Source organism: Kitasatospora sp. NPDC059646 (assembly GCF_042734615.1).
GTDB lineage: Bacteria > Actinomycetota > Actinomycetes > Streptomycetales > Streptomycetaceae > Kitasatospora.
The window spans coordinates 1-57,671 of record NZ_JBHWDS010000032.1 but is presented as its reverse complement, the minus strand read 5'-3'; the positions used below and the strand labels follow the sequence as shown (position 1 = coordinate 57,671).

The 57,671-nt window shown below is 72.5% G+C and carries 51 protein-coding genes (1 of these 51 running past the window's edge); 40 read left to right on the top strand and 11 right to left on the bottom strand.

Going from position 1 to position 57,671, the window contains the following annotated elements; genetic code table 11:
* Positions 1–2,049: the 3' portion of a chromosome segregation protein SMC gene (smc, locus tag ACFV1L_RS22525; RefSeq protein WP_380368328.1), read on the top strand. 1,533 nt of this gene lie to the left of the window's left edge; 2,049 of the gene's 3,582 nt are visible here — the last part of the coding sequence; the start codon falls outside the window, past its left edge; it ends in the stop codon at positions 2,047–2,049.
* 24 nt (positions 2,050–2,073) lie between these two features.
* Positions 2,074–3,276 carry a signal recognition particle-docking protein FtsY gene (gene ftsY, locus ACFV1L_RS22520; RefSeq protein ID WP_380368327.1) on the top strand — a complete coding sequence of 401 codons (1,203 nt, stop codon included), beginning with the start codon at positions 2,074–2,076 and terminating at the stop codon, positions 3,274–3,276.
* A 99-nt stretch (positions 3,277–3,375) separates the two neighbouring features.
* On the opposite strand, the gene ACFV1L_RS22515 is transcribed toward ftsY, so the two are convergent.
* Positions 3,376–4,053: a bifunctional DNA primase/polymerase gene (locus tag ACFV1L_RS22515; protein ID WP_380368326.1), complete on the bottom strand. Its 678-nt coding sequence runs from the start codon at positions 4,051–4,053 to the stop codon at positions 3,376–3,378.
* 431 nt (positions 4,054–4,484) lie between these two features.
* On the opposite strand from ACFV1L_RS22515, the gene ACFV1L_RS22510 reads away from it, so the two are divergent.
* The 7 genes from ACFV1L_RS22510 to ftsH all read left to right on the top strand — a co-directional run bounded on the left by ACFV1L_RS22510 (position 4,485) and on the right by ftsH (position 14,562).
* The gene (locus ACFV1L_RS22510) at positions 4,485–5,939 is read left to right on the top strand and encodes a hypothetical protein (RefSeq protein WP_380368324.1); all 1,455 of its coding nucleotides are present in this window, start codon (positions 4,485–4,487) and stop codon (positions 5,937–5,939) included.
* A 186-nt stretch (positions 5,940–6,125) separates the two neighbouring features.
* The gene (locus ACFV1L_RS22505; RefSeq protein WP_380368322.1) at positions 6,126–7,454 is read left to right on the top strand and encodes an ammonium transporter; all 1,329 of its coding nucleotides are present in this window, start codon (positions 6,126–6,128) and stop codon (positions 7,452–7,454) included.
* Complete coding sequence (locus ACFV1L_RS22500; protein ID WP_380368321.1) at positions 7,451–7,789, top strand: P-II family nitrogen regulator; 339 nt, start codon at positions 7,451–7,453, stop codon at positions 7,787–7,789. The genes ACFV1L_RS22505 and ACFV1L_RS22500 overlap by 4 nt, the downstream gene beginning before the upstream one ends.
* Positions 7,790–7,872: 83 nt before the next feature.
* Positions 7,873–10,281: a [protein-PII] uridylyltransferase gene (locus ACFV1L_RS22495; protein ID WP_380368320.1), complete on the top strand. Its 2,409-nt coding sequence runs from the start codon at positions 7,873–7,875 to the stop codon at positions 10,279–10,281.
* Between the two features lie 103 nt (positions 10,282–10,384).
* The gene (ffh, locus tag ACFV1L_RS22490) at positions 10,385–11,938 is read left to right on the top strand and encodes a signal recognition particle protein (protein ID WP_380368318.1); all 1,554 of its coding nucleotides are present in this window, start codon (positions 10,385–10,387) and stop codon (positions 11,936–11,938) included.
* A gap of 138 nt (positions 11,939–12,076) precedes the next feature.
* Positions 12,077–12,601 (top strand): GNAT family N-acetyltransferase, encoded by a 525-nt coding sequence (locus ACFV1L_RS22485; RefSeq protein WP_380368316.1) that lies wholly within the window; start codon positions 12,077–12,079, stop codon positions 12,599–12,601.
* A gap of 56 nt (positions 12,602–12,657) precedes the next feature.
* Positions 12,658–14,562 carry an ATP-dependent zinc metalloprotease FtsH gene (gene ftsH, locus ACFV1L_RS22480; protein ID WP_380368315.1) on the top strand — a complete coding sequence of 635 codons (1,905 nt, stop codon included), beginning with the start codon at positions 12,658–12,660 and terminating at the stop codon, positions 14,560–14,562.
* On the opposite strand, the gene ACFV1L_RS22475 is transcribed toward ftsH, so the two are convergent.
* Positions 14,549–15,358, bottom strand: coding sequence for an SAM-dependent methyltransferase (locus ACFV1L_RS22475; protein WP_380368314.1), 810 nt, complete (start codon positions 15,356–15,358; stop codon positions 14,549–14,551). The genes ftsH and ACFV1L_RS22475 overlap by 14 nt on opposite strands.
* 245 nt (positions 15,359–15,603) lie before the next feature.
* Between ACFV1L_RS22475 and proS the strand changes: the two genes are divergently transcribed.
* The 18 genes from proS (at position 15,604) to ACFV1L_RS22385 (ending at position 33,841) form a co-directional block, all read left to right on the top strand.
* Positions 15,604–17,016 (top strand): proline--tRNA ligase, encoded by a 1,413-nt coding sequence (gene proS / locus ACFV1L_RS22470; protein WP_380368313.1) that lies wholly within the window; start codon positions 15,604–15,606, stop codon positions 17,014–17,016.
* A gap of 422 nt (positions 17,017–17,438) precedes the next feature.
* Complete coding sequence (locus tag ACFV1L_RS22465) at positions 17,439–18,017, top strand: hypothetical protein (protein WP_035866559.1); 579 nt, start codon at positions 17,439–17,441, stop codon at positions 18,015–18,017.
* A gap of 467 nt (positions 18,018–18,484) precedes the next feature.
* On the top strand, positions 18,485–18,913 hold the full coding sequence (gene rpsP / locus ACFV1L_RS22460) for a 30S ribosomal protein S16 (protein ID WP_345699129.1): 429 nt from the start codon (positions 18,485–18,487) through the stop codon (positions 18,911–18,913).
* A gap of 2 nt (positions 18,914–18,915) precedes the next feature.
* The gene (locus ACFV1L_RS22455; RefSeq protein ID WP_014138265.1) at positions 18,916–19,155 is read left to right on the top strand and encodes an RNA-binding protein; all 240 of its coding nucleotides are present in this window, start codon (positions 18,916–18,918) and stop codon (positions 19,153–19,155) included.
* A gap of 314 nt (positions 19,156–19,469) precedes the next feature.
* Complete coding sequence (gene rimM, locus ACFV1L_RS22450; RefSeq protein WP_380368310.1) at positions 19,470–20,210, top strand: ribosome maturation factor RimM; 741 nt, start codon at positions 19,470–19,472, stop codon at positions 20,208–20,210.
* Between the two features lie 5 nt (positions 20,211–20,215).
* Complete coding sequence (gene trmD / locus ACFV1L_RS22445) at positions 20,216–21,034, top strand: tRNA (guanosine(37)-N1)-methyltransferase TrmD (RefSeq protein ID WP_380368368.1); 819 nt, start codon at positions 20,216–20,218, stop codon at positions 21,032–21,034.
* 155 nt (positions 21,035–21,189) lie between these two features.
* A complete protein-coding gene (gene rplS / locus ACFV1L_RS22440) occupies positions 21,190–21,540 on the top strand; it encodes a 50S ribosomal protein L19 (RefSeq protein WP_030458810.1) in 351 nt (116 codons plus the stop codon).
* A gap of 310 nt (positions 21,541–21,850) precedes the next feature.
* Positions 21,851–22,585, top strand: coding sequence for a signal peptidase I (lepB, locus tag ACFV1L_RS22435; protein WP_380368308.1), 735 nt, complete (start codon positions 21,851–21,853; stop codon positions 22,583–22,585).
* Positions 22,586–22,979: 394 nt separating this feature from the next.
* On the top strand, positions 22,980–23,762 hold the full coding sequence (lepB, locus tag ACFV1L_RS22430) for a signal peptidase I (protein WP_380368307.1): 783 nt from the start codon (positions 22,980–22,982) through the stop codon (positions 23,760–23,762).
* 205 nt (positions 23,763–23,967) lie between these two features.
* Positions 23,968–24,888, top strand: coding sequence for a signal peptidase I (gene lepB / locus ACFV1L_RS22425; RefSeq protein ID WP_380368305.1), 921 nt, complete (start codon positions 23,968–23,970; stop codon positions 24,886–24,888).
* A gap of 167 nt (positions 24,889–25,055) precedes the next feature.
* Positions 25,056–25,805 (top strand): signal peptidase I, encoded by a 750-nt coding sequence (lepB, locus tag ACFV1L_RS22420; protein WP_380368304.1) that lies wholly within the window; start codon positions 25,056–25,058, stop codon positions 25,803–25,805.
* 70 nt (positions 25,806–25,875) lie between these two features.
* Entirely contained in the window at positions 25,876–26,349 is a 474-nt protein-coding gene (locus ACFV1L_RS22415; RefSeq protein ID WP_380368302.1) for an NUDIX hydrolase, read from the top strand.
* Positions 26,350–26,405: 56 nt separating this feature from the next.
* Positions 26,406–26,732: a DUF2469 domain-containing protein gene (locus ACFV1L_RS22410; protein WP_030458804.1), complete on the top strand. Its 327-nt coding sequence runs from the start codon at positions 26,406–26,408 to the stop codon at positions 26,730–26,732.
* Positions 26,733–27,020: 288 nt separating this feature from the next.
* Entirely contained in the window at positions 27,021–27,491 is a 471-nt protein-coding gene (locus tag ACFV1L_RS22405; protein ID WP_380368300.1) for a YraN family protein, read from the top strand.
* Position 27,492: 1 nt separating this feature from the next.
* Entirely contained in the window at positions 27,493–29,145 is a 1,653-nt protein-coding gene (locus ACFV1L_RS22400) for a YifB family Mg chelatase-like AAA ATPase (protein WP_380368298.1), read from the top strand.
* 463 nt (positions 29,146–29,608) lie between these two features.
* Entirely contained in the window at positions 29,609–30,838 is a 1,230-nt protein-coding gene (dprA, locus tag ACFV1L_RS22395; protein ID WP_380368297.1) for a DNA-processing protein DprA, read from the top strand.
* Between the two features lie 1,267 nt (positions 30,839–32,105).
* Positions 32,106–32,909, top strand: coding sequence for an RNA polymerase sigma factor WhiG (gene whiG, locus ACFV1L_RS22390; RefSeq protein ID WP_380368295.1), 804 nt, complete (start codon positions 32,106–32,108; stop codon positions 32,907–32,909).
* Between the two features lie 209 nt (positions 32,910–33,118).
* Positions 33,119–33,841: a TetR/AcrR family transcriptional regulator gene (locus tag ACFV1L_RS22385; protein ID WP_380368293.1), complete on the top strand. Its 723-nt coding sequence runs from the start codon at positions 33,119–33,121 to the stop codon at positions 33,839–33,841.
* Here the strand turns inward: ACFV1L_RS22385 and ACFV1L_RS22380 are convergent.
* Positions 33,828–34,235 carry a M23 family metallopeptidase gene (locus ACFV1L_RS22380; protein WP_380368291.1) on the bottom strand — a complete coding sequence of 136 codons (408 nt, stop codon included), beginning with the start codon at positions 34,233–34,235 and terminating at the stop codon, positions 33,828–33,830. The two genes, ACFV1L_RS22385 and ACFV1L_RS22380, sit on opposite strands and share 14 nt — an antisense overlap.
* 830 nt (positions 34,236–35,065) lie before the next feature.
* On the opposite strand from ACFV1L_RS22380, the gene rpsB reads away from it, so the two are divergent.
* The 6 genes from rpsB to rlmN all read left to right on the top strand — a co-directional run bounded on the left by rpsB (position 35,066) and on the right by rlmN (position 40,783).
* A complete protein-coding gene (gene rpsB, locus ACFV1L_RS22375) occupies positions 35,066–35,923 on the top strand; it encodes a 30S ribosomal protein S2 (RefSeq protein WP_380368290.1) in 858 nt (285 codons plus the stop codon).
* A 132-nt stretch (positions 35,924–36,055) separates the two neighbouring features.
* Positions 36,056–36,895: a translation elongation factor Ts gene (gene tsf / locus ACFV1L_RS22370; protein WP_380368288.1), complete on the top strand. Its 840-nt coding sequence runs from the start codon at positions 36,056–36,058 to the stop codon at positions 36,893–36,895.
* Positions 36,896–37,179: 284 nt separating this feature from the next.
* Entirely contained in the window at positions 37,180–37,935 is a 756-nt protein-coding gene (pyrH, locus tag ACFV1L_RS22365) for a UMP kinase (protein WP_035866578.1), read from the top strand.
* 80 nt (positions 37,936–38,015) lie between these two features.
* Positions 38,016–38,573 carry a ribosome recycling factor gene (gene frr / locus ACFV1L_RS22360; RefSeq protein ID WP_035866581.1) on the top strand — a complete coding sequence of 186 codons (558 nt, stop codon included), beginning with the start codon at positions 38,016–38,018 and terminating at the stop codon, positions 38,571–38,573.
* Between the two features lie 140 nt (positions 38,574–38,713).
* The gene (locus ACFV1L_RS22355; protein WP_380368286.1) at positions 38,714–39,580 is read left to right on the top strand and encodes a phosphatidate cytidylyltransferase; all 867 of its coding nucleotides are present in this window, start codon (positions 38,714–38,716) and stop codon (positions 39,578–39,580) included.
* Positions 39,581–39,682: 102 nt separating this feature from the next.
* A complete protein-coding gene (rlmN, locus tag ACFV1L_RS22350; RefSeq protein ID WP_380368285.1) occupies positions 39,683–40,783 on the top strand; it encodes a 23S rRNA (adenine(2503)-C(2))-methyltransferase RlmN in 1,101 nt (366 codons plus the stop codon).
* A gap of 80 nt (positions 40,784–40,863) precedes the next feature.
* Here the strand turns inward: rlmN and ACFV1L_RS22345 are convergent, their stop codons facing one another.
* The 4 genes from ACFV1L_RS22345 to ACFV1L_RS22330 form a co-directional block, all read right to left on the bottom strand.
* On the bottom strand, positions 40,864–42,000 hold the full coding sequence (locus ACFV1L_RS22345; protein ID WP_380368283.1) for a hypothetical protein: 1,137 nt from the start codon (positions 41,998–42,000) through the stop codon (positions 40,864–40,866).
* 10 nt (positions 42,001–42,010) lie between these two features.
* Positions 42,011–42,727 carry an ABC transporter ATP-binding protein gene (locus ACFV1L_RS22340; protein WP_380368281.1) on the bottom strand — a complete coding sequence of 239 codons (717 nt, stop codon included), beginning with the start codon at positions 42,725–42,727 and terminating at the stop codon, positions 42,011–42,013.
* Positions 42,728–42,942: 215 nt separating this feature from the next.
* Entirely contained in the window at positions 42,943–44,337 is a 1,395-nt protein-coding gene (locus ACFV1L_RS22335; RefSeq protein ID WP_035866597.1) for an aspartate aminotransferase family protein, read from the bottom strand.
* The gene (locus ACFV1L_RS22330) at positions 44,334–44,807 is read right to left on the bottom strand and encodes an Lrp/AsnC family transcriptional regulator (protein WP_014138339.1); all 474 of its coding nucleotides are present in this window, start codon (positions 44,805–44,807) and stop codon (positions 44,334–44,336) included. The genes ACFV1L_RS22335 and ACFV1L_RS22330 overlap by 4 nt, the downstream gene beginning before the upstream one ends.
* A 265-nt stretch (positions 44,808–45,072) precedes the next feature.
* Here ACFV1L_RS22330 and ACFV1L_RS22325 point away from each other — a divergent pair, with 265 nt between their 5' ends.
* From ACFV1L_RS22325 to ACFV1L_RS22315, 3 genes are all read left to right on the top strand, one after another.
* Complete coding sequence (locus tag ACFV1L_RS22325; RefSeq protein ID WP_380368279.1) at positions 45,073–46,518, top strand: gamma-aminobutyraldehyde dehydrogenase; 1,446 nt, start codon at positions 45,073–45,075, stop codon at positions 46,516–46,518.
* Positions 46,519–46,645: 127 nt separating this feature from the next.
* Positions 46,646–48,004 (top strand): aspartate aminotransferase family protein, encoded by a 1,359-nt coding sequence (locus tag ACFV1L_RS22320; protein WP_380368277.1) that lies wholly within the window; start codon positions 46,646–46,648, stop codon positions 48,002–48,004.
* Between the two features lie 115 nt (positions 48,005–48,119).
* Positions 48,120–48,755, top strand: a complete 636-nt coding sequence (locus ACFV1L_RS22315; RefSeq protein WP_380368275.1) for a hypothetical protein — start codon at positions 48,120–48,122, stop codon at positions 48,753–48,755.
* Positions 48,756–48,762: 7 nt separating this feature from the next.
* Here ACFV1L_RS22315 and ACFV1L_RS22310 read toward each other — a convergent pair whose 3' ends face one another.
* The gene (locus ACFV1L_RS22310) at positions 48,763–50,424 is read right to left on the bottom strand and encodes a PucR family transcriptional regulator (protein ID WP_380368273.1); all 1,662 of its coding nucleotides are present in this window, start codon (positions 50,422–50,424) and stop codon (positions 48,763–48,765) included.
* Between the two features lie 169 nt (positions 50,425–50,593).
* Here ACFV1L_RS22310 and ACFV1L_RS22305 point away from each other — a divergent pair, with 169 nt between their 5' ends.
* The 4 genes from ACFV1L_RS22305 (at position 50,594) to ACFV1L_RS22290 (ending at position 55,070) form a co-directional block, all read left to right on the top strand.
* The gene (locus ACFV1L_RS22305) at positions 50,594–52,108 is read left to right on the top strand and encodes a gamma-aminobutyraldehyde dehydrogenase (protein WP_380368271.1); all 1,515 of its coding nucleotides are present in this window, start codon (positions 50,594–50,596) and stop codon (positions 52,106–52,108) included.
* A 123-nt stretch (positions 52,109–52,231) separates the two neighbouring features.
* Positions 52,232–52,687 carry a hypothetical protein gene (locus ACFV1L_RS22300; protein WP_380368269.1) on the top strand — a complete coding sequence of 152 codons (456 nt, stop codon included), beginning with the start codon at positions 52,232–52,234 and terminating at the stop codon, positions 52,685–52,687.
* Between the two features lie 18 nt (positions 52,688–52,705).
* On the top strand, positions 52,706–53,440 hold the full coding sequence (locus ACFV1L_RS22295) for a hypothetical protein (protein ID WP_380368268.1): 735 nt from the start codon (positions 52,706–52,708) through the stop codon (positions 53,438–53,440).
* Between the two features lie 106 nt (positions 53,441–53,546).
* A complete protein-coding gene (locus ACFV1L_RS22290; protein ID WP_380368266.1) occupies positions 53,547–55,070 on the top strand; it encodes a CoA-acylating methylmalonate-semialdehyde dehydrogenase in 1,524 nt (507 codons plus the stop codon).
* 69 nt (positions 55,071–55,139) lie between these two features.
* Here the strand turns inward: ACFV1L_RS22290 and ACFV1L_RS22285 are convergent, their stop codons facing one another.
* The 3 genes from ACFV1L_RS22285 to ACFV1L_RS22275 are packed head-to-tail and all read right to left on the bottom strand — an operon-like array spanning position 55,140 to position 57,415.
* Positions 55,140–55,781, bottom strand: a complete 642-nt coding sequence (locus tag ACFV1L_RS22285; protein ID WP_380368265.1) for a TetR/AcrR family transcriptional regulator — start codon at positions 55,779–55,781, stop codon at positions 55,140–55,142.
* Positions 55,782–55,829: 48 nt separating this feature from the next.
* Complete coding sequence (locus ACFV1L_RS22280) at positions 55,830–56,558, bottom strand: DUF4166 domain-containing protein (protein ID WP_380368264.1); 729 nt, start codon at positions 56,556–56,558, stop codon at positions 55,830–55,832.
* The gene (locus ACFV1L_RS22275) at positions 56,555–57,415 is read right to left on the bottom strand and encodes a hypothetical protein (RefSeq protein ID WP_380368263.1); all 861 of its coding nucleotides are present in this window, start codon (positions 57,413–57,415) and stop codon (positions 56,555–56,557) included. Before ACFV1L_RS22275 ends, ACFV1L_RS22280 begins: the two co-directional genes overlap by 4 nt.
* Between the last annotated feature and the right edge of the window lie 256 nt (positions 57,416–57,671).

Genomic DNA, 57,671 nt, shown 5'->3' with positions numbered 1-57,671 from the left:
CTCGGCCCCGCCGCCGAACTGCTGCACGTCGAACCCGGGTTCGAACTCGCCGTCGCCGCCGCCCTGGGCGCCGCCGCGGACGCCGTCGCCGTCGCCGACCCGGACACCGCCGCCGCCGCACTCGCCGGACTCCGCGCCGAGGACGCCGGCCGGGCCGCCCTGCTGATCGCCACCGACGCCACCGCGGTCGGCGACGGAGCACCCGGAGGGGCCCGCTGGGCGGGGGAGCTGGTCGACGGGCCGATGGCGGACGCCGCCCGGCAGCTGCTCCGTCGCACCGCCGTGGTCGAAGACCTCGACGCCGCACGGCAGTTGATCGCCCGTCATCCGCAGTGGACGGCCGTCACCCCGGACGGCGACCTGCTCTCCCGCGCGTTCGCGCACGGCGGCTCGGCCGGAGCCCCCAGCCCGCTGGAGACGGCGGCCGCCGTCGCCGAAGCCGCCCGCGGCATCGAAGAACTCGACACCCGCTGCGCCGAGTCGGCCGAGGAGCTGGCACAGGCCCAGCAGGTCCGGGCCGAACTCGCCGCCGAAGTCGAACAGTGGGCCGCGCTGCGCCGACAGGGCGAGAAGCGGCGGGCCGAACTCGCCGGAGCCCTCGGCCGGGCCGGCGGCGCCGCCCGCGCCGCCGCCGGCGAGGCCGACCGCACCGCCACCGCCGCCGCCAAGGCCGAGAGCGGCCTCGCCGAAGCCCGCGCCGCCGCCGAGGAACTCGCCGAACGCCTCGCCGCCGCCGAGGAGTCGGCCGACAGCGGAGAGGACGAGCCGGACAGTGCCGAACGCGACCGGCTCGCCGCCGCCGGAGCCGCCGCCCGGCAGACCGAGATGGAATCCCGGCTCGCCGTCCGCACCCACGAGGAACGCGTCCGCGGACTCGCCGGCCGCGCCGACCAGTTGGACCGCGCCGCCCGCGCCGAACGCGAAGCCCGCGCCCGCGCCGCCGAACGCCGCGCCCGGGCCCGCCGGGAAGCCGCCGTCGCCGGAGCCGTCGCCGTCGCCGCCCGACAGCTGCTCGGCCGGATCGAGGAGACCCTCGCCACCGCCGAGGCCGAACGCGCCGCCGTCGAGGCCGACCGGGCCGCCCGCGAGACCGAACTCCGCCGGTTCCGCGAACACGGCCGCGAACTCAAGGCCGAACTCGACCGGCTGGTCGACGCCGGCCACCGCGACGAGGTGCTGCGGGCGGAGAAGCGGCTGCGGATCGAGCAGCTGGAGGCCAAGGCGCTGGAGGAGTTCGGCATCGCGGGCGCCGACCTGCTCGGCGGCTACGGCCCCGACCGGCCCGTCCCCGCCCCGCCGGCCGAGGACGGCGCGGAGCCCGGCGAGCCGCGCCCGTACGTCCGCGCCGAGGTCGAGAAGCGGCTCAAGGCCGCCGAACGCGCCTACCAGCAGCTCGGCAAGGTCAACCCGCTCGCGCTGGAGGAGTTCGCCGCGCTGGAGGCCCGCCACCAGTTCCTCGGCGAACAGCTCGACGACCTGCGCAAGAGCCGCCGCGACCTGCTCGACATCGTCCGCGACGTCGACGCCCGGGTCGAGCAGCTGTTCACCGCCGCGTACCACGACACCGCCGCCCAGTTCGAAGGCGTCTTCGCCCGGCTGTTCCCCGGCGGCGAGGGCCGGCTCGTCCTCACCGACCCCGACAACATGCTCACCACCGGCGTCGAGGTCGAGGCCCGCCCGCCCGGCAAGAAGGTCAAGCGGCTCTCGCTGCTCTCCGGCGGGGAACGCTCGCTGACCGCCGTCGCCCTGCTGGTGTCGATCTTCAAGGCCCGGCCCAGCCCGTTCTACGTCATGGACGAGGTCGAAGCCGCGCTGGACGAGACCAATCTGCGCCGACTGATCGCGATCATGGAAGAACTCCGGGAGAGTTCCCAGCTGATCGTCATCACCCACCAGAAGCTCACCATGGAATCCGCCGACGCCCTGTACGGCGTGACCATGAAGGGCGACGGCATCTCCCAGGTGATCAGCCAGCGCCTGCGGATGCCGGAGCGACCACGGAAACACAGCACGGAAAGGCTGGAGCCCGCGCAACCCGGGCCGGCATAGGCGCTAAGTGATACTGGACGGGTTATGGAATACGTGATCCTTGCCGTTGTCATCGCGGTGGTCGCCATCGGCGCGATCACCGGACTCGTCGTTTCCGGCAAACGACGCAAAGAACTGGACCGGCCGAGCCAGACCCCGACGATCACCGCCCCGCCCCGGGCGGACACCGCCGCGCCCGCCAAGCCGGCCGAGGGGGCCGCCGAGCCCACCGCACCGCCGGCCGCCGCCGAGGAGCCGGTCGCCGAGGAGCCCGCCGAAGAGGTGCGGATCGAGGAGGCGGAGGCCGCCCCCGAGATCGAGGTCCCCGAACCCACCGCCGGACGGCTGGTGCGGCTGCGCTCGCGGCTCTCCCGGTCGCAGTCCACGCTCGGCAAGGGCCTGCTCACCCTGCTCTCCCGCGACCGCCTCGACGAGGACACCTGGGAGGAGATCGAGGAGACCCTCCTCACCGCGGACGTCGGCGTCGGCGCCACCCAGGAACTCGTCGACAACCTGCGCACCCGGGTCAAGGTGCTCGGCACCCGCACCCCCGACGAGCTGCGCGGCCTGCTCCGCGAGGAGCTGGTCAAGCTGATCGGCCCGGAGACGGACCGCACCGTCCACTCCGTCAAGGCCGACGGCGGCCCCGCCGTGGTGCTCGTGGTCGGCGTCAACGGCGTCGGCAAGACCACCACCACCGGCAAGCTCGCCCGCGTCCTGGTCGCCGACGGCCGCAAGGTCGTCCTCGGTGCCGCCGACACCTTCCGTGCCGCCGCCGCCGACCAGCTCCAGACCTGGGGCGAGCGCGTCGGCGCGCACACCGTCCGGGGCCCCGAGGGCGGCGACCCCGCGTCCGTCGCGTTCGACGCCGTCAAGCAGGGCATCGCCGAGGGCGTCGACACCGTCCTGGTGGACACCGCCGGCCGACTGCACACCAAGACCGGCCTGATGGACGAGCTCGGCAAGGTCAAGCGCGTCGTCGAGAAGCACGGCCCGGTCGACGAGGTGCTGCTCGTCCTCGACGCCACCACCGGCCAGAACGGCCTGGTCCAGGCCCGGGTCTTCGCCGAGGTCGTGGACATCACCGGCATCGTCCTCACCAAGCTCGACGGCACCGCGAAGGGCGGCATCGTGATCTCGGTGCAGCGCGAACTCGGCGTCCCCGTCAAGCTCATCGGGCTCGGCGAAGGCGCGGACGACCTCGCGCCGTTCGAGCCGGGCGCGTTCGTGGACGCGCTGCTGGGCTGACGCCGGGAGAACCGCGCGACACGCACCGCAAGGTCCGCCCGGGGAGGGAACTCCCCTCCCCGGGCGGACCTTCGCCGTATCCCCGCGCCGCTACGCCGGTCAGCCGGCCAGGGAGGCTTCCCGGTCGCGGGTGCGGTGGCAGGCGTAGGCGAGGGTGCCGAGCAGCAGACGGGCCTCCGGCGGGCGGTTCTCGGCGGTGGGGCGGCGCAGCCACCGCATGGGGCCGAGCGGGCCGAGGGCGACCGGCGGGGCGGCCAGGTAGGAGCCGAGGCCGTGGCAGGCCAGGTCGAGGGAGGCGTCGTCCCAGCCCATCCGGTACAGCAGGTCGGGCAGGCGCTCGGCGGTGCGGGGGGCGACGAAGAACAGCAGCCGCCCGGCGGGGGAGGCGAGGACGGGGCCGACCTGGGTGCCCATCCGCTCCAGCCGGACCAGGGCCTGCAGGCCGGGCTGGGCCGGGACGTCCAGCACGTCGAACTGGTGGCCGGTGGGGAGCAGCAGCGGTGCGTCCGCCGGACAGCGGTCGGCGATCGCGGCGGCGCCGGTGCCGGGGGCGAGGAGCGGGCCGACCCGGTGGTGCAGGTTGGGCGCGGCGCAGAGCGGGACGGCGCACTCGCAGCGGACCGCGCCGGGGGCGGCGGGGACCGGGGGCGGGCTGCCGGCGGCGAGCGTCCAGCCCCAGCGCTCCGAGTACTCGGAGGCGACCTGGAGCGCGGTGGGCCGGGTGCGGCGGCGGGCGCCGAGGGGCGCGAGTCGCAGGGTGCCGAACAGCTTGTCCATGCCTCCCCCAACAGGTTCTGGTTGCCGGTGGTTACGGGACGGTGACGATGCGTCGCCTGGCAGGCGTGTGGTGCGTGGTGCGCCGGAGGCGCGCGCGAACCGGCGCACACCGATTCCGGGGGCACGGACGAGCAGGAGCCTTGCACCCGCGCGTCGGATGCCGGATCGTCGTTGCCGCACCTGTGCCTCCGCCGGTCTCTCGGGCATGTGCCGGGGTCATGCCGAGCTGACACACAGTGAAGCGCGGCTCTGCGCCCGGTAGTTCACCCGTGGGGGTGGCGAAAGGTGGCGTTTCTCCAACGTTGCTCCCCCGGATGGCCGAGGAGCACTACGTTCTGGATACGGAATGCAGCGGACCGGTCACGCGGTCGGCGAAATGACGAGTCAAGGCGAGCGGGAGCCCCGAACCGGGGCGGGATGGGGACGGTCCCATGGGTGAGAAGCAGCCGAACGAGAAGCTGGGCTCCTGGTTCGCGCGCAGTGGCTGGTCGAAGGGAGAGCTGGCGCGCCAGGTGAACCGGCGGGCACGTCAGATCGGCGCGCACCACGTCTCCACGGACACCTCGCGGGTTCGCCGATGGCTGGACGGCGAGCAGCCGCGCGAGCCCATTCCGAAGATCATGTCGGAGCTGTTCTCGGAGCGCTTCGGCTCGGTGGTGTCGATCGAGGACCTCGGCCTGCGCGCCGCCGTCCCGGTCACCACCGTCGGCGGCGGGGTCGACCTGCCGTGGAGCCCGCAGCAGACCGTGCAGGCGATCAGCGAGTACTCGCGCAGCGACCTGATGCTCAACCGCCGCGGCTTCCTGGGCACTTCGCTGGCGCTGACGGCCGGCGCGGCGCTCATCGAGCCGATGCAGCGCTGGCTGACGCCCGGCCCGAACGGCGAGCCCACCCCGATCCTGGCGGCCGCGAACGGCGGCGAGCAGTTCACCGGGCGGCTGTCCGAGCCGGAGATGCAGCTGCTGGAGCAGACCACCGAGATGTTCCGGAAGTGGGACGCGCAGAACGGCGGCGGCCTGCGCCGCAAGGCCGTGGTGGGCCAACTCCACGAGGTCACCGACCTGTTGCAGGAGACCTACCCCGAGGCCACCACCAAGCGGCTGTTCCGGCTCACCGCCGGCCTCGCCCACCTGGCCGGCTTCATGTCGTACGACGTCGGCATGCACCCGAGCGCGCAGAAGTACTACGTGCTCGCCCTGCACGCCGCCAAGGAGGCCGGGGACCGGCCGTTCGGCGCCCACGTGCTGACCGACATGTGCCGGCAGATGATCCACCTCAACCGCGGCGAGGACGCGCTGGAGCTGATCCACCTCGCGCAGTACGGCAGCCGCGACACCGCCTCCGCACGCCAGCAGTCGCTGCTCTACGCGATGGAGGCGCGGGCCTACGCCACCATCGGCGAGGTGAACCGCTGCGCCCGGGCGATCCGGCTCTCGGAGGACACCTTCACCGACATCAACACCGGTGAGGAGACGCCGAACTGGCTGAAGTTCTTCTCGGCGGCCGAGCTGGCGGCGGAGAACGGGCACTCCTACCGCGACCTGGCGTACACCTCGGACCGGGGCGCCGCGATGGCCGCCTCCGCCGAGCCGATGATCACCAAGGCGGTCGACCTGTTCCGGAAGGACCCGGACCACGTCCGCACCTACGCCTTCAACCTGGTCGGCATGGCCTCGGTGCGGCTGCTGCAGCGCGAGCCGGAGGAGGCGGCGACGTACTGCGAGGAGGCGGTGGACATCGCCCGCAAGGTCCGTTCGGAGCGGCTGAACACCCGGGTCCGGAAGACCTCGGAGGCGGCCACCCGCGACTTCCGCGGCGTCGCCGGGGTGGACCGGCTCGCCGAGCGCGTGGTGCAGGACATCCCGGAGTTCGTCCAGGTGGTCTGACCTCCGGTCGGCCCACCGTGGTTCACGCGCCCGTAACGGGCGCGTCGACCACGTCACTGCGGTGAAACACCCGACCGCATCGGCGGAAACCCGGCTTCGGCACTCTCCTCCCATCGCCGACATGCCGGGACGGGCACGGGACGGGTGTCCCGGCATGGAGCGGCTTCCACCTCGGAGGAGACGCCGATGCCGGAGGGCTTCAGCGCGGGCGACACCGCCTTCGTGTTCATCAGTGCGGCCCTGGTCATGGTGATGACCCCGGGCCTGGCCTTCTTCTACGGAGGCATGGTCAGGGTCAAGAGCACCCTCAACATGCTCGCGATGAGCTTCATCTCGCTGGCGATCGTCAGCGTGCTCTGGGTGCTCTACGGGTACTCGCTCGCCTTCGGGCCGGACGCCGGCGCCGGCCTGATCGGCAACCTCGACTTCCTGGGCATGCGCGGCATCGACCTGGACGCGCTCACCGGCTCCATCCCGGTCACCGCGTTCGCCGCGTTCCAGTTGATGTTCGCGATCATCACCCCGGCGCTGATCAGCGGCGCCATCGCGGACCGGGCCAGGTTCGCGTCCTGGAGCCTGTTCGTGGCGCTCTGGGTGACGGTCGTCTACTTCCCGGTCGCGCACTGGGTGTTCTTCTTCGACGGCGGCCACGGCGGCTGGCTCGGCGACCGCAACGGCGTGATCGACTTCGCCGGCGGCACCGCCGTGCACATCAACGCCGGCGCGGCCGGCCTGGCCCTGGCGCTGGTGCTCGGCAGACGGGTCGGCTTCCGGAAGGACCCGATGCGCCCGCACAGCCTGCCGCTGGTGATGCTCGGCTCCGGCCTGCTCTGGTTCGGCTGGTTCGGCTTCAACGCGGGCTCGGCGCTGGCCGCCAACGGCGTCGCCGGCATGGCGTTCGTGAACACCCAGGTCGCCACTGCCGCCGCGATGCTCGGCTGGCTGGCGTACGAGCGGCTCCGGCACGGCGCCTTCACCACCCTCGGTGCGGCGTCCGGCGCGGTGGCCGGACTGGTCGCGATCACCCCGGCCTGCGGCTCGGTGTCGCCGCTCGGCGCGATCGCCGTCGGCCTGATCGCGGGCCTGGCGTGCGCCGCCGCGATCGGTCTCAAGTACCGCTTCGGCCTGGACGACTCGCTGGACGTGGTGGGCGTCCACCTGGTCGGCGGCGTGATCGGCTCGCTGCTGGTCGGCCTGTTCGCCACCGGCCACGTCGGCCAGAGCGCGGCCGGCCTGTTCTACGGCGGCGGTTTCGGGCAGCTCGGCCGGCAGGTGCTCGGCGTGGCCGCCGTGCTGGCGTACTCGTTCGTGCTCTCCTGGCTGTTGGGCACGGCGATCCAGAAGACCATCGGGTTCCGGGTCGCCGAGGACGTCGAGGTGTCCGGCATCGACCAGGCCGAACACGCCGAGTCCGCCTACGACTTCACCGCCCTGGGGGCCGGCCTGGCCCGCACCGCCCCCGCCCTGGCCGTCACCGCCGCCACCGCCGAGAAGACCGAGGTCGACGCCCGATGAAGCTCATCACCGCCGTCATCAAGCCGCACCGCCTGGACGAGGTCAAGGACGCCCTGCAGGCCTTCGGGGTGCACGGCCTGACCGTCACCGAGGCCAGCGGGTACGGCCGGCAGCGCGGCCACACCGAGGTCTACCGGGGCGCCGAGTACACCGTCGACCTGGTGCCCAAGCTGCGCGTCGAGATACTCGTCGAGGACGAGGACGCCGAGCAGTTGATCGACGTGGTGGTCAAGGCCGCCCGCACCGGAAAGATCGGCGACGGCAAGGTCTGGTCGGTCCCGGTGGAGACCGCGGTGCGCGTCCGCACCGGCGAACGCGGCCCCGACGCCCTCTGAACCCCAGCCCGACCCCCGGCGGACCTGCCCCTGCGGCAGGTCCGCCACCGGCGTTCCGGCACCAGCACGCCCCGGGAGCAGACATGACCACCGACGAAGGCCACCTCGCCGAACGGGCCCGGCTGCTGGCCGACCCCGCCCGCACCGGCCGCGAACGGCGCACCGCCCTCGCCCGGCTCACCGACGACTGGCTGAGCGGCCTGTACCGGACGGCCGGCGCACCCGCCGGCACCGCCCTGGTCGCCGTCGGCGGCTACGGCCGCGGCGAACTCTCCCCGCGCAGCGACCTGGACGTGCTGCTGCTGCACGACGGCCCGCTCGCCCCCGAACTCGCCGAACGGATCTGGTACCCCGTCTGGGACAGCGGCATCGCCCTCGACCACGCCGTCCGCACCCCCGCCGAGGCCCGCAAGGTCGCCGCCGACGACCTCAAGGCCGGCCTCGGCCTGCTCGACGCCCGCCACCTGGCCGGCGACCCGCGGCTGACCGCCGACCTGCGCTCGCAGGCGCTCGCCGACTGGCGCTCCGCCGCCCCCGCCCGGCTGCCCGAACTGCAGGCCCTCGGCCGGGCCCGCGCCGAACGCCACGGCGAAGTGTCCTTCCTGCTGGAACCCGACCTCAAGGAGGCCCGCGGCGGCCTGCGCGACCTGGTCGCCCTCGACGCGATCGCCGCCAGCTGGCTCGCCGACGCGCCCCGCGACGGCCTGGACACCGCCGCCCGCACCCTCGCCGACGTCCGCGACGCCCTGCACCTCACCACCGGCCGGGCCACCGACCGGCTCGCCCTGCAGGACCAGGACCAGGTCGCCGAGCAGCTCGGCCTGCTCGACGCGGACATCCTGCTCCGGCAGGTCTACCGGGCCGCCCGCACCGTCGCGTACGCCTCCGACGTCACCTGGCGGGCCGTCGACCGGGTGCTCGCCGCCCGCACCCGGCGCGGGCGGCGGCCGACCCGGCTCGGCCTCCCGTTCCACGGCGCCCGCCGCGCCGCGCCGCCCGCCGAACGACGGCCGCTGGCCGAGGGCGTGGTCGAACAGGACGGCGAGGCGGTGCTCGCCCAGGCCGCCCGGCCCGCCGCCGACCCGGTGCTGCCGCTGCGCGCCGCCGCCGCGGCCGCCCAGGCCGGGCTGACCGTCTCGTACGCGACGGTGCGCCGGCTGGCCGCCGAGACCGGACCGCTGCCGGTGCCCTGGCCGGACGAGGCCCGCGACCGGCTGGTCACCCTGCTCGGCGCCGGCGAGGCCTGCCTGCCGGTGTGGGAGGCGCTGGACGCCGAGGGGCTGATCACCCGGCTGCTGCCCGACTGGGAGCGGGTCCGCTGCCGCCCGCAGCGCAACGCCGTGCACCGCTGGACCGTCGACCGGCACCTGATCGAGACCGCCGTCCGGGCCGCCGCGCTGACCCGCCGCACCTCCCGCCCCGACCTGCTGCTGGTCGCCGCCCTGCTGCACGACCTCGGAAAGGGCTGGCCCGGCGACCACTCCGAGGCCGGCGAGGTGATCGTCCGCGACCTGGCCGTCCGGATGGGCTTCGACAAGCACGACACCGACACCCTCGCCCTGCTGGTGCGCCACCACCTGACGCTGGTCGACACCGCCACCCGGCGCGACCCCGACGACCCGGCCACCGCCGACCTGATCGCCAAGACCGTCGGCAGCCGCACCCACCTGGAGTTGCTGCACGCCCTCACGGAGGCCGACGCCACCGCCACCGGCCCCGCGGCCTGGTCGAGTTGGCGGGCCTCGCTGGTCGACCAGCTGGTCGCCCGCACCGCCGCCCGGCTGGCCGGCGGGCCCCCGCCGCCCGCCGCCGACGAGCCGACCGCCGACCAGGAGCGGCTGGCCGTCGAGGCCGCCCGCACCGGCGGGCCCGCGCTGGCGCTGCGCGCGCACGCCGAGCCGGCCGACGGCAGCGGCGCCGAGCCCGTCGGCGTCGAGCTCACCCTCGCCGTCCCGGACCGGCCGGGGCTGCTCGGCACCGTGGCCGGCGTGCTGGCCGTGCACCGGCTCACCGTCCGCAAGGCGGGACTGCGCGAACTCGACCCGGTCGGCACCGGGCCGGTCCTGCTGCTCACCTGGACGGTGGCCGCCGAGTTCGGCGACGTCCCCGAGGCGGCCCGGCTCCGCGCCGACCTGCGGCGCGCCCTGGAGGGCTCGCTCGACGTCTCCCGCAAGCTCGCCGAACGCGACGCCGCCGCCCCGCGCCGGCCCGGCATCCGCACCCCGCCGCCGGTGGTGGCCGTGGCCCCCGGCGCGGCGTCCCGCTCCGCGACCGTGCTGGAGGTGCGCGCCCACGACGCCCCGGGCCTGCTGCACCGGATCGGCCGCGCGCTGGACGCCGCCGGCGTCCGGGTCCGCACCGCGCACGTGTCGACCCTGGGCGCGGAGGCGGTGGACGCGTTCTACCTCACCTCGGAGGACGGCCGGCCGCTGGAGCGGGCCCGCGCGGAGCAGGTGGCGCAGGCCGTCCGGGAGGCGCTGGAAGGCCGCTGAGCGGCCGTTGCCGCAGGGGCGCGGTCCGTCGGCCGGACGGGCGGCTACCCTTGGGGACGACGACCGTACCCGTACTCGATGCCGCAAGGGACCCGCGACCGACGTGTTCGACACTCTCTCCGACCGCCTCGCAGCGACGTTCAAGAACCTCCGGGGCAAGGGCCGCCTCAGTGAGGCGGACATCGACGCCACCGCGCGCGAGATCCGGATCGCCCTGCTGGAGGCGGATGTCGCGCTCCCCGTGGTCCGGGCCTTCATCAAGCAGGTCAAGGACCGCGCGCTCGGCGCGGAGGTCTCCGGCGCGCTGAACCCGGCCCAGCAGATCATCAAGATCGTCAACGAGGAGCTGATCGGCATCCTCGGTGGCGAGACCCGCCGCCTGAAGTACGCCAAGACCGGCCCGACCGTGATCATGCTGGCCGGTCTCCAGGGCGCCGGCAAGACCACCCTGGCCGGAAAGCTCGGCCACTGGCTGAAGCAGCAGAAGCACACCCCGCTGCTGGTCGCCTGCGACCTCCAGCGCCCCAACGCCGTCACCCAGCTCGGCGTGGTGGCCGAGCGGGCCGGCGTCGCCTTCTACGGCCCGCAGCCCGGCAACGGCGTCGGCGACCCGGTGCAGGTCGCCCGCGACTCCATCGAGTACGCCAAGCAGAAGCAGTACGACGTCGTGATCGTCGACACCGCCGGCCGCCTCGGCATCGACGCCGAGCTGATGCAGCAGGCCGCGGACATCCGCGCCGCGGTCGACCCGGACGAGGTCCTGTTCGTGGTCGACGCCATGGTCGGCCAGGACGCGGTCACCACCGCGCAGGCCTTCCTCGAAGGCGTCGACTTCACCGGCGTGGTGCTCTCCAAGCTCGACGGCGACGCCCGCGGCGGCGCCGCGCTCTCGGTCGCGCACGTGACCGGCCGTCAGATCATGTTCGCCTCCAACGGCGAGAAGGTCGACGACTTCGACGCCTTCCACCCCGACCGGATGGCCTCGCGCATCCTCGGCATGGGCGACGTCCTCTCGCTGATCGAGAAGGCCGAGCAGACCTTCTCGCAGGCCGAGGCCGAGAAGATGGCGGCCAAGCTGCAGGGCGGCGGCAAGGAGTTCACGCTCGACGACTTCCTGTCGCAGCTGGAGCAGGTCCAGAAGATGGGCTCGATCTCCAAGCTGCTCGGCATGCTCCCCGGCATGGGCCAGATCCGGGACCAGATCAACAACATCGACGACAAGGACGTCAACCGGGTCGGCGCGATCATCAAGTCGATGACGCCCGCCGAGCGGACCGACCCGAAGATCATCAACGGCTCGCGCCGGCTGCGCATCGCCAAGGGCGCGGGCGTCCAGGTCGGCGAGGTCTCCAGCCTGGTCGAGCGGTTCTTCGACGCCCGCAAGATGATGTCGGCGATGGCCTCCGGCAAGGGGATCCCCGGCATGCCCGGCATCCCCGGCATGGGTGGCGGCGGCAAGCGCTCCGGCAAGAAGGCGCCCGTCGCCAAGGGCAAGCGCAAGAGCGGCAACCCGCTCAAGCGGGCCCAGGAGGAGGCGGCGGCCGCCGAGCGCAAGGCGCTCGGGCCGGGCCAGGGCGGCGGCAACGCGTTCGGCCTCCCGGCGGGCAAGGGGCCGTCGGACTTCGAACTCCCCAAGGAGTTCAAGGACCTGCTGTAAGCGGCAGGCGGCAGCGACGACAGGGGCGCGTGCGGAGCCACTCCCACGCGCCCCCGGTTTTTCCGCACCCGCGCGGCTCTCCACGGCCGGTGCCGGTGCGTTCCGCGGCGACAAAAGCCTTGCGCGATGATGACTGCCATGCGCGTAACGATCCGAGCCCCTCGCCCCGATGACGTCGTCCCCTACTCCGATGCGGTGCGGCGCTCCGCCGAGCACATCGGGCGGTGGAACCCGGTGGAGCCGGACGGGCTGCCCGACCTGTTGAGCCGTCAGGGGGCCGGCCTGCGGACCTTCCTGATCCTCGACCGGGAGACCGGCGGCCTGGTCGGCAAGTGCAACGTGGCGAACATCGTGATGGCCCGGTTCTGCAACGGCGTGCTGGGCTACGACTCGTACGTGCCGTTCGTCGGGACGGGCCGGATGTCGGAGGGCATGCGGCTGGTGGTCGAGCGCTGCTTCGCGCCGGCCGAGCAGGGCGGGCTGGGGCTGCACCGGCTGGAGATCAACGTGCAGCCGGACAACGAGCGTTCGGTGGCGATGGCGCGCCGGCTGGGGTTCCGGCACGAGGGGTTCACGCCGCGGATGCTGTTCCTGCAGGGCGCGTGGCGCGACCACGAGCGGTTCGCGCTGACGGCGGAGGAGTGGCCGACGCCGGAGCGGTGAGGCCGGTGCGGCGTTGCGCACCGACCGACGGACGGAATGTCCGTATTGTCCGACAGGTGAGCAACCCCGTGCCGCCGCGCCAGACCCCCGACCAGCCCTGGCGGTCCGAGGGGGCGCCGCCCCCTCCGCCGCCGAAGAAGAAGATGCCGGGCGGCTGGACGGGCCTGATCCTCACCGCCCTGGTGGTGTTCCTGCTGTCCGACGTGCTGCTGAGCTTCTTCGGCAACGGCGAGTCCACCACGATCTCGTACACCGAGTTCAACAAGCAGCTGAACAGCGGAAACGTCACCAAGATCTACTCCAAGGGCGACTCCATCGAGGGCACCCTGAAGGACAAGCAGCCCAAACCGGACGGCGGCAAGGGAAACTACACCGAATTCACCACCCAGCGCCCGGCGTTCGCCAACGACGACCTCTGGGGCACCCTCCAGTCGCACAACGTCGAGGTGACCGCCCGGCCGGTGGTGCAGCAGCGCAGCTTCCTGGCCAACCTGCTGATCTCGCTCGCCCCGATGCTGCTGCTGATCGGCGTCTGGGTGTTCCTGGCCCGCCGGATGGCCGGCGGCCTCGGCGGCGGCGCACTCGGCCGCAAGGCCCCGCCGAAGCCGGTGGACACCACCCAGGGCAGGCGCACCACGTTCAAGGACGTCGCGGGCATCGACGAGGTGCAGGCCGAACTCGGCGAGGTCGTCGACTTCCTGAAGAACCCCCAGGCCTACCGCCGGCTCGGCGCGAAGATGCCGCGCGGCGTCCTGCTGTCCGGCCCGCCCGGCACCGGCAAGACGCTGCTCGCCCGGGCCGTCGCCGGCGAGGCGAACGTCCCGTTCTTCTCCGCCTCGGCGTCCGAGTTCATCGAGATGATCGTCGGCGTCGGCGCCAGCCGGGTCCGCGACCTGTTCACCGAGGCCCGCAAGGTCGCCCCCGCGATCGTCTTCATCGACGAGATCGACACCATCGGCCGCCAGCGCGGCGGCGGTGGCGGCATGGGCGGCCACGACGAGCGCGAGCAGACGCTCAACCAGATCCTCACCGAGATGGACGGGTTCACCGGCTCCGAGGGCGTGATCGTCATCGCCGCCACCAACCGCGCCGAGGTCCTCGACCCCGCCCTGCTGCGGCCCGGCCGCTTCGACCGGCGGATCACCGTCAGCCCGCCCGACCGGGCCGGCCGCGAACAGATCCTGCGGATCCACGCCCGCGACGTCCCGCTGGCCGAGGGCACCGACCTGGACGCCGTCGCCCGCACCACCCCCGGCATGACCGGCGCCGACCTCGCCAACCTGGTCAACGAGGCCGCGCTGCTCGCCGTCAAGAACCAGCAGGACTCGGTCGACCAGGAGAACCTCTCCGAGGCCCTGGAGAAGGTCCAACTCGGTGCCGTACGACCACTGGTGATGCCCCAGCAGGAACGCCAGCGCACCGCCTACCACGAGTCCGGGCACGCCCTGCTCGGCATGCTCCAGCCCGGCGCCGACCCCGTCCGCAAGGTCACCATCGTGCCGCGCGGCCGCGCCCTCGGCGTCACCCTGTCCACCCCCGACACCGACCGCTACTCGTACACCGAGCCCTACCTGCGCGGCCGGATCATCGGCGCGCTCGGCGGCATGGCCGCCGAGCAGGTGGTGTACGGCGTGGTCACCACCGGCGCCGAGAGCGACCTCGAACAGCTCACCACCATCGCCCGCTCCATGGCCGGCCGCTGGGGCATGAGCGACCGGGTCGGCCGGGTCACCGCGATCCCCAACGACAGCCAGTCCCCGTACGGACTGGCCGCCGCCCCCACCACCCTGGACGCCGTCGACGAGGAGGCCCGCCGGATCGTCGCCGAATGCTGGCAGGAGGCCCTCGCCCTGCTGCACCGGCACCGCGACCGCCTCGACTCCCTCGCCGCCGCCCTGCTGGAGGCCGAGACCCTCGACGAGGAAGCCGCCTACGCCGCCGCCGGACTCAGCCGCAACTAGCGCCGGCCGGCCGGACGCCCGCGGCCCAGCGGAACTCGTCCACCATCCGCACCGAGCCGTCCGGCCGCAGGAACGGATGCAGCGCCTCCTCCAACTCCTTGGCCACCAGCGCCGCCCCCGCCTGCCGTTCCGCCCGGTCGAACAGGCCGGTCGCCAGCAGACCGCGGACCGCCGAGTCCAGACCCGGGTACGCGAACGGGCAGGCCACCCGGCCCGACGCGGACGGGCGCAGACCCGCGGCGGCCAGCAGCGGCTCCAGCCCGCCCGGCGCGGCCGCGGCCCGGACGCCCGCCGGGGCGTGCCGGTGCGCCACCTCCAGCACCGCGGTGCTCTCGCAGCGCTCCGCCGGGCCCCGGTCCGCGACCACCAGCAGCCCGCCGGGGAGCGTGCGCTGCGCCGACCAGGCGACCAGCGCGGGCGTCGGCGGCTGCTCGAAGACCGTCACCAGGGAGTGCGCCGGCCGGGGGACGGGGTGCGCCGAACGGGTGATGCTCCCGCCGGGCGCCACCTGCAGTCCGCGGGCCGCCGCGAGTTCCCGCAGTTCGTCGTCCCACTCCACCCCCGCGACCTGCGCGCCGCGCCCCTCGGCGAGCAGCAGCGCCAGCCCGGACCGGCAGCCCACCCCGAGCAGGCTGGTCGCCGGGCCGACCTCCAGCCGCCGGTAGACGTCCAGGTAGAGGGGCACGAGCATGCGCTCCTGGATCTCCGCCCAGTCCCGCGCCCGACCCCGCCGCTCCGCCGGACCGGCCGCTCCGACCCGGTCCACGGTGCTGCCGGTCACCTGCGCTGAAGCCATCGCGGCCTCCCAATCGGTCCACGTCGGTCCTCGGAATCGGCTGCGTCTGCCGCAGCCCGGCACCCCCCGGCCCCTCTCAGCGAACAGCGGGTCGCCGCCGTCGTCCAGAGGGGTGCAGGCAGGTGTCCGCGCGCCGCGGGTGTGCGCCCCGGGGTGTGCGCGGGCGTACCGCCGCCCCGGCCGCGGCCCCGGGCGGGCGGAAACGGATTCACAGTCCGGCCGCCGCTCCCCGTACCATTCGGCCCATGGCTAAGGCACCCGTTCTCACCCCCCAGGCGGAAGACTTCCCCCGCTGGTACCAGGACCTCATCAACAAGGCAGAGCTGGCCGACAACGGTCCGGTGCGGGGCACCATGGTCATCCGACCGTACGGCTACGGCCTGTGGGAGCGGATGCAGCAGGAGATGGACGCCCGGATCAAGAAGGCCGGCGCCCAGAACGCGTACTTCCCGATGTTCATCCCGCAGTCGTACCTGACCAAGGAAGCCGAGCACGTGGAGGGCTTCGCCCCCGAGCTCGCGGTGGTCACCCACGGCGGCGGCAAGGAGCTCGAGGAGCCGGTCGTCGTCCGGCCCACCTCCGAGACGATCATCAACGAGTACTTCTCCAAGTGGGTGCAGAGCCACCGCGACCTGCCGCTGCTGATCAACCAGTGGGCCAACGTGGTCCGCTGGGAGCTCCGCCCGCGCGTCTTCCTGCGCACCACCGAGTTCCTCTGGCAGGAGGGCCACACCGCCCACGCCACCTACGAGGACGCCCGCGCGTACGCCTCGCGCATCCACACGGACGTCTACGGCGACTTCATGACCAACGTCCTCGGCATCGACGTGGTGCTCGGCCGCAAGACCGCCAAGGAGCGCTTCGCCGGCGCCATCAACACCCTCACGCTCGAAGGCATGATGGGCGACGGCAAGGCCCTGCAGATGGGCACCAGCCACGAGCTGGGCCAGAACTTCGCCAAGGCCTTCAACACCACGTACCAGCTGCAGGGCGCCGAGCGCGAGTTCGTCTGGCAGACCTCCTGGGGCGTCTCGACCCGCATGGTCGGCGGCCTGATCATGTCCCACGGCGACGACAACGGTCTGCGGGTTCCGCCGCGGCTGGCCGCCGTCCAGGTCGTGGTCCTGGCCATCAAGGGCGAGGACGCGGTGCTGGCCAAGGTCCGCGAGATCGGCGCCCAGCTGGAGGCCGCCGGCGTCCGCGTGGTCGTCGACGACCGCACCGACACCCCGTTCGGCCGCCGCGCCGTCGACTGGGAGCTCAAGGGCGTTCCGCTGCGCATCGAGGTCGGCCCGCGCGACCTGGAGGCCGGCACCGCGATGCTGGTCCGCCGGATCGCCGGCGGCAAGGAGCCGGTCCAGGCCGACTCCCTGGCCGCGGTCGTCCCCGGCATCCTCGAGGAGGACCAGGCGCAGCTGCTCCGCGAGTCCCGCGAGCGCCGCGAGGCCCGCACCGTCGACGTGAAGACCATCGACGAGGCCGTCGAGGCCGCCGCCACCGGCTGGGGCCGGATCTCCTGGGCCGACCTCGGCCCGGAGGGCGAGGCGAAGTTGGCCGAGCAGGGTGTGTCGGTCCGCTGCCTGGTCGCTGCCGACGGCACCGTGCCGGCCACCGACGACCAGGACGGCAACCTCGCCCTGGTGGCCCGCGCGTACTGATCCGCGACCACCGCGAACGTCCCCGGGCCGTGCCCGGGGACGTTTCCGCGAGGCCACTGCCGCGATGAGCTGCGGAAGCCCGGGTTGACCCCGACAATTCCCGAACCCCGGTTCGTGTGCTGGCAGTTGAGACTACTCACCAGTCAACTCCCGGGAGTACCTGACAAGCGGTACGGTATACGGCCCGTGGCCCTGTCAATTTTCGGACAGGTCGCGGGCCGTCCGTCGTGGGGATGTTGGGCTCCGCGGCGGGTGCCGAGAGCCCGGCGACCCCGCCGGGCCCAAACGTGCAGGGGGTTGGTCTTGCGTCAGTTCGGAACCGCGCAATTCGCGTGCGGAAGTGCATTCCTGAGAGTCCGCTGGGAATTCCCGGAGCACGGGGCCCGGCGGAACATCGGCTCTCTCCCCATCGTTGGTACAGCGTGAGCACGACACAGCCCCTCGTCCTTGCGGCCGAACTGGCCGCCGCCTGGAGCGACATCCAGGCCCACCACCGGGACCTGCCCGACCTGGCGTCTCCCGAGGCGCTGATCGGCGAGTCCTCGTCGGCCTGCGGCACCCAGCTCAACTTCGAGCGCCTGCTGCACGAGGCCGCGCACGGCCTGGCCGCCGCCCGGGAGATCCGCGACACCTCGCGGGCCGGTCGCTACCACAACCGCCGCTTCCTGCTGCTCGCCTCCGAGCTGGGCCTCGCCCACCCGGTCGAGCCGCACGCCAGCAGCGGCTTCTCCCAGGTGACGATGGGGCACGAGACCCGCGAACGCTACGCCGAGACCATCGAGCGTCTCGACCGCGCGCTCGGGGCGCACCAGCTCGCCGTCGCCGGCGAGGGCAACCACCGCGCCTTCCGCGGACCGGCCGCACGGCACGGGTCCTCGGGCGGCGGCGTCCGGGTCAAGGCGGTGTGCGGCTGCGGCCGCAACGTCCGCGTCGTCCCGTCCGTGCTGGCGCAGGCCTCGATCGTCTGCGGCGCCTGCCAGCAGCCGTTCAAGATCGCTTGATCCGGGCCGCGGGCGGGGTGCCCGCGGACCGGCCGAGAGTCGACCGGCCCCCTCGCCGGGGGACGGTCGACGCCACACCTCCCTCCGGGGCGCGCTGCCTTCGGGTTGTCCAGCTTTCGGGCCGTACTGTCTCCGGGGCACACGGCCTTCGGGCCGTACCGCCTTCGGGCTGCATGACCTTCGAGTCGTACCGCCTTCGGGCCGTACCGCCGGAGCGGAACGCCTTCGGGAGTGCTGCTGTCGCCCGGGCCGAGCGGCCCGATGACGCCCAAGAGGTCCTGCCGAACCGTGCGGGGGCGCGGTCCGGGGGACCTCCGCCATGTGGCAGAATGGACAGCTGAGTACTCGGCAGCCAGGCAGGACCCTCTCTCCCAACGGCTGGCGTGTCCCTTGAACGGCACCTCGCGCCGCAGCCCCACGCGGCGGAGCGCTGCTCACCCACGTCAAAACCAGGAGAATCCACACCCGTGGCTGTCAAGATCAAGCTGAAGCGTCTGGGCAAGATCCGCTCCCCGCACTACCGCATCGTCGTCGCCGACTCGCGCACCAAGCGTGACGGCCGCGCGATCGAGGAGATCGGCATCTACCAGCCGACCTACAACCCCTCGAAGATCGAGGTCGACAGCGACCGCGCCCAGTACTGGCTGTCCGTCGGCGCCCAGCCGACCGAGCCGGTCCTCGCCATCCTCAAGCTGACCGGCGACTGGCAGAAGTTCAAGGGCCTGCCGGCTCCGGAGCCGCTGAAGGTCGCCGAGCCCAAGGTCGAGGACTTCTCGCACCTGTTCGCCAAGGCCGTCGCCGGCTTCGAGGACGCCACCACCGGTGTCGCCATCACCCCGAAGGCCAAGAAGTCGGACAAGGCTGACGAGGCCGAGGCCGCTTCCACCGAGGCCTGAGCATGATCGAGGAAGCCCTCGATCACCTGGTGAAGGGCATCGTCGAGCACCCCGACGAGGTGCAGGTCCGCTCGCGCAACCTGCGCCGCGGTCACACCATCGAGGTGCGGGTGCACCCCGACGACCTCGGCAAGGTGATCGGCCGGGGCGGCCGCACGGCTCGCGCGCTGCGCACCGTGGTCGGCGCCCTCGGCGGTCGCAACGTCCGGGTCGACCTGGTCGACGTGGACAGCCTCCGCTGACTCCTCGGTCGACCGGCAACGTCAACCGACAGGTCGACCACCGGGTTTCCGGACCGGCCGGGACGCATCCGTCCCGGCCGGTCCTTCCCGTTTTCCGGGTTCCGTTCGGGCCTTTTCGGCTCTCGGGTCGGCTCCCGGGTCGGCTCCCGTTTCCGGGGCCCCTCCCGGTTCCGGAGCTCTTTCCGCTTTCGGGGCTCTTCCCGATCCGGGGCACGTCCCGTTTCCGGGGCCCTTCGAATTCCTCGGGTTCCTTCGAACCTCCCCTCACTCATTCCAACCAGGCTCATCTCGCGCATCTCAGGAGAACGATCACCGTGCAGCTCGTCGTCGGGAAGATCGGCCGTGCCCACGGCATCCGCGGGGACGTCAGTGTCGAGGTCCGCACCGATGAGCCCGAGCTGCGGCTCGGGCCCGGCGCGGTCCTCCTCACCGACCCGGCCGGCATCGGACCGCTGACCGTCGAGTCCGGCAAGGTGCACAGCGGACGACTGCTGCTGCGCTTCGCCGGCATCAAGGACCGCACCGCCGCGGAGGCGCTGCGCGGCACCTTCCTGATCGCCGAGGTCGACCCGGACGAGACCCCCGACGATCCCGACGAGTACTACGACCACCAGCTCATCGGTCTGGACGTCGTCCTCACCGACGGCACCCTGATCGGCGAACTCACCGAGGTCGTCCACCTGCCCTACCAGGACCTGCTCACCGTCCAGCGCCCCGACGGCACCGAGGTCCTCATCCCCTTCGTCGAGCAGATCGTCCCCGTCATCGACCTGGACGAGCAGCGCGCCGTCATCACCCCGCCGCCCGGCCTGATCGACCCCGCCGACGCGATCGTCGCCTCGACGCGGGAGGACGCGGGGGACGCGGGGGACACTGAGGGCGTGGAGGACGCGGAGGGCGCGGGGGAGACGGCGGACACGGAGACCGGGGAGGGCGCTTCGGCGGGTGGGGACGCCGAGGGTGCGGGCGAGGGTGCTGCGGCGGGCGACTCGGACAGCTCGGGTGGCTCCCACGGCCCCGCCGGGTCCGACGGCTCGACGGGGGGCGCGGCGTGACCGACATGCGGATCGACGTCGTCACGATCTTCCCCGAGTACCTGGAGCCGCTGAACGTCTCGCTGGTCGGCAAGGCGCGGGCCCGCGGTCAGCTCGACGTGCACCTGCACGACCTGCGCTCGTGGACCACCGACATCCACCGCACCGTGGACGACACCCCCTACGGCGGTGGCCCCGGCATGGTGATGAAGCCCGAACCGTGGGGCGCCGCGCTGGACGCCGTCCTCGCCGCCGGCCCCGAGGGCGAGGTGCCGACCCTGGTGGTGCCCACCCCCAGCGGAAGGTCGTTCACCCAGGAACTCGCCCAGGACCTGGCCTCCCGCAGCTGGCTGGCCTTCGCGCCCGCCCGCTACGAGGGCATCGACCGGCGGGTCATCGAGGAGGCTGCGACCCGGATGCCTGTGGTCGAAGCCTCCATCGGTGACTACGTGCTGGCCGGCGGCGAGGTCGCCGTGCTGGTGATGGTCGAGGCGATCGCCCGCCTGCTGCCCGGCGTGCTCGGCAACGCCGAGTCGCACCGGGACGATTCCTTCGCCCCCGGCGCCATGGCCGACCTGCTGGAGGGCCCGGTGTACACCAAGCCCGCCGAGTGGCGCGGCCGGGAGGTGCCGGAGGTCCTGCTCAGCGGCCACCACGGGAAGATCGCCCAGTGGCGGCGCGAGCAGGCCTTCGCCCGCACCCTCGCCAACCGCCCCGACCTGGTTGCCCGTTGGCAGCGCGACGCGTTCACCAAGAAGGAGCGCGAAGCGCTCAGCGTCCTGGGCCTGGCCTGGGACGAAGCCGCCGGCCGATTTCGGTCTGCGGCAGAGCCTGTGGAAGAATAGGCGACTGCTGTCTGTCGCCCGGCTCCCCTCGTGGGAGCCAGTGGACCGGTGCCCCCGCCACGGGGGGTTCACCGCCAGCCGAAGCGGCCCGCAGCACCACCCAGTTGAGACGAATTTCCGTGGGCGGCCCGTGGCGCCTGCGATGGAGAGCAACGATGAGCAACAAGCTCGCTGCTGTCGACGCGGCCTCGCTGCGTACCGACATCCCCGCCTTCCGCCCCGGCGACACCCTGAAGGTGCACGTCCGAGTCATCGAAGGCAACCGCTCGCGCGTCCAGGTCTTCCAGGGCGTTGTCATCCGTCGTCACGGCGCCGGCATCGGTGAGACCTTCACCGTTCGCAAGGTCAGCTTCAACGTCGGCGTCGAGCGCACCTTCCCGGTGCACACCCCGGTCGTCGAGAAGATCGAGGTCGTGACCCGCGGTGCGGTCCGCCGCGCCAAGCTGTACTACCTGCGCGACCTCCGCGGCAAGGCCGCGAAGATCAAGGAGAAGCGCGACGCGTGATCGCGCAGGCTCGACGGGGTCGGCCCACCGACCGGTTTAGACCGGGAGGATAAGCTCACCCCCGATGAGCACGCACGAGCCACCGACGGACCGCGACGGCAGTCCCGAACCCACGGGTACGGACACACCGGCGCGGTCCGTTGTCGTTTCCCGGGATGCGGCCGGGGCCGGGGCTGACGCTCGGGCTGCGGGCGGTCGGGAGGGTGACGCCGGTGCCGGTGCCGGTGCCGGTGCCGGTGCTGGTGCTGGTGCTGGTGCGGGTGCGGGTAACGGTGCCGACGCCGGGGCAGACGCAGACACTGGCGTGGGCGTGGACTCTCACGCCGAGGGCAACGCCGACGGTGCCAGCGAGGACGAGGGCGAGGGCGAGGACGAGGGCGGGCGGCGGTGGTCGCGCGACCTGCTGTGGATCGGCGCGGTGTGCGTGGCCGCGCTGCTGCTGGTGAACGCCTTCGTGGCCCGGCCGTTCGCGGTGCCCTCCGGTTCCATGGAGGGGACGCTGCAGCCCGGGGACCGGGTCCTGGTCAACCAGCTCGCCTACGCCTTCGACGGGCAGCCGCAGCGGGGAGACGTGGTGGTCTTCGACGGCATCGGCTCCTTCCTGCCGTACCAGGCCGAACCGTCCGGAGTGAAGCGGCTGCTGACCAGGGCCGGACTGGCCCCGGCTGGCGACACCGTCTACGTGAAGCGGGTGATCGGTGTCGGCGGCGACCGCATCACCTGCTGCGGCTCCGACGGCCGCCTGCGGATCAACGGGGTGCCGCTGGACGAGAGCGCGTACCTGCTCCCCGGTGACGCACCGTCGGCTGTACCGTTCGACATCGTGGTTCCTTCCGGCAAGTTGTGGGTGATGGGCGACCACCGCAGTGCGTCCCGCGACTCCCGGGACCACCTCGGCGAGCCCGGCGGCGGCACCGTTCCCGTGGACCGGGTGATCGGCCGCGTCGACTGGCTGCTGTTCCCCCTCGGACGGACGACGTCGCTCGACCGGCCGGCGGCATTCGCCGCGATAGAGGGGACTGGTGGCCATGGGGAGCAGAGGTAGACCCCGAGCCGCTGCGGACGGCACAGCCGACTCCGGCCACCGAGCCCACCAGCCCCACGATGCGCACCGCGAGCTGGACCGTGAGCAGGGCCGCGAGCTGGATGGCGAGCTGCCGGAATCCGTGTACCGGCCCGCCGGAATCGCTGCAGGAGGTGTCGGCGACACTACCGACGAGGTGGGCAAGGCCAGTGGGGCCGAAGGGACTTGGGCCGGCAGTGCAGTCGGGGGCGCCGGAAGAGTCGACGGAGGCGGTCCACCTGGTGCAGTTGCTGGAGCCGGTGGGCTCGACGGGGTGACCCAGAGCGGCGGGGGCGGTGCCGAGGGGCGACCCGTCCGGGGGCGGGCCGAGCGGCGGCGCACCGCCAAGCGTGCCGCCCGCCGCGGACGTCGCTCCGTGCTGCGTGAACTGCCGGTGATCGTGCTCGTGGCACTGGTCATCGCGGTGGTGCTGAAGACCTTCCTGGTCCAGGTGTTCGTGATTCCCTCCGGTTCGATGGAACCGACCCTGCAGGTCGGCGACCGCGTCCTGGTCGACAAGTTCACCCCGTGGTTCGGCTCGGAGCCGGAGCGCGGCGAGGTGGTGGTGTTCAAGGACCCGGGCGGCTGGCTGGAGAGCGACCACAAGCCGTCCACGGACGGGACAGTGGTGCGGCACGTCAAGTCGGTGTTCTCCGCTGTGGGTGTCCTTCCTTCCGATGATGAACGGGACTTGATCAAGCGGGTGATCGGTGTTGGCGGCGACACCGTGGAGTGCTGCGACGCCCAGGGCCGGCTGAGCGTGAACGGCACTCCGCTGGAGGAGCCGTACGTTGCGCCCGGCAACGTGCCCTCGCGGATCACCTTCAAGGTGACGGTCCCTCAAGGGCGGCTGTGGGTGATGGGTGATCACCGCGATCTGTCCGCGGACTCCCGCTACCACATGGGCAATCCGGGTGCCGGGACGGTGCCGGTGGCGAATGTGGTCGGTCGCGCCTTCGTGGTCGCATGGCCGCTCTCCCACTTCGGTCAACTGAGTGTTCCCGATTCACTCTCCTCCTTGCCGGTGCGGGTGGCAGGATCGTCGGCCGTCGGGCCGATTCCTGCGGAACCCCCGCTCGTTATGGGTGTGTTGGGCGTCCTTCCGGTCGTCGTCCGGCGGTGGAGGTCGCACCGGCGGGCCGGGCCTGTGGCCGACTGACGTTCCGGTCGGCGCGTGGAAGCACCGGCTTGCCGACCGGGAGTGATAGAGAAGTGCTGAAGTGCTCGGTTCCGGCCTGGTGTCGGGCGTGCCCGGGTAGGGCAAGCCAGAGGCGGGTTTTCGATCGATCGCAGACTGTGGTGCCCGCTGTGCGGCACTGGTGAGCGCGGACGCGCAGGCGTCCGCACAGCAGGGAGGAGATGTCGTGGGGGATCTGGTGATCGGTGCCCGCTCAGGTGCTCCGGAGCCCGACGGGGAGCCTTCGGGCAACTCCGAGGGCCGGCCCGCGGAGGACGGAGACGGCCTGCGGGCCGCCGACTCCGGGGCGACGGAGGAGAGCGACGCGGCGCCGAGCCGGGCCAGGAAGGCTCCCAAGCAGCGTTCCTTCTGGAAGGAACTGCCGATCCTGATCGGCATTGCCCTCATCCTGGCCCTGGTGATCAAGACCTTCTTCGTCCAGGCGTTCTCGATTCCGTCGGGCTCGATGGAGAACACGCTCCAGGTCGGCGACCGCGTCCTGGTCGACAAGCTCACTCCCTGGTTCGGCTCGGAGCCGGAGCGCGGCGAGGTGGTGGTCTTCAAGGACCCGGGCGGCTGGCTGAACGACGAGCCCGCCCAGCGCAGCAACAACTCCTTCGTGCGCGGCGTCCAGGACGTCTTCAGCTTCATCGGGCTGATGCCGTCCAGCGACGAGAAGGACCTCATCAAGCGCGTCATCGCCGTCGGCGGCGACACCGTCGAGTGCCAGGGCTCCGGCCCGGTCAAGGTGAACGGCATCGCGCTCGACGAGCCGTACATCTTCGCCGGCAACACCCCGTGCGGGGAGAAGCCGTTCGGCCCGGTCAAGGTGCCCGACGGCCGGATCTGGGTGATGGGCGACCACCGCGCCAACTCCCTGGACTCCCGGTACCACATGGACCAGCCGGGCGGCGGCACCGTGCCGGTCGGGAACGTCGTCGGCCGCGCGTTCGTGGTGGCCTGGCCGATCGGCGACTGGGCGACGCTGCCCGTCCCCGACACCTTCGACCAGAAGGGCCTGGCGGCCGGCGGGCCGCTCGCCCCGTCCCTGGCGGGCGCGGCCCTGGCCGCCCCCGCCGTGTGGTGGGTCCGCAAGCGCCGTCGCTGACCGGGCGCAGACCGGCCGCGAGTGACTCTTGCGCGGGCCGTGGTACTCGTGAGTAATCTGCTCGCACGTGCCACGGCCCGCAGTGCTGTCCAACCCAGGACGGCGAGGCCCGGGCAGGCACCGAGCGCTCGGCCGGAGCGCGTGAGCGCCAGGAGAGGGCGAAGCCGATGAGCAGCGTCGCGGAGCGGACCCAGCCCACCGGGGCCAGACCGGCCGGACGCCGGAGCCCGGCGTCGATCGTGCAGAGCCTGGTGATCGCCATCGGGTTCGTGATGCTGGTCGGCGGGTTCGGCGTGCTGGCCGTCCAGTACCGGCCCTACAAGATCCCGACCGGCTCGATGAGCCCCACCCTGGAGAGCGGCGACACCGTCCTCGCCCACACTGCCGACGGGAAGTCGACCGGCCGGGGCGACATCGTGGTCTTCCAGGACCCGGACTGGGGCAACGTCACTCTGGTGAAGCGGGTGGTCGCGCTCGGCGGCGACACCGTCTCCGGCGACCGCGAGGGCCGGATCAGCGTCAACGGCCGCCAGGTGAACGAGCCCTACCTGGAGAAGGCTTCGGTGCTGGCCACCGCGTTCTCCGTGACGGTGCCCGAGGGGCGGCTGTTCGTGCTCGGCGACTTCCGCGGGAACTCGCTGGACTCGCGCAGCCACCTGGACGTGGCCTTCGGGTCCGTTCCCGCCTCCGGAGTGAAGGCGCGCGTCGAAGCGGTGATCCAGCCGCTGTCGCGGGCGAGGCTGGAGGGGCGCACCGCGGCCTTCGACGAACTGGGTGCGCCGAGTGCTCACCAGGCAGGTGTCCTGATGCCCGCCACGTGGACGTCGGTCGGTGGGGCGGCCCTGATCGTGCTCGCCTCGGCGGCGGGCTGGACGGTTTCGCTCAGCCGCAAGCTGCGGGGGCGGCGGAAGGCCTGAACCGGGGGCCGGAGGCACGCCGGGGCCGGCCCGGAAACGTGCGCAGAACCTCAGGACGGAGCTGAACCAGGTGGCGGTCGAGCGTCGCAGAGCCGTCCGCGTGCTGCTGCTGGACCCGGACGGCCGCGTCCTGCTGCTGCACGGGACCGATCCGGCCGTGCCGGGCACCGACTGGTGGATCACCCCGGGCGGCGGCGTCGAGCCGGGCGAGAGCCCGTCCGAGGCGGCCCGGCGCGAGCTGGGCGAGGAGATCGGGCTGACCGAGGTGGAGTGGGGACCGCTGGTCGCGTACGGCATGGTGAGGTTCTCCTTCCGAGGCAGGGACTACGAGCAGGAACAGTTGTTTCACCTGGCCCGCACCGGGCGTGGCGAGGTGTCACTGCGGCAGAGCGGGGCTGAGGAGCACGCTCTGCTGCTGGCTGTCCGCTGGTGGACGGTGGGGGAGTTGAGGACCACCGGGGAGACCGTGTACCCGCTCGGACTGGCCGCGCTGGTGGAGCGGGTTCTGACGGAAGGGCCGCCAGAACCGCCAGTACGGCTCTGAGCACGGGCCCGGTGGTCCACAATGGGGTGGACGTGACGAGTGAGGGGACGCTTGGAATGAGTGCCGAAGACCTCGAGAAGTACGAGACCGAGATGGAGCTGAAGCTCTACCGGGAGTACCGGGATGTCGTCGGCCTGTTCAAGTACGTGATCGAGACCGAACGGCGTTTCTATCTGACGAACGACTACGACCTGCAAGTGCACTCGGTGCAGGGCGAAGTGTTCTTCGAGGTTTCGATGGCGGATGCGTGGGTCTGGGACATGTACCGACCGGCCCGGTTCGTTCGGAAGGTCCGCGTGCTGACTTTCAAGGACGTGAACATCGAGGAGTTGGCCAAGAGCGATCTGGAGCTGCCCTCGGACGACTCCGCGTTCGGGAACTGACCGCTGCGGCTGAACGGCCGACCCGGGAGCGCCCCGGACCAGAGGCCGGGGTGGGCGATCGGAACGGCGCGGCCGACCGCGCCCTTCCCTCCGGGCGACCGCACCAGGATGAGCTGCGGCGATGCCCGGGCCACCGAGACTGGTCGCGGTGACCGCCGGCTGTCCAGCGCATTTTTGGGTTTCTCACTCGAACGAGCGAGCTAAGTTATCCACAGGCCCGAGTTATCCACAGGCCTGGCGATTTCGCTGGCCCACCTCCCGCCCCTGACGGCAACCTTCCGGCCGGAGGTGATTGCCGTGCAGAATCCCAACAAGATTTCCACCAACGGCCTCGGACGCTACGGCGAGGAGGTCGCCGCCCGCCGGCTCACGGAGGGCGGCCTGTGCATCCTGGAGCGCAACTGGCGCTGCGCCGAGGGCGAGCTCGACATCGTCGCGCTGGACGGGGACACCCTCGCGGTCTGTGAGGTGAAGACCAGGTCCGAGCGCGGCTTCCAGCAGCCGTCCGAGGCGATCGACCACGTCAAGGCCGACCGACTGCGACACCTCGCCGAGCGCTGGATGGCGGAGCGCTGGCCGGTGCACTTCTCGCGCCTGGTGCTGGCCGCCGCGCGGGCCGGGGGCGGCGCGCCACCGGACGAATCCGCCGTCGGCGGTCCGGCGCCCCCGCCTCCCGGCGGGGTGCGCATCGACCTTGTCGCGGTGGTCAACCCCCTCAAGGGCGCCGCCGCGGTCGAGCACCTGCGCGGGGCGGTGTGAGATGGCCTTCGCCCGCACCTGCTCGGTGGCCCTGGTCGGGGTGGACGGCGTCGTCGTCGAGGTCCAGGCCGACCTCGAACCCGGACTCGCAGCCTTCAGCTTGGTGGGCCTCGCCGACAAGGCCCTCCTCGAAGCCCGCGACCGGGTCCGCGCAGCCGTCTCCAACAGCGGCGAGAAGTGGCCGCTGCGCAAGCTCACCGTGGGCCTCACCCCGGCCTCCGTACCCAAGAGCGGCAGCGGGTACGACCTGGCCGTGGCCTGTGCCGTACTGGCAGCCGCCGAACGGCTCGACCCCGCGTCGATCGACGGCCTGCTGATCATCGGTGAGCTCGGACTCGACGGCCGCGTACGCCCGGTGCGCGGCGTCCTGCCCGCCGTGCTCGCGGCGGCGGACGCCGGCTACCGGCAGATCGTGGTCGCCGAACAGACCGCAGCCGAAGCCGAGTTGGTACCCGGAGTCTCCGTCCTCGGGGTGCGGAGCCTGCGACAACTCATCGCCATCCTCACCAACGCCCCGGTCCCCGACGAACCGCCCGACCTCTCCACCGGCCGCCCCGACTCCTCGTACGCCGGACTCCTGCTCCCCGGTCTCGGCGTCCGCGACGTCACCTCCGAGCAGTCCTGCCGACCCGACCTCGCCGACGTGGCCGGGCAGTACGAAGCCAGGCAGGCCCTGGAGATCGCCGCGGCGGGCGGCCACCACCTGTACCTGAAAGGACCGCCCGGAGCCGGCAAGACCATGCTGGCCGAACGGCTCCCTGCGCTGCTCCCGCCACTCACCCAGGCCGAAGCCCTCGAAGTGACCGCGATCCACTCCGTGGCAGGGCTGCTCCCACCCGACCGCCCGCTGATCGACACCGCGCCCTACTGCGCACCGCACCACTCGACCACCATGCCCGCCATCGTGGGTGGCGGGACGGGCCTGCCCCGGCCCGGCGCCGTCTCCCTCGCCCATCGCGGCGTGCTCTTCCTCGACGAGGCACCCGAATTCCCGGTCCGGGTCCTCGACGCCCTGCGCCAACCCCTGGAGTCGGGGGAGGTGATGATCGCCAGAGCCGCGGGCTCGATGCGGCTGCCCGCCCGGTTCCTGCTCTGCCTGGCCGCCAACCCCTGCCCCTGCGGCCGCTATTCACTGAGAGGAGAAGGCTGCGAATGCACACCCGTCATGGTCAACCGCTACCAGGCGAGACTGTCGGGACCGCTGCTCGACCGAGTGGACCTCCAGGTACAGGTTTCCGCGGTCAGCAAGGCCGAGCTGATGCAACAGGGCAGAAACGCCGAGAGCACGGCCACGGTCGCCGAACGCGTGAGGGAGGCGCGCGAACGAGCCGCCGCTCGCCTCGCCGACACCCCGTGGCGGACGAACGCCGAAGTGCCCGGGCACGAACTGCGCACGCGCTGGCAACTCGCACCCGGCTCGCTCACCGACGCCGAGCGTGACCTCGACCGGGGCCTGCTCACCGCCCGAGGCCTCGACCGGATCCTGCGCGTCGCCTGGACGGTCGCCGACCTCGCCCGCAGGCCCCGCCCCACCCGCGCCGACGTCCAGACCGCGCTGACCCTGCGCACCGGAGTCCAGCGCTCCACCCGCCCGACCGACCGCCGACCCGACCCCTACGGCGACGTGGACGCCGACCTCGGCGCCGAGTCCTGAGCGGCCGTCACCTGGCTGCCCGTCAGCGACTCGGACTCGCTCCACCCTGGGGTCGCCACTGACCCGCCGGGCAACCACTACAGGAGGAGACCCCATGACCGCAGTTCCCCTGCCTCAGCACGCCGATCCCGATGTCCCACCGATGCTCCCGCCGACGATTGGAGGCCCGGCCCGGGACGGCGGCACCCTGAATCCGCGCGCCGGACTTCACCTGCCCGGCGGCCCCACCCCGCCGGGCCCACCCGAGGATCCCTGTCCGCCCCGCCCGCCCGACGCCCCGCCACCGTGCGAGGGCAACGACCGGCTGCGCCACCTGATCCGGGGAGCCGGCCCGCCCGCCCCCCACCGGTCGAGCCTGGACGCCCCGGGCGCCCGCCCGCCGGCAATGGACGCCGCGGTCGACACAGGTCACACGCCGCCGAACGCGACGACGAACCGGCACTGTGCGGCCGAACCTGTCGCCGTGGGTCATTCCACCCGTACGGGGCCGTCCCGGAGCGACCGCCGGGTGATCCGGCCCACGCATTGGGCCGCAGCGGCGGTCACGCCGGGCCCGCCCGAACCCGAGCGGGTGGCCAGGGCGGCGCTCACCCGCCTGATCGAGCCGGGGGACGCGGCGATCGGCCGGGCGATCCAGCGGCTCGGCGTGGTCCGCCTGGTGCAGGGCTTCTACCGCGGGGCAGCACCGAGCGCGCTGGGGCTCGGAGCGGACCGGATCACCGCCTACCAGGAGCGGCTGCGAAAGTTCAACCCGGCCACGGACCTTGAGCGAATCGCCAAGCTCGGTGGGAAGTTCATCATTCCGGGCGACACCGAGTGGCCGTCCCAACTGAACGACCTCGGCGACGGCAGCCCGGTCGGGCTGTGGGTGCGCGGCCGGCCGGGGCCACGGCTTCCCTCGCTGCGCCTCCTGGCGCTGAGATCGGTCGCCATCGTCGGATCCCGGGCCTGCACCGCATACGGGCGGCACATCGCCGGCCAACTCGGCTCGGAACTGGCCGAGCGCGGCTGGGTGGTGGTCTCCGGAGCCGCGTACGGTGTCGACACGGCGGCCCATCAGGGAGCACTGGCCGTCAACGGGATGACGATCGCGGTCCTCGCCAGCGGAGTTGACATCTGCTACCCGCGTGGGAACGAGGCACTGATCAACCGGATCGGCGACGACGGGCTGCTGGTGAGCGAGCTGGCGCTCGGTATGAACCCGACCAGGTTCAGATTCGTCCTGCGCAACCGGGTGATAGCGGCGCTCACCCGAGGAACCGTCGTGGTCGAGGCCGCGCCGCGCAGCGGGGCGCTCAGCACCGCCCGACGCGCCCGGGACCTCAACCGGCACACGATGGGCGTCCCAGGCCAGGTGACGTCCGAACTCTCGGCGGGCGTCCACGCGTTGATCAGAAGCGGTGCCGCCACGCTGGTCACCAACGGCGCCGAGGTGGGCGAGCTGATCGGCTCGATCGGAGAAGACCTGGCACCCGAACGCGTCGGCCCGATCCTGCCCCGCGACGCGCTGGAGCCGCCGGTGGCCCGGGTCCTGGAGGCGGTGCCGGCGAGCGCGGACGGCGCGCCGGTGCAGCGGGTCGCCCAGTACGCCGCATTGTCCCCGCAGGAGACCGTGCAGCACCTCCACGAGCTGAGCTCGCTGGGCTTCGTCGAGCGGCACGGTGCGCACTGGAGGTTGGTACGACGCAAGTGATCGGTTCTGAGCAGCAGCGGACAAGGTGGGTCGACCGAACGGGGCAGCCCGTCAACAGGAAGGAACCCCAGGTGAGTTGAGAGAGGCGCCGAGACGGCTGAGCTCGGGCGGGCGACAGTCGGTTGCTGGAGTGACCGGGAGATTCCTACATGTCGGGGGAGGTCTGCGCTGGTCGGCGGCCCAGCGGGAGCGGGCGGCCCGACAGCTCCTCGGGGCGCGCGCCGCGACGCGCCGGTGGAGCCGGTCACTGCCACCGGATCGGGCGACGCCCGAGTGGCGGTAGCACTGTGCAGCTACTTGGTCACGCTACGCTCCCTTATGGCGTCCCTATCAGCACATGACTCGGCAGAACGGCGCAGACCAACGCATGCCCACTCACATTCCCGGACACAGGGTGACCGGTGACGGCCGGTCCCCGGACGGGACGGGGGCCGAGACCCGCAACGCCGCGGAGCTGCGGGCCAGGCCCTCGGGAGTCGTGGGAATGACGAGGTCGGGCACCTCCCCGACCACGGCCCCACAGTCCCCGGCCCGTCCCGCCTCGCCCTCCCCCCTTCCCCGTCCCCCCGCCCCGCAGGGGCCGTCGGAGCACCGGCAGAGCTCGGCCCGCTCACCGGCCGAGCGTCCCGGCCACATGCTGCCCTGCCCGCAGACGGCACCACCCGGCGCGCAGGCCAAGACCGGGCCGCGCGGCGACGAGCTCACCGGCAGTCCCGGCAGCCCGCCGGACGGTCCGGTGCCGCTCGGGGGCCAGCGTGCCGAGTACGCGGCCGGTGGTCAGTCCGGCGAAGGCCCGGCCGGAGGGGGCCCGCCGGCGGGGTCGGGCGCGGCCGAAGCGGCCGCCGCGAATGGGCGGCCGGTGCACGGCCAGTCCAAACGCGGCGCGCGGTCAAAGGCGAAGCCTGGGGAGAGCGGAGTACGGAGCTCGCAGGTCCGCAGGCAGGCGAGCGGTCCGGCGGTCGAACGTGCCCCGGATCCCGCCGCCCCGGCAGGGGCGCCGGCGCTGGGCACGCCACAGCCAGAGCCGACGGCCGGCCAGTCCCCGCTGCCGACGGTCGCGATGCCCGCGCCGGCGACTTCCGAGGCACCCGCGGGTACGGGTGGGAGTGCGGACGAGCGGGCCCAGGCCAAGGCGGTCGGCCGGAAGCCGGGTGGGCGCACCGGTGTGACGGTGCCCGCGCCTGCGGCGGCGCCCACGGCCGCAGCCCCGGCGGGTGCGGCGGCCGGGTGGAGCAGTGCGGGTGCCGGTGGAGGGGCGGCGAACCCGGTGCCGGGCAGGGGAGGAGAGCGGGGGAGCGCGAAGGGGACGGACCAGTCGGCGCTGCAGGCGCTGTGGCGCTCGTACAAGGAGACCGGCGATCACGGGCTGCGGGACCAACTGATCCTGCACTACTCGCCGTTGGTGAAGTACGTCGCGGGTCGGGTCGGGGTCGGGCTGCCGGCCAACGTGGAGCAGGCCGACTTCGTGTCCTCGGGGATTTTCGGATTGATCGACGCCATCGAGAAGTTCGACATCGATCGGGCGATCAAGTTCGAGACGTATGCGATCAGTCGGATCCGCGGGGCGATCATCGACGAACTGCGGGCGCTCGACTGGATCCCGCGGTCGGTCCGACAGAAGGCCAAGGCGGTCGAACGGGCTTACGCCACCCTGGAGGCCCGGCTGCGGCGGACGCCGCACGACCCCGAGGTGGCGGCGGAGATGGGCATCGCGCTGGACGAGCTGCACACGATCTTCAGTCAGCTGTCGCTGGCCAACGTGGTGGCGCTCGACGAACTGCTGCACTCGGCGGGCGAGGGCGGCGACCGGCTGACCCTGGTAGAGACGTTGCCGGACAACGGTGCCGACAACCCGGTCGAGATCGCCGAGGACCGCGAGTTGCGCCGCCTGCTGGCCTCCGCGGTCAACACCCTGCCCGAACGGGAGAAGACCGTGGTGACGCTCTACTACTACGAGGGCCTCACGCTCGCCGAGATCGGCCAGGTGCTCGGCGTCACCGAGAGCCGGGTCAGCCAGATCCACACCAAGTCGGTACTGCAACTGCGGGCGAAGATGTCCGACGCCCGCTGACCGCCACAGCCACTCACCGCCCCGCCGGTCGTCCGCCCGGTCGCCGTCCGGCCGTCCGGCCGCCCGGAGGGACGGAGGGACGGAGGGACGGACAAGGCTCGCCCGGACTGACCGGCGGGGTGCGCGGTGTGCGCCCCGCCGGCCGTCGGCGTCCGTAGAGTTGGTGCGTGCCGAAAATCCGGGCGGCCACGGTGGCCGAGCATCGACAGTTGCAGCAGGCAGCACTGTTGGACGCCGCGCGCGTCCTGTTGGCGGAGGGCGGCAGGGAGGCGCTGAACTTCGGCGCCCTCGCCGCGCGTACCGGCCTCGCCAGGTCCTCGGTGTACGAGTACTTCAGGTCCAAGTCGGAGCTGGTGGAAGCGCTCTGCACGGTGGACCTCCCGCTCTGGGCCGCCGAGATCGAAGCCGGCATGGCGGCCAGGGACGGCGCGGCCGAGCGGATCGAGGCGTACGTCCGCGGGCAGTTGGCGCTGGCCGCCGACCCGGTGCACCGCGCCGTGGTGGCCGTCGCCGAGTACGAACTCGACGACGCCGCGCGGACGCGGATCAGGGCGGCGCACACCGGCCTGACCGCGATGGTGGTGCGCACCCTGGAGGAACTCGGCCACGCCAGGCCCGCCGTCGCGGCCTCCCTGCTGCAGGGCGTGGTGGAGGCCGCGGTCCGCCAGATCGCACGGGCCCGGGAGTCCACCGACACAGCGGAGATCGCCGACACGGCGGTGCGGTTCGCCCTGGACGGCCTCCGGCCCGGCAGCGCGGCCGGAGGCACAGTCGACCCCGCGGCCGGAAACCCAGCCGACTCCGCGGCCGGAAACCCAGCTGACCCCGCGACCGGAAACCCAGCTGACCCCGCGACCGGTGCAGCGGTCGGCACCGCCACCGCGGTGGACGACGCACCGGACGAGAACTGGCCGGACGTCAGGGCGGTGTGAGCGGCAGTAGTCGGGCCCGGCCGGTGCCGAGCAGGGCGAGCGGGTCGAGGTAGCGGGTGCCGCGAAGCAGGCCCCAGTGCAGGCAGTCGACGGGGCAGTGGCCGGAGTCGGCGGTCAGTTCGCCGATCTGGTCGCCCGCCGCGACCGTGGTGCCGACGGGCACGGACCCCGCCACCGGCAGGTAGGTGGTCCGCAGTGGGGGAGTGCCCGAGCCGGAGTGGGTCACCACCACGACCGGGCGCCCGGCCACCTGGCCGGAGAACGTCACCACGCCGGGCGCGGCCGCCCGCACCACTGTCCCGGGCGCGGCCGCCAGGTCGACGCCGCGGTGCCCGGCCGCCCAGCGCGCCGGCGGTGGATCGAACCTCCGCAGCAGCGCCGACCGGTCGCCCACCGGCCACACCCGCCCGGGCCCGGGTCCCACCACCCCGGAGAACCCCGCCGCAACCACCGCCACTGGCCGCCCGGAACCACCACCCCCGCCGCCCGGCACGGACGCCAGCACCGCCCCGACCGCCAGCAGCAACACCCCAATCCGAGCCGTCCCCGCCCGAGCCGCCACAACCCGAACCACCCTCACCAGATCCGTCCCCGCCCGAGTCGCCTCAGCCCGAACCACCCCCACCCGAACAAGCGCCCGACCCCAGCCCGCCGAAGCCGGCCGCCACCGGCACCACCGCCACCACCGCCGCACACCAACCTCCCCTTAACGCAACGAAACCGGCACAGCGCCAGCACCCGGCGCAAACCGCGACAAGCCCGCTCAGCAGGCAGGACCCCACCCTGGAGGCCGTGGCACCGGTGCCGCCCGCCGTTTCCGGAAGCTGTGGACAGACCAGGGGCTGTGGACAACTGCCGTCCCCCGCAGGGGTGAACGGCGGGCGGCGGTGCGGCCGGAGCGGTGCTGAACAGGGCGGCGGGGCCGTACGGAGTCGCCCGCCGCTCGGGGCTTCCCGTACACTTCACACGCGACCCGGTCTGCCGGGTCGACTTCGCACGCCCCGCCACCGACGGCCCGCCCCCTCCGGGAGCAGTCGCCGGTGCGAGTGCCGCTCGGTCCGCCGAGCCTGCCGAGGCCGCAAGCCCCGTGCAGGCCGAGCGGCTTGGCACGTCGGGGCGTCAGGCGTGACGGTCGCCCGACCGGCACGGACAAACCGAGAACCCCGGCACCCCGCAGAACGCACCGCGTCGCGGCGCGCCGGGCAACACAGAGGAGCACGGCACATGGCCGTCGTCACGATGCGGGAGCTGCTGGAGAGCGGCGTCCACTTCGGTCACCAGACCCGTCGTTGGAACCCGAAGATGAAGCGCTTCATCTTCACGGAGCGCAACGGCATCTACATCATCGACCTCCTGCAGTCGCTGAACTACATCGACCGCGCCTTCGAGTTCGTCAAGGAGACCGTTGCCCACGGCGGCAGCGTCCTCTTCGTCGGCACCAAGAAGCAGGCCCAGGAGGCCATCGCCGAGCAGGCGACCCGCGTGGGCATGCCGTACGTCAACCAGCGCTGGCTGGGCGGCATGCTGACCAACTTCTCGACCGTCTACAAGCGCCTGCAGCGCCTCAAGGAGCTCAGCGAGATCGACTTCACGGATGTGGCCGGCTCCGGCCTCACCAAGAAGGAGCTCCTGGTCCTCCAGCGCGAGTACGACAAGCTGGAGAAGACCCTCGGCGGTATCCGCGACATGCAGCGCGTTCCCAGCGCCGTCTGGATCGTGGACACCAAGAAGGAGCACATCGCGGTCGGCGAGGCCCGGAAGCTCAACATCCCGGTCGTCGCCATCCTCGACACCAACTGCGACCCCGACGAGGTCGACTACAAGATCCCGGGCAACGACGACGCGATCCGCTCCGTCACCCTGCTGACCCGCGTGATCGCCGACGCCGTCGCCGAGGGCCTGAAGTCCCGCGCCGGTGTCGCCAAGGGCGACGCGAAGGCCGAGCCGGGCGCCGACCAGCCGCTGGCCGCCTGGGAGAAGGAGATCCTCGAGGGCGAGAAGGCCGCCGAGGCTCCGGCCGCCGAGGCCCCCGCCGCCGAGGCTGCTGCCGAGGCTCCGGCCGCCGAGGCCGAGCAGGCCTGACGTACCACCAGGGTGAGGGGCACCGGCCGGGCTGAGCCGGTGGGTGCCCCTCTCTCCCGTGCCGGGGGCCCCGCACGACGGGCCCCGGCACTTTCCCACGCAGACACGCGAGACGTGAGAAGAGATCACACCATGGCGAACTTCACCGCCGCGGACGTCAAGAAGCTCCGTGAGCTCACCGGCGCCGGCATGATGGACTGCAAGAAGGCCCTGGACGAGGCCGAGGGCAACGTCGAGAAGGCCGTCGAGCTCCTGCGCATCAAGGGCCAGAAGGGCGTTGCCAAGCGCGAGGGCCGCGACGCCTCCAACGGCGCCGTCGCCGCGCTGATCGCCGAGGACAAGAAGTCCGGCGTCCTGGTCGAGCTGAACTGCGAGACCGACTTCGTCGCCAAGGGTGGCAAGTTCGTCGAGGTCGCCAACGCGATCGCCGCGCACGTTGCCGCCACCTCCCCGGCCGACCTGGACGCCGCCCTGGCCTCCGAGATCGCCGCCGGCCAGACCGTCCAGCAGTTCGTGGACGAGGCCAACGCGACCCTGGGCGAGAAGATCGTCTTCCGTCGCTTCGCCCAGTTCGACAACGACGGCTTCGTCGCGGTCTACATGCACAAGTCGGACCCGGACCTGCCGCCGACCATCGGTGTCCTCGTCGAGCTCGACAAGGAGAACGCCGAGACCGCCAAGGACGTCGCCCAGCACATCGCCGCCTTCGCGCCGAAGTACCTCTCCCGCGAGGAGATCCCGGCCGAGGAGCTGGAGAACGAGCGCCGCGTCGCCGAGGCCACCGCTCGCGAGGAGGGCAAGCCCGAGGCTGCCCTGCCGAAGATCGTCGAGGGTCGCGTCACCGGCTTCGTCAAGGAGAACGCCGTCCTGGAGCAGGCGTTCGCCAAGGACAACAAGAAGACCGTCGCCAAGGTCCTCGACGAGGCCGGCGTCACCCTCAAGCGCTTCGTCCGCTTCCGCGTCGGCGCCTGAGACCGTTCCGCGCAGCTCGTCCCGCCAGGTCCGGCCCCGTGCCGGACATAAGGTAGGAGAGCGCCCGTCCGTACGGACGGCGGAACGCGCCGACCGCGCCCTCCAGTACCCCGTGAGGGCGGCGTCGGCACCATGAACGACGAGGAGGCCATTGCCGTGCAGGAGACCGTACCGGTTCCCGCGGCAGTGGCCTCCTCTCGTGTACACGGCACCGGGCCCGCACGTCCGGCGCCGTGAGTACCACTTGCAGATCTGCTGACCAGCAGGCGGAGAAGGGAAAGTCCATGCAGGAGACGCAGGAGACCGCACCGGACGGCACCCGCCGCCGGGTACTGCTCAAGCTGTCCGGCGAGGCGTTCGCCGGCGGAGGCGGCCTCGGCGTCGACCCGGACGTGGTGCACGCCATCGCCCGTGAGATCGCCACGGTGGTGCGCGCCGGGACGGAGGTCGCCATCGTGATCGGCGGCGGCAACTTCTTCCGCGGCGCCGAACTCCAGCAGCGAGGCATGGACCGGGCCCGCTCCGACTACATGGGCATGCTGGGCACCGTGATGAACTGCCTCGCGCTCCAGGACTTCCTGATCAAGGAGGGCATGGAGACCCGCGTGCAGACCGCCATCACGATGGGCCAGGTCGCCGAGCCGTACCTGCCGCTGCGCGCCATCCGGCACCTGGAGAAGGGCCGCGTGGTGATCTTCGGCGCGGGCATGGGCATGCCCTACTTCTCCACCGACACCACCGCCGTGCAGCGCGCCCTGGAGATCCACGCCGACGTCCTGCTGATGGGCAAGAACGGCGTCGACGGGGTGTACGACTCCGACCCGCGCACCAACCCGGCCGCGGTCCGGTTCGACGCGCTGGACTACACCGAGGTGATCTCCCGCGACCTGAAGGTCGCCGACCTGACCGCGATCACCCTGTGCAAGGACAACGGTCTGCCGATCCTGGTCTTCGAACTGCTCGCCGAGGGCAATATCGCCCGTGCGGTCAAGGGTGAGAAGATCGGCACACTCATCAGCGAGGACTCCGCCCGGGCCTAGGCTCCGGGGCACTGAGCAGCAACAGCCGTCCGGGGCACCGGTACGGGACAACAGCAGATGAACCGGACAGGGAGCACACAGTGATTGACGAGACCCTCCTCGAGGCCGAGGAGAAGATGGAGAAGGCCGTCGCGGTCGCCAAGGACGACCTCGCCGCCATCCGCACCGGCCGTGCGCACCCGGCGATGTTCGCCAAGATCGTCGCCGAGTACTACGGCGCCCTGACGCCGATCAACCAGCTGGCCTCGTTCTCCGTGCCGGAGCCGCGGATGGCCATGGTGACGCCGTTCGACAAGACCGCGCTGAAGGCCATCGAGACCGCGATCCGCGACTCGGACCTGGGCGTCAACCCGTCGAACGACGGCTCCGTCATCCGGGTGGTGCTGCCGCAGCTCACCGAGGAGCGCCGCCGCGAGTACATCAAGCAGGCCCGCGGCAAGGGCGAGGACGCCAAGGTCTCGGTCCGCTCCGTCCGCCGCAAGGCGAAGGACGCGATCGACAAGCTGGTCAAGGACAAGGAGATCGGCGAGGACGACGGCCGCCGCGGCGAGAAGGAGCTCGACGACCTGACCGCCAAGTTCGTGGCGCAGATCGACGAGCTGCTCAAGCACAAGGAAGCCGAGCTGCTGGAGGTCTGATCCCAGACCCCGCGCGTACGCCCCGGACCGGCGGCAGGGCCGCCCGGCCCGGGGCGCGGCTCGACCCGGGCCGACACCAAACGGGTCACTCGCGGCGGCCTCCGGTATGACGAGGGGGCGGCGCGGCACAGACTCAGTTCATGCCCCCCGCCCAGGAGACCCCCGTGGCCCAGACCGACCAGCAGCCCCGCAAGCCGCGCGGCGGCCGCAACCTGCCCGCCGCGATAGGTGTGGGAGTCGGCCTCGGGGCGGTGGTCGCGGCCTCGCTGTTCGTGGTCAAGGCGGTCTTCATGGTGGTGGTGGCCGCGGCCGTCGCCGTCGGCATCCGGGAGCTCACCAGCCGCCTCGCCGAACGCAGGGACGTCCACGTCCCGCAGATCCCGTTGCTGGTCGGCGGCGTCGGCATGGTGGTGACCGGGTACTTCGAGGGCGGCCAGTGGTCGGCCGCGGTGCTGGCGCTCACCGGTCTGGCGATGATGGTCGCCCGGATGGCCACGCCGCCGGAGAACTACCTGCGGGACATAACGGCCGGCGTGTTCACCGCCTTCTACGTGCCGTTCCTGGCGACCTTCGTGGCGCTGATGCTGGCCGCGGACGACGGCGCCTGGCGGATCCTGCTGTTCCTGGTCGTCACCATCTGCTCGGACACCGGCGCGTACGCCGTCGGCTACAAGTTCGGGCGCACCAAGCTCGCGCCGAGCATCAGCCCCGGCAAGACCCGGGAGGGCCTGGCGGGCGGCATCGGCCTGTCGATGATCGCCGGCGCGCTGCTGATGCACTTCCTGATCGACGGCGGTTCCTGGTGGCAGGGCCTGATCCTGGGCGGCTGCGCGGCCGTCACCGCCACCCTGGGCGACCTCGCCGAGTCGATGATCAAGCGCGACCTCGGCATCAAGGACATGGGCACCCTGCTCCCCGGCCACGGCGGCATCATGGACCGCCTGGACTCCCTGCTGCCGACCGCCCCGGTGGTCTGGCTGCTGCTCACGGTCTTCGTCGGCAACTGACGCCGACCGACCCCCCGCTGTCCGGTACGGGGAACGGCCTCCTCCCGGGGGCCGTTCGCCGTTTTCGGGAGTGGTTCCGCGGTCTGAGACACTGGAACAACCATGCCTAAGCCCGGAGAACTGACCTTTGTCGCGCCGCGCGGCGCCAAGCCCCCGCGACACCTTGCCGACCTCAGCCCTGCCGAGCGCAAGGAGGCCGTCGCCGAGCTGGGCGAACAGCCGTTCCGCGCGAAGCAGTTGTCGAACCACTACTTCGGCCGGATGTCGAACGACCCGGAGAGCTGGACGGACATCCCGGCGGCCAGCCGGAGCAAGCTGACGGAGGCGCTGCTGCCCGAGCTGATGTCCGTGGTGCGGCACGTCTCGTGCGACAACGACGAGACCCGCAAGACGCTGTGGAAGCTCTTCGACGGGACGCTGGTCGAGTCGGTGCTGATGCGGTACCCGGACCGGGTGACGATGTGCATCAGCTCGCAGGCCGGCTGCGGCATGAACTGCCCGTTCTGCGCGACCGGGCAGGCCGGGCTGACCCGGAACCTGTCGACCGGCGAGATCGTCGAGCAGATCGCCGCCGGCATGCGCGACCTGAAGTCGGGCTCGGTGCCGGGCGGCGAGGCGCGGCTGTCCAACGTGGTGTTCATGGGCATGGGCGAGCCGCTGGCGAACTACAACCGGGTGCTGTCGGCGATCCGCCGCCTCACCGACCCGGCGCCGGACGGCTTCGGGCTCTCGCAGCGCGGCATCACGGTCTCCACGGTCGGCCTGGTCCCGGCGATGCACCGGTTCGCGGACGAGGGCCTGAGCTGCCGTCTCGCGCTGTCGCTGCACGCCCCGGACGACGAGCTGCGCGACGAACTGGTGCCGGTGAACACCCGGTGGAAGGTCGCCGAGGTGCTGGACGCCGCCTGGAACTACGCGGAGAAGTCCGGCCGCCGGGTGTCGATCGAGTACGCGCTGATCAAGGACATCAACGACCAGGCGTGGCGGGCGGACCTGCTCGGCCGGCTGATCAAGAACCAGCGGGTGCACGTGAACCTGATCCCGCTCAACCCGACGCCGGGTTCGAAGTGGACGGCCTCCCGTCCGGAGGACGAGCGGGAGTTCGTCCGCCGGCTGCAGGCCCACGGCGTGCCGACCACCGTCCGCGACACCCGCGGTCAGGAGATCGACGGTGCCTGCGGTCAGCTGGCCGCGGCGGGCTGAGGCGGCAGCGGCGCACCGGGCTCCCCGGTGGTCCTCGACGGAGGGCCACCGGGGAGTCTTCGTCTTCCGGGACGGAGCGATTACAGCGGGCAGAGCGCCAGTGTCAGACCGCCGGTCACCAGCAGGACGGTGCCCGCGCCGAGGGCGCGCAGCACGAGGGTGCCGGTGAGCAGGCCGGGCGGGGTGCCGAGGCGGTCCAGGGCGGCGGTGGCGGGGCGGCGTTCGGAGCGCAGTTCGAGCAGGCGCGCGGCGACCGCTGCGACCGTGCAGGCCAGGATCAGCAGGCCCTCGACCAGGGTGAGCACGGGCACTTCGGCGTTCTCGCGGGTCCAACTGCGGCCGGCCACCAGCAGCAGTGCGGAGATCGCGGTGAGGACGGCCAGCGGCACGCCGAGGCGGTGCGACTGCGCGGTGAGCACGCGGCCGGAGAGCAGGCGCAGCGGCGTGGGGCGGCGGACCGCCAGCAGCCGCCCGGCGAGGGCGAGCAGCGGGCCGGTCCACAGGGCGAGCGCGAGGGCGGCGAGGGTCCAGCCGGCCAGCAGGGCGGGGCTGGTGGCGGGCAGGCCGCCGGGCAGGTCGAGGGTGCGTTCGGCGTCGGTGGCGCCGGGACGCAGTCCGTACAGTTCGAGGCCGATCCCGGCGAGCAGCAGGGGTGCGGGCAGGGCGGCGCGGCGGGCGCTCCAGCGGGCCGGGGCGGGTGCTGCGGCCCTGCCGGGAAGAGCCTCGGGGAGGCGGACGGCGCAGGCCGCGGCGGTGCCGGCGACCAGTGCGGGGACGGCGAGCAGGGTGACGGGCGCGGCGGCGGGCAGCGGGACGCCCATGCCGATGTCGGCGGCGAGCGAGGGCCCGGCGATGTCGTTGCGCAGCACCAGGAAGAGCAGCAGGGTGAGGGCCGAGCCGAGCGCGCAGGCGAGGGCGATCTCGCCGGCGATGAGCAGCCGGATCCTGGCGGGTCCGGCGCCGGCGGCGGTCAGGCCGGTGATCCGCTCGGGGTGCTGGGCGGGGACGGCGCGGGCGGCGACGGCGGCGAACCAGGCGACGGCGGCCAGCGGGGGGAGGCACCACAGCAGGCGGTCGGGGCCGGCGGCGGGTTCGCTGAGGGCCCGCCCGAGGGCCCGCAGCAGGAACGCGGCGACCACGGCGGCGGCGCCGGCGGTGAGCGCCCAGCGGACCAGGTCGAGGGCGCGGTAGCCGCGGGCGAGTGCGAGGTAGTACACGTCGGGCCTCTCAGCGCCCGGCGGCGGCGACGGCGGCAGCGGCGGGGGCGGTCTCGATCCGGCCGTCGACCAGGCGGACGGTGCGGTCGGCGAAGCGGGCGACGTCCGGGTCGTGGGTGGCGAGGACCAGGGTCAGGTGGTGGGAGCGGGCGGCGCTGGCCAGTATCCGCAGGACCTGCTCGCGGGCGTCGCGGTGCAGCGGTGCGGTGGGGTCGTCGGCGAACACCACGGGCGGTTCGGGGGCGAGGGCGCGGGCGACGGCGATCCGCTGGCGGAGGTCCTGCGGGAGGTCGGCGGGCCGGAGCTTGGCGCAGGCGGCGACGTCGAGGCGGTCGAGCCATTCGCCGGCCGCGCGGTGGGCGGCCCGGTGGCCGGTGCCGGCCAGCAGCAGCGGCAGGGCGACGTTCTCACGGGCCGTCAGTTCCGGTACCAGTTGCGGCTCGGGGCCGACCCAGCCGAAGCGTTCGCGGCGCAGCCGTTCGCGGCCGGCCCGGCCGAGGGTGTGCACGGGGGCGCTGTGGAACCAGACCTCGCCCTCGTCGACCGGGAGTTGCGCGGACAGGCAGCCGAGCAGGGTGGACTTGCCGGAGCCGCGCGGCCCGGTGACGGCGAGCATCTCGCCCTCGCGGACGGCGAGGGAGACGCCGCGCAGGGCGGGCGTGCCGTGGTGGGACTTGACGATCCCTCGGGCCCAGAGCACGTCGTTGTCGGGCGGGGCCGCTGACATGTGATCCATCCAGGTGCCGACGGGGATATGACAGTCGTCAGATTAGAACGATCGGACGGCCGTGCGGGCGCGCCGCACTGACCCGAACCGGGCGGAATCACCACGAAAGCGGCGTGCCGGTCGCCGAATCGTTCCCGGACACGCCGAAGGGCGGTCCCGACGGTGAGGTGTCGGGGCCGCCCTTCGGTGGAGGGTGGGGAAGAAGGCTCAGGTGATCAGATCTTCGCCCACGCGTCGGTCAGGCTGGTCCGCAGGATCTGCTCGATCTCGTCGAAGGTCGACTGGTCGGAGATCAGCGGCGGGGCCAGCTGGACGACCGGGTCGCCACGGTCGTCGGCGCGGCAGTACAGGCCGTTGTCGAACAGCGCCTTGGACAGGAAGCCGTACAGGACGCGCTCGACCTCGTCGTCGTTGAACGACTCCTTGGTGACCTTGTCCTTGACGAGCTCGATGCCGTAGAAGTAGCCGTTGCCGCGGACGTCGCCGACGATCGGCAGGTCGCGCAGCTTGTTCAGGGTGGCCAGGAACTTCGACTCGTTGTCGAGGACGTGTTGGTTCAGGCCCTCGCGCTCGAAGATGTCGAGGTTGGCCAGCGCCACCGCGGAGGACACCGGGTGGCCGCCGAAGGTGTAGCCGTGCAGGAAGGTGTTGTCACCCTTGTAGAACGGCTCGGCGAGGCGGTCCGAGATGATCGTGGCGCCGATCGGGGAGTAGCCCGAGGTCATGCCCTTGGCGCAGGTGATCATGTCGGGCTGGTAGCCGAACTTGTCGGCGCCGAACATGGTGCCGAGGCGGCCGAAGGCGCAGATGACCTCGTCCGAGACCAGCAGCACGTCGTGGCGGTCGCAGATCTCGCGCAGGCGCTGGAAGTACCCGGGCGGCGGCGGGAAGCAGCCGCCGGCGTTCTGCACCGGCTCGACGAAGACGGCGGCGACGGTCTCGGGGCCCTCGTTGAGGATGGCCACCTCGATCTCGTCGGCGCACCAGCGGCCGTACGCCTCCGGGTCCACCGTGCCGTCGGGGCCGGCCAGGAAGGACGGGGCGCGGTAGATGTTGGTGTTCGGGGCCTTGTGGGTGCCCGGCACCAGCGGCTCGAACGGGGCCTTCAGGCCCGGCAGGCCGGTGATCGACAGGGCGCCCTGCGGGGTGCCGTGGTAGGCGACGGCGCGGGAGATGACCTTGTACTTGGTCGGCTTGCCGGTCAGCTTGAAGTACTGCTTGGCGAGCTTCCAGGCGGTCTCGACGGCCTCGCCGCCACCGGTGGAGAAGAAGACCTTGTTCAGGTCGCCCGGCGCGTAGTTGGCCAGGCGCTCGGCCAGCTCGACGGCCTTCGGGTGGGCGTAGCTCCACACCGGGAAGAAGGCGAGCTCCTTGGCCTGCTTGGCAGCGGCCTCGGCCAGCTCCTCGCGGCCGTGGCCGGCCTGGACGACGAACAGGCCGGCGAGCCCGTCGAGGTACTTGCGCCCCTTGTCGTCCCAGACGTAGGTGCCTTCGCCCTTGACGATCGTCGGCACGGGGGAGTTCTCGTACGACGACATGCGGGTGAAGTGCATCCACAGGTGGTCGTAGGCGGTCTTGGAAAGGTCCTTCTGCGCCGGCTCGGCTGTCATCGGGTGCCCCAGGTGTAGGTCTGTTTCCGGAGCTTCAGGTAAACGAAGCTCTCGGTGCTCCGCACGCCGGGAAGCGAGCGGATGCGCTTGTTGATCAGTTCGAGGAGGTGCTCGTCGTCCTCGCACACCAGCTCCGCGAGGAGGTCGAACGAGCCCGCGGTGCAGACCACGTAGTCGACCTCGTCGAACGCGGCCAGCGCGTCCGCGACCGGCTCGATGTCGCCCTCGACGCGGATTCCCACCATCGCCTGGCGGGTGAAGCCGACGGTGAGGGGATCGGTGACGGCGACGATCTGCATCACGCCCTGGTCGAGCAGCTTCTGGACGCGCTGCCGGACGGCCGCCTCGGACAGGCCCACGGCCTTGCCGATGGCGGCGTACGGACGGCGCCCGTCCTCCTGGAGCTGCTCGATGATCGCCTTGGAGGCGGCGTCGAGGGGAACGCTGGCGTTCCGGTCACGGTTGGCCACGCCGACACTGTGCCCGACGGGCGAAGGAATCGCAAGCGGTGGTTCTGCTGATTTCGTCGTGGTTTTGATGATCAAGAACGGAATGCGTGGCACTTCGGGCAGGGCTCTGTCGATTACGGCAGTGCCGCAGGTAGTCTGGCTACGTACACGCGCGAGCGTGAACACCGCCGATCGTGGCCTGTCGTTGACATGCTGTGACCGACCGGGCCCGGAGTAATCTGGCGCCCGGGGCTGCAACGACGCAGGCCCAGACCGAGGAGAGACCGTGAGCGAGCTTCGTACGCTGCGCAACTACATCAACGGCGAGTTCGTCGACGCTGCGGACGGCCGCACGCTCGACATCGTCGACCCGACCACGGGCGAGGTGTACGCGACCTCCCCGCTGTCCGGGGCCTCCGACGTGGACGCCGCGATGGCAGCGGCCGCCGCCGCGTTCCCGATCTGGCGCGACGCCACCCCGTCCACCCGGCAGAAGCTGCTGCTCAAGATCGCCGACGCGGTCGAGGCCCGGGCCGACGAGATCGTCGACGCCGAGGTCCGCAACACCGGCAAGCCGCGCGCGCTGACCCTCTCCGAGGAGATCGGCCCGATGGTCGACCAGCTGCGCTTCTTCGCCGGCGCCGCCCGCCTGCTGGAGGGCAAGGCCGCGGGCGAGTACATGGACGGCATGACCTCGATCGTCCGCCGCGAGCCGGTCGGCGTCTGCGCGCAGGTCGCGCCGTGGAACTACCCGATGATGATGGCCGTCTGGAAGTTCGCCCCGGCGATCGCCGCCGGCAACGCCGTCGTGCTCAAGCCGTCGGACACCACCCCCGCCTCCACCGTGCTGCTCGCCGAGATCATCGGCGGCGTCCTGAAGGACATGGAGCTGCCGGCCGGCATCTTCAACGTGATCTGCGGCGACCGCGAGACCGGCCGCCTGATGGTCGAGCACCGCACCCCGGCGATGGCCTCCATCACCGGTTCGGTCCGGGCCGGCATGCAGGTCGCCGAGTCCGCCGCGAAGGACGTCAAGCGGGTCCACCTGGAGCTCGGCGGCAAGGCCCCCGTGGTGGTCTTCGAGGACGCCGACATCGCCGAGGCCGTCGAGGGCATCTCGGTCGCCGGCTACTTCAACGCCGGCCAGGACTGCACCGCCGCCACCCGCGTGCTGGTGCACGAGTCGATCCACGACGCGTTCGTGGAGGCCCTCGCCAAGGCCGCCAAGGACACCAAGACCGGCGGCGTCGACGACGAGGACGTGCTGTACGGCCCGCTCAACAACGCCAACCAGCTGAAGCAGGTCACCGGCTTCATCGAGCGCCTGCCCGCGCACGCCAAGGTCGAGGCCGGCGGCCACCGGGTCGGCGAGGTCGGCTACTTCTACGCCCCGACCGTGGTCTCCGGCCTGAAGCAGGACGACGAGATCATCCAGAACGAGGTCTTCGGCCCGGTCATCACCGTGCAGAAGTTCACCGACGAGGAGCAGGCCGTCGAGTACGCGAACGGCGTCGAGTACGCGCTCGCCTCCTCGGTCTGGACCAAGGACCACGCCCGCGCGATGCGGATGTCCCGCCGCCTGGACTTCGGCGCGGTGTGGATCAACACCCACATCCCGCTGGTCGCCGAGATGCCGCACGGCGGCTTCAAGAAGTCCGGCTACGGCAAGGACCTGTCGTCCTACGGCTTCGAGGACTACACCCGGATCAAGCACGTCATGACCGCCATCTGACCCGACCTGCGGGAGAAGGGGCGCGAGGGCCTTGTCCTCGCGCCCCTTCACGTTGTCAGGCCGCGACACGCCCTCCGTGACAGGCTGCACCTGCCTGCGAGGAGGGGTGCGTCCCTACGCTGGGCGCATGAGCACTCCCTCCGCTGACTCGGTCGCCGGGCAGGCCGTCAAGGCCGCCGACCGCGCACACGTCTTCCACTCGTGGTCCGCCCAGGCCCTGATCGACCCCCTCGCGGTGGCCGGTGCCGAGGGCTCGTACTTCTGGGACTACGACGGCAACCGCTACCTGGACTTCTCCTCGCAGCTGGTGAACACCAACATCGGGCACCAGCACCCGAAGGTGGTCGCCGCGATCCAGGCGAAGGCCGCCCAGCTGTGCACCATCGCCCCCGGCTTCGCCGAGGAGTCGCGCAGCGAGGCCGCCCGGCTGATCGCCGAGCGCACCCCCGGCGACCTGGACAAGATCTTCTTCACCAACGGCGGCGCCGAGGCGAACGAGAACGCGATCCGGATGGCCCGGCTGCACACCGGCCGCCACAAGGTGCTCTCCACCTACCGCTCGTACCACGGCGCCACCGCCAACGCGATCACCCTGACCGGCGACCCGCGCCGCTGGGCGAACGAGACCGGCGTCTCCGGCATCGTGCACTTCTGGGGCCCGTACGCCTACCGCTCCAACTTCCACGCCGAGAACGAGGCGCAGGAGTGCGAGCGGGCGCTCGCGCACCTGGAGCAGACCCTCGCGTTCGAGGGCCCCGGCACCGTCGCGGCGATCATCCTGGAGACCGTGGTCGGCACCGCGGGCATCCTGGTGCCGCCGGCCGGCTACCTGGCGGGGGTCCGGGAGATCTGCGACAAGTACGGGATCGTCTTCATCCTGGACGAGGTGATGGCCGGGTTCGGCCGCACCGGCGCGTGGTTCGCCGCCGACCACTGGGGCATCACCCCCGACCTGCTGACCTTCGCCAAGGGCGTCAACTCCGGCTACCTGCCGCTCGGCGGCGTGGCCATCTCCGGGGCGATCGCCGAGACCTTCGCGCAGAAGGCGTTCCCCGGCGGCCTCACCTACTCCGGCCACCCGCTGGCCTGCGCCTCCGCCGTGGCCACCATCAAGACGATGGCCGAGGAAGGCATCGTGGAGCACGCCAAGCACATCGGCGAGACCGTGCTCGGCCCCGGCCTGCGCGAGCTGGCGGAGCGTCACCCGTCGATCGGCGAGGTCCGCGGCCTCGGCGTGTTCTGGGCGCTCGACCTGGTCAAGAACCGCGAGACCCGCGAACCGCTGGTGCCGTACAACGCGGCCGGCGCCGACAACGCGCCGATGGCGCAGCTCGCCGCGGCGTGCAAGCAGCGCGGCCTGTGGCCGTTCGTCAACATGAACCGCTTCCACGTCGTCCCGCCGTGCAACATCAGCGAGGAGGACGCCAAGACCGGCCTCGCGGTGCTGGACGAGGTGCTCACCCTCACGGATGCGCACACCGCCTGACGAACCGTCGGCCCACCAGGCCCCGGGCGACCGCCCGGGGCCTTCGTGCTGCCGGCGGCAGCACCCGGGCTCGGTACGATGACCGGCCGAATCGTGGCACGATCCTGGAGATGGCATGGGGGAGCAGGGGTTTCGGGTCCGTCCCGGACAACTCGGCGGCGCGGCACCGGCGTTCGGCGCCGTCCAGTACGGCGGGGAGCACCTGCCGAAGATCGCCCATCTGCCGGCCCCGGGGGAGCGGGTGCTCGGCATCGTGGACGCCGACCTCTGCGACCTGATCCGCCGCACCCCGCGCCGCTACCGCACGGCGCGCTCCGGAGGCGTGGCCGAGGCCGGGTTCGGCTGCCTGTTCGTCCTGTTCAACCTCGGCGACTTCGTCGCCGACCTGATCGAGGACTGCACCTGGGGCCTGATCCGCAGCCTCCGCCGGCTCTTCCGCGGCCGAGGCCTGACCGGCGGCTGGCCCAGCCAGGCCGGCCGGTTCGTCGTCGCGGTGCGCTCCGCCGACAGCGGCTACGACAACGACGACGTGCTGATCGTCTTCACCGACCGGCGGATCCTGCTGGCCGGCGGCCTCGGCCGCACCCCGCGCCTGCTCGGCGAACTGCCGTACGCCCACCTGCGCCGCGTCGAGCCCCGGCACACCTGGATGTCCGACCGCACCGACCTGCACTTCGCGGACGGGTCGCTGGCCGCGCTGGAGGTCGCCGAGAAGGAACTCGCCGGGCTCGTCGCCCTCGGCCCGCGCTGACCCGCCGTCAGCGGCGCACCGCGTCCAGCGCCAGCAGGGCCACGTGCAGCGACAGGCAGGACTCCACCTGGTCCAGGTCCACGCCGAGGATGCGCTCCACCTTGTGGAGGCGGTCGTAGAACGACGGGCGGGACAGGTGGGCGGCGTCGGCCGCCGCGGACTTGTTGCGGCCCTGCTCCAGGTAGATCCGCAGCATCTGCACCAACTGGCCGCCGTGCTCCGCGTCGTGGGCGAGCAGCGGGCCGAGCTCGCGTTCCACGTAGGTCTGCAGGCGCTCGTCGTCGCGGAGGAGGTGGAGCAGGCCGCGCAGCCGGACGTCGGGCAGCCGGTAGTAGGCGGCGCGGTTGCCCGGGGCGTCGTGCAGGGCGGCGTCGGCGACCTGGGTGGCCTCCAGCAGGGTGCGGCGGGCGTCGCGCACCGAGCCCACCGAGGAGCCGACCGCTATCACCGGCTCGGCCGCCGCGCCGTCCCGCCCGGCCTCCGCGGACAGCCGGCGCAGCGCCGCCGCGAACGCCTCCAGCGAGGCGTGCTCGTCCTGCTGCGAGCCGAGCGCGACCAGCACGCCCACGCCCTCGTCGTCCAGCGCGCCGACCAGCGCGGACAGCCGGGACGAGCGGATCGCGGTGGCGGCCAGCTCGGTGAAGTCCCGCAGCCGGGCCTGCGCCTCCAGGGCGGCGGGCAACGGGCCCTGACGCTGCCTCAGCACCACGCCGACCAGCCGGCGGCCCTCCAACGGGACGCCCAGCGCCTGCGCGCGCAGCGACACCTCGGAGACGGTGAGCGCATGGGTGAGGATGCCCGACAGCAGGGTGCGGTGGGTCTGCCGCTCCAGCGACTCGCGGTCCCGCACCACCAGCCGGTTCAGCGCCAGGGTGGCCGCGCCCCGCTCCAGCAGCATCGCGTGCGGGTGCGGCACGTCCGGGGGCAGCGGCACCGGCTCGTCGACCAGCACCAGCCGGCCCCAGTCCTGGCCGCGCGCGCCGACCGTGGTCACCAGCCAGCCCGACCGCGGGTCGTAGCCGGTGCGGCCCGGCGGGTTGACGCCGCGCGAGCGGTGCTCCCAGTTCTCCAGCAGCTCGTGCTCGCCGCGGCCCGCCGGATCGTGCGCCAGCACCTGGTGCGCGAGGTTCTCCAGCACCACCGGCGCGCCCGCCATCCGGCCGACCTGCCGGACCACCTCGGCGGGTTCCGCGCCCTCGGTGGCCAGCTCGTTGAACACCTGGTGCACCGCCTCGGACACCCGCAGCTGCTCCAGCTGCGCGTTCACCACCAGGGCGTGCACCGCTTCGGTGACCGCGACGAACTTCAGCTCCCGGCGCAGCGCCACCAGCGGCAGGTTGTGCCGCTCGGCCGCCGCGACCAGGGCGCGCGGCAGCGAGTCGAAGTAGCGCCGGCCGAACTCGATCACCAGCCCGGCCACCCCGATCTCGGCCAGCTCCCGCACGTAGCGGGCCAGCCCGTCCCGGTCCTCCGGGAGCGCGATGCCGGTGGACAGCACCAGCTCGCCGCCGCGCAGCACGCCCGCCACGTCCGGCAGCTCGCTGACGTGCACCCAGCGCACCGGGCGCTCCAGCGCGCCGGCGCCGGCCACCACCTGGGGCAGGCCTCGCCGCATCACGTCGAGATCGAGCACGCGGGCGACGGTGGGCAGCATCGCGGACACCTCCATGGGGTTTCAGGGTGTCAAGTGAATCATGCCCACGCGCGACGCACTGTTGCCCGGGGCAAGCCTTGCAGCCTGTAAGGCCGCCCGGTCGGGGCGTTGCTGAGTGACCCTTGCCCCGAGGGCCCGAACCGAGGCATCGTCGGCCGGGTCGAGTAGGCAATGGAGGCAACTCATGGACCTGACCAGCTTCAACGACGGCGCGCAGTACATCGCGGGCCGCCCGACCCGGAGCTCCGGCGGAGAACCGTTCGACGTGGTCAACCCCGCCGACGGCAGCACCGTCCAGCAGGTCGAACTCGCCGCCGCCGCCGACGTCGACGCCGCCGTCGCCGCCGCCCGCGCCGCGCTGCCCGAGTGGTCCGGCGCCACCCCCGGCGCCCGCTCCGAGGCGCTGAACCGCCTGGCCGGCATCCTGAGCGAGCGGGCCGGCCAGTTCGCCCGGGTCGAGACCGCGCAGACCGGCAAGCCGATCAAGCTGTCCACCGAGTTCGACGTCCCCGGGACCATCGACAACACCGCGTTCTTCGCCGGCGCCGCCCGCAACCTCGAAGGCAAGGCCGCCGGCGAGTACAGCGGCGACCACACCTCGTACGTGCGCCGCGAGGCGATCGGCGTGATCGGCAGCATCGCGCCGTGGAACTACCCGCTGCAGATGGCCGCCTGGAAGATCCTCCCGGCCATCGCCGCCGGCAACACCATCGTCCTCAAGCCCGCCGAGATCACCCCGCTGACCTCGCTGATGTTCGCCCGCGCCTGCACCGACGCCGGCATTCCGGACGGCGTCGTCAACGTCGTCACCGGCGCCGGCCGCACCGCCGGCGAGCACCTGATCGGCCACCCCGACGTCGCCATGGTGTCCTTCACCGGCTCCACCGCCGTCGGCAAGCGGGTCGCCGAGATCGCCACCGCCACCGTCAAGCGCACCCACCTCGAACTCGGCGGCAAGGCCCCGTTCGTGGTCTTCGACGACGCCGACCTGGACGCCGCCGTGCACGGCGCCGTCGCCGCCTCGCTGATCAACAGCGGCCAGGACTGCACCGCCGCCACCCGCGCCTACGTGCAGCGCCCGCTGTACGACGCCTTCGTGGCCGGCGTCGCCGAGCTGTACGCCGCGATCCGCCTCGGCGACCCGCTGAACCCGCAGACCGACATGGGGCCGCTGGTCTCCTTCACCCACCGCGACCGCGTCGCCGGCTTCGTCGAGCGCGCCCGCTCCTACGCCACCGTCGTCACCGGCGGCCCCGCCGACGGCAAGGGCCACGACGGCCACGACCTCTCCCGCGGCGCCTACTACCGTCCCACCCTGATCACCGGCGCCGCCCAGGACAGCGAGGTCGTCCAGGGCGAGATCTTCGGCCCCGTGCTCGTCGTCCTGCCGTTCGACAGCGACGAAGAGGGGCTGCGCCTCGCCAACGACACCCCCTACGGCCTGGCCGCCTCCGCCTGGACCCGCGACATCCACCGCTCGCTGCGCGCCACCCGCGAGATCGCCGCCGGCTGCGTCTGGGTGAACGACCACATCCCGATCATCAGCGAGATGCCGCACGGCGGATACAAGGCCTCCGGCTACGGCAAGGACATGTCGCAGTACTCGCTCGACGAGTACACCCAGGTCAAGCACGTCATGTTCGACACCACCGCGGTCGCCCGCAAGGACTGGCACCGCACCGTCTTCGGCGACCGCTGACGGAACGCCGGGCCGCCGCCGGCCCGCGACCCGTGTAAGAGATCACCGGTACCCCGCTCTCCCCGGTGGCGACAGCAGGCACCCCGCCCGCTGCCCGTCACCGGGAGAGACGAGGAACCGCACGTGAGCACCACCCGCCACCCCAGCGCCCTGCACTGGCTGGCCGACGCCGCCACCGACCCCGACAGCTGCCGCCGCCACTGGGAACGCACCGGCCTCGGCCTCGCCCTGCTGCCCGCCGGCCGCCGCTGGGACGTCCTGCACGCCCCCGGCCCGCTCGGCCGACCCGCCGCCGCCCTGCTCGACCGGCCCGGCGGCGGACCCGTCCTGGAGGACCCGGTCGACGACACCGTCGGCTTCCTCGTCCCCGTCGGCACCGCCGACCGCTGGCTCGGCACCGGCATCCGCCGCTCCGGCGACGGCACCTGGATCGCCGTCCCGCACCCCGACCGCCCCGGCCGCGGCCCGCACTGGCTGATCCCCCCGCACCGCAGCGGACGCCTCGTCGACCCCGCCGCGCTCGAACTCGCCCTGCACGACGCCGCCGCGCACCTGCACTGCCCGCGATTCCCGCGCTGAACGGCCCACACTGTCCCCATGGACACCAGCACCGCCGACCCCGGGCCGCCCATCCTCGACCGGCGCACCCGCCTGCTCACGGACGCGCAGCCGTACTGCCTCCGGCACGCCCTCGCGCTGGCCGGACCGGACGCGCTCCGCCTGCACGGCCTGCCCGTCCGCACCCACGGCGCCGACCTGCTGCTGGTCACCACCGAAGGCCCGCCGCTCGGCGACCTCGCCGCCGGACTCGCCGAGACCCTGCGCGCCGCCGGCCACCGCGCCGAGGACACCCCCGGCACCGCCCGCCGCCACCAACTCACCGTGGCGGACGGCGAGTCCAGGACGGGCATCGAGCTGCGGCGGGAACCGCTGACCCGCCCGCCGGCGCTCCCCGCGGACGCCCCCGTCCCGGTCGCCGCGCTGGAGGACGCGGCCGCCCTCGCCGTCCTCACCCTGTGCGAACGCGCCCTGCCCGCCGACCTGTTCACCCTGCACGCCCTCACCGCCCGGCTGCGCGAAGGCCAACTCCTCGCCCTCGCCGCCGCGTTCGACGACGAGTTCACCGCCGCGACGCTCGCCGACCGGCTGGAGAGCGCCGCCGCGCCGCTCCCGTCCGGCGCCGACGACACCCGGCAGTGGGCCGAGAGCTGGGCCCAGGACCTGCGGCTCGACCTGCTGGAGACCACCGAACTCGCCGACGGACTGCACGACCCGTACCTGGACCCCGACGACGCCCCGAACGACGGGCCGGACACCTCCGACGACCTGTAAGGGTGAATCGCGGTTCCCCGTCAGGGTGCTCGTTGAGCGGGCCGGGCAGGCCGCGCAGACTGGAGAACGAGCGCGGGACATCCGTGGACATCGGAGGCAGAGACCCTTGAGCAAGCACATCACGCACTGGATCGGCGGCCAGTCCGTCGCCACCGCCGGAACCGCGCCCCGCCGCGGCGACATCTTCGACCCGGCCACCGGCCAGGTCACCGGTCAGGTCGACTTCGCCGAGATCGCCGAGGTCGACCAGGCCGTCGCCGCCGCCGCCCAGGCCTTCACCTCCTGGCGCAAGGCGTCCATCGCCAAGCGCACCCAGGTGCTGTTCAACTTCCGCGAGCTGTTCAACGCCCGCAAGGACGAACTCGCCGCGATCATCGTCTCCGAGCACGGCAAGGTGCACTCCGACGCCCTCGGCGAGCTCGCCCGCGGCCAGGAGGTCGTCGAGTACGCCTGCGGCATCCCGCAGCTGATCAAGGGCGGCTTCACCGAGCAGGCCTCCACCGGCGTCGACGTCTACTCGATCCGCCAGCCGCTCGGCCCGGTCGCCATCATCTCGCCGTTCAACTTCCCGGCCATGGTGCCGATGTGGTTCTTCCCGATCGCCATCGCGGCCGGCAACACGGTCGTCCTGAAGCCCTCCGAGAAGGACCCGTCCGCCGCCAACTTCCTCGCCGAACTGTGGAAGGAGGCCGGCCTCCCCGACGGCGTCTTCAACGTCGTCCACGGCGACAAGGTCGCGGTCGACCGCCTGCTGGAGCACCCGGACGTCAAGTCCGTCTCCTTCGTCGGCTCCACCCCCATCGCCCGCTACGTGTACGAGACCGGCACCCGCTACGGCAAGCGCGTGCAGGCCCTCGGCGGCGCCAAGAACCACATGCTGGTGCTCCCCGACGCCGACCTCGACCTGGCCGCCGACGCCGCCATCAACGCCGGCTTCGGCGCGGCCGGCGAGCGCTGCATGGCCGTCTCCGTCCTGGTCGCCGTCGACCCGATCGGCGACGAACTGGTCGCCAAGATCAAGGAGCGGATGGCCACCCTCAAGGTCGGCCCCGGCTGCAACGGCGACTCCGAGATGGGTCCGCTGGTCACCGGCGTCCACCGCGACAAGGTCACCTCCTACGTCGAGTCCGGCGTCGCCGACGGCGCCGAGCTCGCCGTTGACGGCCGCAAGCACGCCATCACCGGCGAGGACGCCAACGGCGCCCCCACCACCGACGGCTTCTGGCTCGGCCCCACCCTGTTCGACCACGTCAAGCCGGGCATGTCCGTCTACAACGACGAGATCTTCGGCCCGATCCTGTCGGTCGTCCGCGTCCCCTCCTACGACGAGGGCCTGGAACTGATCAACAACAACCCGTACGGCAACGGCACCGCCATCTTCACCAACGACGGCGGCGCGGCCCGGCGCTTCCAGAACGAGGTCGAGGTCGGCATGGTCGGCATCAACGTGCCGATCCCCGTCCCCGTCGCCTACTACTCCTTCGGCGGCTGGAAGGCCTCGCTGTTCGGCGACAGCCACGCCTACGGCGCCGACGGCGTCCAGTTCTTCACCCGCGGCAAGGCCGTCACCCAGCGCTGGCTCGACCCCTCGCACGGCGGCATCAACCTCGGCTTCCCCACCAACAGCTGACACCCGCCCCACGCCGAACGGCCGGCCCCTGCCAGGGGGCCGGCCGTTCGGCGTTCCTGCTCCGGGCGGCTACTCCGCCCCGTTGTTCCGGACCTGCCGACGCACCGTCGCCCGCACCGCCCGCGACACCACCGGACCCAGCCCGTCCACCACCTCGACCAGCACCCCCAGCTGGTCCAGCGCCGCGAACGCCCCCGCCGCCCCCGCCGGGTCCACGCCGTCGTACAGCTCCAGACCGACGAAGCCCGCCGTCACCGCCCGCGCCAGACCCGCCAGATCGAGGAACTCCGCCAGCGGATGACCCGCGAACAGCCGGGTCAGGACGGCCTCGATCTCCACCGTCCACAGCCGCAGCGCATCCCCCGTCACCTCGGCGAGCTGCGGGTACCCCGTCGCCCCTGCCAGGAACTGCCCCAGCAGTGCGACGTTCCCCTCCTCCCGCTCCCGCGCGTGCAGCTCCTGACCCACCGTCAGCAGCTCGCGCAGCGACTCCACCTCCGCGAACCGCTCCCGGTACCGCTCCAGCCGCAGCCCCGTCTCGCGCAGCGCCGCCGCCGCGAGCAGCCCCTCCACCGTCTTGAAGTGGTAGAACACCAGCGCCTGATTGGCCCCGATCTCGGCGGCGATGCTCCGCGCCGAAACCCCCGAGATCCCCTGCCGCTTGAGCGCACCGATGGCCGCATCCATCAACCGCTCACGTGTGTCGCTCATGCGCCGCAGCGTAGCCGCCGCCCGGCCCCGACAGTCGTACGCATCCCGCTACCCCCGGAGGTACTCGCGGACCGGACGCACATGACGCGGAATCCCCTCCGCCCCCACCCGCGGATACTCCGCCGTGAACCACCCCTGGTACCCCAGCACCAGCCCCACCACCGGATTGGTCACCCGCACCCGGATCCGGAACCGGCCGGCCTCCTCGTCGAACCACTCGTGCAGATCCGCCCGCCCCGTCACCCACTCCGGCAGCGCCGGCGCCCCGACCAGCGAAGCCACCCGGTGCGCCGCCGAGGAGATCACCAGACCGCCGCGCGGCGTCACCCCCAGCCGCAGACCGACCGCCAGGTGCTGATGCGTCCCCAGATAGTCGAGCACCGTCCCCGGCCGCCCCGGCGCCGCCACCATCGTCGCGTCGAACCGCCGCGGCCGGGTGAACTGGAACGTCCGCACGAACGTCACCGTCTCCCGCCCGAACCCGTCCCGGTACGCGTAATTGGCGATCGTGAACGGCACCTCCCGCCCCTGCTCCGGGAACAGGATGTTGCGCCGCGTCCCCGCCCACAGGAACGGCACCAACCAGCGGGACCCGCGCTCGATCCGCTCCATCCGTCCCGTACCGATGCACGCGATCCCGTCCGCACTGGAGAAACCGAACCGGCGCTGCAACTCCGGGTGCAGACGGTCGAAGTCCTTGCCGAGCGCCGCACGGAAGATCGAACGGGTCCGGGCGGCGCTGGGGGAGACGGACGGGGCGACAGCAGTGATGGTCATGCCTGCTCCAAGGTGCTCGTGGTGGTCTTCGGAACCGCCGGGGTCCGCCGTCGGGCACCGACGACGCTGTCCGCCGCGGGCGGCGCGGCCAGCGCGGCCAGCAGCCTCGGCGGACGGACCGTCCTCCTCCGTGGACGCCGTCGGCAGCGGCGGGCCGCCGGGGTGAGCGGGGACGGCGGCACGAGTGCGGAAAGCGCCAGCACTGCCCCGGCGGTGAGCACACCCGTTGCGGGCCGGCCCGTCGCCGCCACAGCGCCGCAGGCCGCAAGCGCCGCGACTGCCGCCCGCGCCGCGATCTCGCCCAGCCCGTGCCACAACGCCCGCTCCGGAGACACGCCGCGCTCCGCCCACAGCCGCAGGCGATCGAACGACCACGCCGTCAACCACCCGACGAACGGCCGCACCAGCCACCGGTCCAGCTGCGCCCCGCCGCGCCAAGGCCAACTCCGGTAGTCGTAACCGGTGACGAAGGTGACCGTCGGGACGCCGTCCGGTCCGGTGCCCGGCAGGTAGCGCCAGTACCCCGAGCCCTCCTGGAGCGGGGACCACCTCGAGTCGGCGACGAAGCGCAGCGCACTCACCCGCTGCCCGTCCGCCCGCCACCGCTCCGCCGTGGTCGCCCCCGTCCCCGCCAGCGCCGGCCCCAGCAGATACCGGAACCGGACCGGCGCACCGCATCGCACCTCGCCGGGCGGCTGCGGCTCGGGCGGATGCAGGTAGTCGATCCGGCTGAACCGGGCGTCCCAGCGCTGGTGGTGCCGCGGCTGCTGGGTGAGCTCCCAGAGCGTGTCCCGATCCGTGCGCATCGACAGCTCGACGTAGATCGGCTCGGCCGAGCGCCGCCTCTGACCAGGCATGGAAGTCCCCCCGTCGGTGGATTTGAGCGATCGCTCAATCCGTGGCGCGGTCATCATGCCAGAGGCTTGAGCGATCGCTCAAGACCTGCCGAGGGCGCGCGGCCGGCGACTGACGCCGAGCGGTGTTTGCACCTGGCGCGGATCCGGCGTAGTGTTCACTGGTCGCTCGGCAGGGAGCACCGGACACGCATCTGTGTGGACGGTCCCGGGGCGGCCAATCCCTTGAGAACCAAGCAGCTGATCCTGACGGGTCGCG

Coding starts and splice junctions, on each gene's coding strand:
- ACFV1L_RS22315 (WP_380368275.1), top strand. CDS start 48,120: ATGGGGGAGCAGGGGTTTCGGGTCCGTCCCGGACAACTCGGCGGCGCG.
- ACFV1L_RS22410 (WP_030458804.1), top strand. CDS start 26,406: ATGAGTGCCGAAGACCTCGAGAAGTACGAGACCGAGATGGAGCTGAAG.
- ACFV1L_RS22495 (WP_380368320.1), top strand. CDS start 7,873: ATGACCACCGACGAAGGCCACCTCGCCGAACGGGCCCGGCTGCTGGCC.
- tsf (WP_380368288.1), top strand. CDS start 36,056: ATGGCGAACTTCACCGCCGCGGACGTCAAGAAGCTCCGTGAGCTCACC.
- ACFV1L_RS22510 (WP_380368324.1), top strand. CDS start 4,485: ATGGGTGAGAAGCAGCCGAACGAGAAGCTGGGCTCCTGGTTCGCGCGC.
- ACFV1L_RS22295 (WP_380368268.1), top strand. CDS start 52,706: ATGGACACCAGCACCGCCGACCCCGGGCCGCCCATCCTCGACCGGCGC.
- rpsB (WP_380368290.1), top strand. CDS start 35,066: ATGGCCGTCGTCACGATGCGGGAGCTGCTGGAGAGCGGCGTCCACTTC.
- ftsY (WP_380368327.1), top strand. CDS start 2,074: ATGGAATACGTGATCCTTGCCGTTGTCATCGCGGTGGTCGCCATCGGC.
- ACFV1L_RS22475 (WP_380368314.1), bottom strand. CDS start 15,358: ATGGCTTCAGCGCAGGTGACCGGCAGCACCGTGGACCGGGTCGGAGCG.
- ACFV1L_RS22455 (WP_014138265.1), top strand. CDS start 18,916: ATGATCGAGGAAGCCCTCGATCACCTGGTGAAGGGCATCGTCGAGCAC.
- ACFV1L_RS22515 (WP_380368326.1), bottom strand. CDS start 4,053: ATGGACAAGCTGTTCGGCACCCTGCGACTCGCGCCCCTCGGCGCCCGC.
- ACFV1L_RS22500 (WP_380368321.1), top strand. CDS start 7,451: ATGAAGCTCATCACCGCCGTCATCAAGCCGCACCGCCTGGACGAGGTC.
- rplS (WP_030458810.1), top strand. CDS start 21,190: ATGAGCAACAAGCTCGCTGCTGTCGACGCGGCCTCGCTGCGTACCGAC.
- ACFV1L_RS22355 (WP_380368286.1), top strand. CDS start 38,714: ATGCCCCCCGCCCAGGAGACCCCCGTGGCCCAGACCGACCAGCAGCCC.
- ACFV1L_RS22320 (WP_380368277.1), top strand. CDS start 46,646: ATGAGCACTCCCTCCGCTGACTCGGTCGCCGGGCAGGCCGTCAAGGCC.
- pyrH (WP_035866578.1), top strand. CDS start 37,180: ATGCAGGAGACGCAGGAGACCGCACCGGACGGCACCCGCCGCCGGGTA.
- ACFV1L_RS22335 (WP_035866597.1), bottom strand. CDS start 44,337: ATGACAGCCGAGCCGGCGCAGAAGGACCTTTCCAAGACCGCCTACGAC.
- lepB (WP_380368304.1), top strand. CDS start 25,056: ATGAGCAGCGTCGCGGAGCGGACCCAGCCCACCGGGGCCAGACCGGCC.
- trmD (WP_380368368.1), top strand. CDS start 20,216: ATGCGGATCGACGTCGTCACGATCTTCCCCGAGTACCTGGAGCCGCTG.
- ACFV1L_RS22400 (WP_380368298.1), top strand. CDS start 27,493: ATGGCCTTCGCCCGCACCTGCTCGGTGGCCCTGGTCGGGGTGGACGGC.
- ACFV1L_RS22285 (WP_380368265.1), bottom strand. CDS start 55,781: ATGAGCGACACACGTGAGCGGTTGATGGATGCGGCCATCGGTGCGCTC.
- ACFV1L_RS22280 (WP_380368264.1), bottom strand. CDS start 56,558: ATGACCATCACTGCTGTCGCCCCGTCCGTCTCCCCCAGCGCCGCCCGG.
- ACFV1L_RS22275 (WP_380368263.1), bottom strand. CDS start 57,415: ATGCCTGGTCAGAGGCGGCGCTCGGCCGAGCCGATCTACGTCGAGCTG.
- ACFV1L_RS22310 (WP_380368273.1), bottom strand. CDS start 50,424: ATGGAGGTGTCCGCGATGCTGCCCACCGTCGCCCGCGTGCTCGATCTC.
- ACFV1L_RS22505 (WP_380368322.1), top strand. CDS start 6,126: ATGCCGGAGGGCTTCAGCGCGGGCGACACCGCCTTCGTGTTCATCAGT.
- ACFV1L_RS22340 (WP_380368281.1), bottom strand. CDS start 42,727: ATGTCAGCGGCCCCGCCCGACAACGACGTGCTCTGGGCCCGAGGGATC.
- ACFV1L_RS22305 (WP_380368271.1), top strand. CDS start 50,594: ATGGACCTGACCAGCTTCAACGACGGCGCGCAGTACATCGCGGGCCGC.
- proS (WP_380368313.1), top strand. CDS start 15,604: ATGGCTAAGGCACCCGTTCTCACCCCCCAGGCGGAAGACTTCCCCCGC.
- rlmN (WP_380368285.1), top strand. CDS start 39,683: ATGCCTAAGCCCGGAGAACTGACCTTTGTCGCGCCGCGCGGCGCCAAG.
- ACFV1L_RS22485 (WP_380368316.1), top strand. CDS start 12,077: ATGCGCGTAACGATCCGAGCCCCTCGCCCCGATGACGTCGTCCCCTAC.